The organism is Micromonospora gifhornensis, from assembly GCF_016863515.1.
GTDB lineage: Bacteria > Actinomycetota > Actinomycetes > Mycobacteriales > Micromonosporaceae > Micromonospora > Micromonospora gifhornensis.
In genome coordinates this window covers 1-56,282 of record NZ_BOPA01000023.1, presented here as the reverse complement: position 1 = coordinate 56,282, position 56,282 = coordinate 1, and the positions used below count along the sequence as shown (strand labels likewise).

Annotated in this window: 51 protein-coding genes, 2 pseudogenes and 1 riboswitch (1 of these 54 running past the window's edge); of the genes and pseudogenes, 22 read left to right on the top strand and 31 right to left on the bottom strand. The window is 72.1% G+C overall.

What is annotated here, in order from left to right:
- Positions 1–1,575, top strand: the 3' portion of a protein-coding gene (locus tag Vgi01_RS17450) for a beta-xylosidase/alpha-l-arabinosidase (RefSeq protein WP_102655866.1). 750 nt of this gene lie to the left of the window's left edge; 1,575 of the gene's 2,325 nt are visible here — the last part of the coding sequence; its start codon lies off the left edge, out of view; the stop codon is at positions 1,573–1,575.
- Between the two features lie 56 nt (positions 1,576–1,631).
- Here the strand turns inward: Vgi01_RS17450 and yidC are convergent, their stop codons facing one another.
- The 19 genes from yidC to Vgi01_RS17355 form a co-directional block, all read right to left on the bottom strand.
- Positions 1,632–2,510 carry a membrane protein insertase YidC gene (yidC, locus tag Vgi01_RS17445; protein ID WP_204291735.1) on the bottom strand — a complete coding sequence of 293 codons (879 nt, stop codon included), beginning with the start codon at positions 2,508–2,510 and terminating at the stop codon, positions 1,632–1,634.
- A gap of 157 nt (positions 2,511–2,667) precedes the next feature.
- Positions 2,668–2,949 carry a DUF6412 domain-containing protein gene (locus Vgi01_RS17440; protein WP_204291707.1) on the bottom strand — a complete coding sequence of 94 codons (282 nt, stop codon included), beginning with the start codon at positions 2,947–2,949 and terminating at the stop codon, positions 2,668–2,670.
- 127 nt (positions 2,950–3,076) lie between these two features.
- Positions 3,077–3,847 (bottom strand): hypothetical protein, encoded by a 771-nt coding sequence (locus Vgi01_RS17435; RefSeq protein WP_204291706.1) that lies wholly within the window; start codon positions 3,845–3,847, stop codon positions 3,077–3,079.
- A gap of 15 nt (positions 3,848–3,862) precedes the next feature.
- Complete coding sequence (locus Vgi01_RS17430) at positions 3,863–4,318, bottom strand: hypothetical protein (protein WP_204291705.1); 456 nt, start codon at positions 4,316–4,318, stop codon at positions 3,863–3,865.
- A gap of 164 nt (positions 4,319–4,482) precedes the next feature.
- Entirely contained in the window at positions 4,483–5,406 is a 924-nt protein-coding gene (locus tag Vgi01_RS17425; protein WP_204291704.1) for a hypothetical protein, read from the bottom strand.
- Complete coding sequence (locus Vgi01_RS17420) at positions 5,403–5,996, bottom strand: phage tail protein (RefSeq protein WP_204291703.1); 594 nt, start codon at positions 5,994–5,996, stop codon at positions 5,403–5,405. Before Vgi01_RS17420 ends, Vgi01_RS17425 begins: the two co-directional genes overlap by 4 nt.
- On the bottom strand, positions 5,977–8,574 hold the full coding sequence (locus Vgi01_RS17415) for a putative baseplate assembly protein (RefSeq protein WP_204291702.1): 2,598 nt from the start codon (positions 8,572–8,574) through the stop codon (positions 5,977–5,979). Before Vgi01_RS17415 ends, Vgi01_RS17420 begins: the two co-directional genes overlap by 20 nt.
- Positions 8,571–9,038 (bottom strand): GPW/gp25 family protein, encoded by a 468-nt coding sequence (locus Vgi01_RS17410; protein WP_102656281.1) that lies wholly within the window; start codon positions 9,036–9,038, stop codon positions 8,571–8,573. Before Vgi01_RS17410 ends, Vgi01_RS17415 begins: the two co-directional genes overlap by 4 nt.
- Positions 9,035–9,373: a hypothetical protein gene (locus Vgi01_RS17405; RefSeq protein ID WP_204291701.1), complete on the bottom strand. Its 339-nt coding sequence runs from the start codon at positions 9,371–9,373 to the stop codon at positions 9,035–9,037. Before Vgi01_RS17405 ends, Vgi01_RS17410 begins: the two co-directional genes overlap by 4 nt.
- On the bottom strand, positions 9,373–10,968 hold the full coding sequence (locus tag Vgi01_RS17400; protein ID WP_204291700.1) for a phage baseplate assembly protein V: 1,596 nt from the start codon (positions 10,966–10,968) through the stop codon (positions 9,373–9,375). The genes Vgi01_RS17405 and Vgi01_RS17400 overlap by 1 nt, the downstream gene beginning before the upstream one ends.
- Positions 10,965–11,705: a CIS tube protein gene (locus tag Vgi01_RS17395; protein WP_102656284.1), complete on the bottom strand. Its 741-nt coding sequence runs from the start codon at positions 11,703–11,705 to the stop codon at positions 10,965–10,967. The genes Vgi01_RS17400 and Vgi01_RS17395 overlap by 4 nt, the downstream gene beginning before the upstream one ends.
- On the bottom strand, positions 11,705–12,148 hold the full coding sequence (locus Vgi01_RS17390) for a hypothetical protein (protein WP_204291699.1): 444 nt from the start codon (positions 12,146–12,148) through the stop codon (positions 11,705–11,707). The genes Vgi01_RS17395 and Vgi01_RS17390 overlap by 1 nt, the downstream gene beginning before the upstream one ends.
- A gap of 1,054 nt (positions 12,149–13,202) precedes the next feature.
- The gene (locus Vgi01_RS17385; RefSeq protein WP_204291698.1) at positions 13,203–13,682 is read right to left on the bottom strand and encodes a phage tail protein; all 480 of its coding nucleotides are present in this window, start codon (positions 13,680–13,682) and stop codon (positions 13,203–13,205) included.
- Between the two features lies 1 nt (position 13,683).
- Positions 13,684–14,937 carry a phage tail sheath subtilisin-like domain-containing protein gene (locus Vgi01_RS17380; protein ID WP_204291697.1) on the bottom strand — a complete coding sequence of 418 codons (1,254 nt, stop codon included), beginning with the start codon at positions 14,935–14,937 and terminating at the stop codon, positions 13,684–13,686.
- Positions 14,938–14,964: 27 nt separating this feature from the next.
- The gene (locus Vgi01_RS17375; RefSeq protein WP_204291696.1) at positions 14,965–15,654 is read right to left on the bottom strand and encodes a carboxypeptidase-like regulatory domain-containing protein; all 690 of its coding nucleotides are present in this window, start codon (positions 15,652–15,654) and stop codon (positions 14,965–14,967) included.
- Positions 15,651–16,259, bottom strand: coding sequence for a glycine zipper family protein (locus Vgi01_RS17370; RefSeq protein ID WP_102656288.1), 609 nt, complete (start codon positions 16,257–16,259; stop codon positions 15,651–15,653). Before Vgi01_RS17370 ends, Vgi01_RS17375 begins: the two co-directional genes overlap by 4 nt.
- A gap of 13 nt (positions 16,260–16,272) precedes the next feature.
- Complete coding sequence (locus Vgi01_RS17365; protein WP_102656289.1) at positions 16,273–16,608, bottom strand: hypothetical protein; 336 nt, start codon at positions 16,606–16,608, stop codon at positions 16,273–16,275.
- Between the two features lie 87 nt (positions 16,609–16,695).
- A complete protein-coding gene (locus tag Vgi01_RS17360; protein ID WP_233196583.1) occupies positions 16,696–17,622 on the bottom strand; it encodes an LppM family (lipo)protein in 927 nt (308 codons plus the stop codon).
- Between the two features lie 159 nt (positions 17,623–17,781).
- Positions 17,782–18,762, bottom strand: coding sequence for a LacI family DNA-binding transcriptional regulator (locus Vgi01_RS17355; protein WP_102656290.1), 981 nt, complete (start codon positions 18,760–18,762; stop codon positions 17,782–17,784).
- 180 nt (positions 18,763–18,942) lie between these two features.
- On the opposite strand from Vgi01_RS17355, the gene Vgi01_RS17350 reads away from it, so the two are divergent.
- The gene (locus Vgi01_RS17350) at positions 18,943–20,157 is read left to right on the top strand and encodes an MFS transporter (RefSeq protein WP_102656291.1); all 1,215 of its coding nucleotides are present in this window, start codon (positions 18,943–18,945) and stop codon (positions 20,155–20,157) included.
- A 59-nt stretch (positions 20,158–20,216) separates the two neighbouring features.
- On the opposite strand, the gene Vgi01_RS17345 is transcribed toward Vgi01_RS17350, so the two are convergent.
- Positions 20,217–20,975, bottom strand: coding sequence for a class I SAM-dependent methyltransferase (locus Vgi01_RS17345; protein WP_102656292.1), 759 nt, complete (start codon positions 20,973–20,975; stop codon positions 20,217–20,219).
- 214 nt (positions 20,976–21,189) lie between these two features.
- Here Vgi01_RS17345 and paaI point away from each other — a divergent pair.
- Positions 21,190–21,552 (top strand): annotated as a pseudogene (gene paaI, locus Vgi01_RS30710) (hydroxyphenylacetyl-CoA thioesterase PaaI); the annotation flags it as partial.
- Positions 21,553–22,236: 684 nt separating this feature from the next.
- On the opposite strand, the pseudogene Vgi01_RS30705 reads toward paaI, so the two are convergent.
- Positions 22,237–23,400 (bottom strand): annotated as a pseudogene (locus tag Vgi01_RS30705) (adenylate/guanylate cyclase domain-containing protein); the annotation flags it as partial.
- 197 nt (positions 23,401–23,597) lie between these two features.
- Between Vgi01_RS30705 and Vgi01_RS17335 the strand changes: the two are divergent.
- From Vgi01_RS17335 to Vgi01_RS17315, 5 genes are all read left to right on the top strand, one after another.
- Complete coding sequence (locus Vgi01_RS17335; RefSeq protein WP_204291694.1) at positions 23,598–26,468, top strand: helix-turn-helix transcriptional regulator; 2,871 nt, start codon at positions 23,598–23,600, stop codon at positions 26,466–26,468.
- Between the two features lie 106 nt (positions 26,469–26,574).
- Positions 26,575–27,345 (top strand): DUF5995 family protein, encoded by a 771-nt coding sequence (locus Vgi01_RS17330; RefSeq protein WP_102656295.1) that lies wholly within the window; start codon positions 26,575–26,577, stop codon positions 27,343–27,345.
- Positions 27,346–27,603: 258 nt separating this feature from the next.
- On the top strand, positions 27,604–28,002 hold the full coding sequence (locus tag Vgi01_RS17325) for a hypothetical protein (RefSeq protein WP_204291693.1): 399 nt from the start codon (positions 27,604–27,606) through the stop codon (positions 28,000–28,002).
- A 72-nt stretch (positions 28,003–28,074) separates the two neighbouring features.
- Entirely contained in the window at positions 28,075–30,168 is a 2,094-nt protein-coding gene (locus Vgi01_RS17320) for an APC family permease (protein ID WP_204291734.1), read from the top strand.
- A 180-nt stretch (positions 30,169–30,348) separates the two neighbouring features.
- Positions 30,349–31,947, top strand: coding sequence for a hypothetical protein (locus tag Vgi01_RS17315; protein ID WP_204291692.1), 1,599 nt, complete (start codon positions 30,349–30,351; stop codon positions 31,945–31,947).
- Positions 31,948–32,045: 98 nt separating this feature from the next.
- On the opposite strand, the gene Vgi01_RS17310 is transcribed toward Vgi01_RS17315, so the two are convergent.
- The 6 genes from Vgi01_RS17310 to Vgi01_RS17285 all read right to left on the bottom strand — a co-directional run bounded on the left by Vgi01_RS17310 (position 32,046) and on the right by Vgi01_RS17285 (position 37,621).
- Positions 32,046–32,252, bottom strand: coding sequence for a hypothetical protein (locus tag Vgi01_RS17310; protein WP_013734509.1), 207 nt, complete (start codon positions 32,250–32,252; stop codon positions 32,046–32,048).
- 82 nt (positions 32,253–32,334) lie between these two features.
- Positions 32,335–33,531: a low temperature requirement protein A gene (locus Vgi01_RS17305; protein ID WP_204291691.1), complete on the bottom strand. Its 1,197-nt coding sequence runs from the start codon at positions 33,529–33,531 to the stop codon at positions 32,335–32,337.
- A 274-nt stretch (positions 33,532–33,805) separates the two neighbouring features.
- Entirely contained in the window at positions 33,806–34,747 is a 942-nt protein-coding gene (locus Vgi01_RS17300) for a helix-hairpin-helix domain-containing protein (protein WP_239089021.1), read from the bottom strand.
- A 233-nt stretch (positions 34,748–34,980) separates the two neighbouring features.
- Entirely contained in the window at positions 34,981–36,330 is a 1,350-nt protein-coding gene (locus Vgi01_RS17295; RefSeq protein ID WP_204291690.1) for an FAD-dependent oxidoreductase, read from the bottom strand.
- A 12-nt stretch (positions 36,331–36,342) separates the two neighbouring features.
- The gene (locus Vgi01_RS17290; protein ID WP_043721276.1) at positions 36,343–36,693 is read right to left on the bottom strand and encodes a TcmI family type II polyketide cyclase; all 351 of its coding nucleotides are present in this window, start codon (positions 36,691–36,693) and stop codon (positions 36,343–36,345) included.
- Positions 36,694–36,814: 121 nt separating this feature from the next.
- Positions 36,815–37,621, bottom strand: a complete 807-nt coding sequence (locus tag Vgi01_RS17285) for an AfsR/SARP family transcriptional regulator (RefSeq protein ID WP_204291689.1) — start codon at positions 37,619–37,621, stop codon at positions 36,815–36,817.
- Between the two features lie 396 nt (positions 37,622–38,017).
- On the opposite strand from Vgi01_RS17285, the gene Vgi01_RS17280 reads away from it, so the two are divergent.
- The 8 genes from Vgi01_RS17280 to Vgi01_RS17245 all read left to right on the top strand — a co-directional run bounded on the left by Vgi01_RS17280 (position 38,018) and on the right by Vgi01_RS17245 (position 45,088).
- Complete coding sequence (locus Vgi01_RS17280; RefSeq protein WP_102656302.1) at positions 38,018–38,353, top strand: TcmI family type II polyketide cyclase; 336 nt, start codon at positions 38,018–38,020, stop codon at positions 38,351–38,353.
- On the top strand, positions 38,350–39,084 hold the full coding sequence (locus Vgi01_RS17275) for an SRPBCC family protein (RefSeq protein WP_204291688.1): 735 nt from the start codon (positions 38,350–38,352) through the stop codon (positions 39,082–39,084). Before Vgi01_RS17280 ends, Vgi01_RS17275 begins: the two co-directional genes overlap by 4 nt.
- Positions 39,077–39,475 carry a cupin domain-containing protein gene (locus Vgi01_RS17270; protein WP_204291687.1) on the top strand — a complete coding sequence of 133 codons (399 nt, stop codon included), beginning with the start codon at positions 39,077–39,079 and terminating at the stop codon, positions 39,473–39,475. The genes Vgi01_RS17275 and Vgi01_RS17270 overlap by 8 nt, the downstream gene beginning before the upstream one ends.
- Entirely contained in the window at positions 39,472–40,746 is a 1,275-nt protein-coding gene (locus tag Vgi01_RS17265; protein ID WP_204291686.1) for a beta-ketoacyl-[acyl-carrier-protein] synthase family protein, read from the top strand. The genes Vgi01_RS17270 and Vgi01_RS17265 overlap by 4 nt, the downstream gene beginning before the upstream one ends.
- Positions 40,743–41,996, top strand: coding sequence for a beta-ketoacyl synthase N-terminal-like domain-containing protein (locus Vgi01_RS17260; RefSeq protein ID WP_102656305.1), 1,254 nt, complete (start codon positions 40,743–40,745; stop codon positions 41,994–41,996). The genes Vgi01_RS17265 and Vgi01_RS17260 overlap by 4 nt, the downstream gene beginning before the upstream one ends.
- A complete protein-coding gene (locus Vgi01_RS17255; RefSeq protein WP_013734499.1) occupies positions 41,993–42,304 on the top strand; it encodes an antibiotic biosynthesis monooxygenase family protein in 312 nt (103 codons plus the stop codon). Before Vgi01_RS17260 ends, Vgi01_RS17255 begins: the two co-directional genes overlap by 4 nt.
- A 157-nt stretch (positions 42,305–42,461) precedes the next feature.
- Positions 42,462–44,738, top strand: coding sequence for a HelD family protein (locus Vgi01_RS17250; RefSeq protein WP_204291685.1), 2,277 nt, complete (start codon positions 42,462–42,464; stop codon positions 44,736–44,738).
- 89 nt (positions 44,739–44,827) lie between these two features.
- Positions 44,828–45,088 carry a hypothetical protein gene (locus Vgi01_RS17245; protein ID WP_013734497.1) on the top strand — a complete coding sequence of 87 codons (261 nt, stop codon included), beginning with the start codon at positions 44,828–44,830 and terminating at the stop codon, positions 45,086–45,088.
- A gap of 143 nt (positions 45,089–45,231) precedes the next feature.
- Here Vgi01_RS17245 and Vgi01_RS17240 read toward each other — a convergent pair whose 3' ends face one another.
- Positions 45,232–46,668, bottom strand: a complete 1,437-nt coding sequence (locus Vgi01_RS17240; protein WP_204291684.1) for a glycine hydroxymethyltransferase — start codon at positions 46,666–46,668, stop codon at positions 45,232–45,234.
- An 18-nt stretch (positions 46,669–46,686) separates the two neighbouring features.
- Positions 46,687–46,776: riboswitch (ZMP/ZTP riboswitch) on the bottom strand.
- 72 nt (positions 46,777–46,848) lie between these two features.
- Positions 46,849–48,345: a S8 family peptidase gene (locus Vgi01_RS17235; RefSeq protein ID WP_204291683.1), complete on the bottom strand. Its 1,497-nt coding sequence runs from the start codon at positions 48,343–48,345 to the stop codon at positions 46,849–46,851.
- 166 nt (positions 48,346–48,511) lie between these two features.
- Between Vgi01_RS17235 and Vgi01_RS17230 the strand changes: the two genes are divergently transcribed.
- The gene (locus Vgi01_RS17230; protein WP_204291682.1) at positions 48,512–49,483 is read left to right on the top strand and encodes a DNA polymerase domain-containing protein; all 972 of its coding nucleotides are present in this window, start codon (positions 48,512–48,514) and stop codon (positions 49,481–49,483) included.
- Positions 49,484–49,489: 6 nt separating this feature from the next.
- On the opposite strand, the gene Vgi01_RS17225 is transcribed toward Vgi01_RS17230, so the two are convergent.
- Positions 49,490–49,993, bottom strand: a complete 504-nt coding sequence (locus Vgi01_RS17225) for an Lrp/AsnC family transcriptional regulator (RefSeq protein WP_102656309.1) — start codon at positions 49,991–49,993, stop codon at positions 49,490–49,492.
- Positions 49,994–50,096: 103 nt separating this feature from the next.
- Here Vgi01_RS17225 and pdhA point away from each other — a divergent pair, with 103 nt between their 5' ends.
- From pdhA to Vgi01_RS17200, 5 genes are all read left to right on the top strand, one after another.
- Positions 50,097–51,263 (top strand): pyruvate dehydrogenase (acetyl-transferring) E1 component subunit alpha, encoded by a 1,167-nt coding sequence (pdhA, locus tag Vgi01_RS17220; RefSeq protein ID WP_102656310.1) that lies wholly within the window; start codon positions 50,097–50,099, stop codon positions 51,261–51,263.
- Positions 51,263–52,279, top strand: coding sequence for an alpha-ketoacid dehydrogenase subunit beta (locus tag Vgi01_RS17215; RefSeq protein WP_102656311.1), 1,017 nt, complete (start codon positions 51,263–51,265; stop codon positions 52,277–52,279). Before pdhA ends, Vgi01_RS17215 begins: the two co-directional genes overlap by 1 nt.
- Positions 52,276–53,676, top strand: a complete 1,401-nt coding sequence (locus tag Vgi01_RS17210) for a dihydrolipoamide acetyltransferase family protein (protein WP_204291681.1) — start codon at positions 52,276–52,278, stop codon at positions 53,674–53,676. Before Vgi01_RS17215 ends, Vgi01_RS17210 begins: the two co-directional genes overlap by 4 nt.
- A gap of 281 nt (positions 53,677–53,957) precedes the next feature.
- Positions 53,958–55,220: a L,D-transpeptidase gene (locus tag Vgi01_RS17205; RefSeq protein ID WP_102656313.1), complete on the top strand. Its 1,263-nt coding sequence runs from the start codon at positions 53,958–53,960 to the stop codon at positions 55,218–55,220.
- Positions 55,221–55,407: 187 nt separating this feature from the next.
- Positions 55,408–55,761, top strand: coding sequence for an STAS domain-containing protein (locus Vgi01_RS17200; RefSeq protein WP_102656314.1), 354 nt, complete (start codon positions 55,408–55,410; stop codon positions 55,759–55,761).
- A gap of 57 nt (positions 55,762–55,818) precedes the next feature.
- On the opposite strand, the gene Vgi01_RS17195 is transcribed toward Vgi01_RS17200, so the two are convergent.
- Positions 55,819–56,199: an FKBP-type peptidyl-prolyl cis-trans isomerase gene (locus Vgi01_RS17195; protein ID WP_102656315.1), complete on the bottom strand. Its 381-nt coding sequence runs from the start codon at positions 56,197–56,199 to the stop codon at positions 55,819–55,821.
- Positions 56,200–56,282 lie beyond the last annotated feature (83 nt).

The following is a 56,282-nucleotide window of genomic DNA, read 5'->3' as shown; positions in this document are numbered from 1 at the left end:
TTCGAGATGGCGATCCTCGACGGTGACGTGCGCTCGATCATGCACTCGTACGCCGAGATCGACGGCGTGCCGGTGGCCGCCGATCCGACCCTGCTGACCGAGTTGCTGCGCGACCGCTGGGGCTTCGACGGCACGGTGGTGGCCGACTACTACGGCGTGGCCTTCCTGAACCTGCTGCATCACGTCGCGGAAGACAACACGGAGGCGGCCGTGCAGGCGCTCACTGCCGGTGTCGACATCGAACTGCCGACCGGCGACGCCTACCTGACCCTGATCGAGTCGGTGCGTACCGGCCGGATCGACGAGGCCCTGATCGACCGGTCGGTGCTGCGGGTGCTGCGCCAGAAGCTCGAACTCGGTCTACTCGACGCCACCTTCGACGACGAGCCGGCCGAGCAGATCGACCTGGATCCGCCCGAGCATCGGGCGATCGCCCGCCGGCTGGCCGAGAAGTCGATCATCCTGGTCGCCAACCAGGGGGTGCTGCCGCTGCCGGCGGGGCGTCGGGTAGCGGTCATCGGCCCGAACGCCGACCGGGAGGCGGCGCTGTTCGGGTGCTACTCCTTCCTCAACCACGTGCTCGCGCAGCGACCCGGTGTGGAGACCGGCATCGAGGTGCCCACCGTGCTCGACGCGCTGCGGGTCGAGTTCGGTGCCGAGCACATCAGCTCGGCGTCGGGCTGTGCCGTGGACAGCGAGGACCGGTCCGGTTTCGCCGAGGCCGTCGCCGTCGCGTCCGACGCGGACGTCGCCGTACTGGTCGTTGGTGACCACGCCGGCCTGTTCGGGCGCGGCACCGTCGGCGAGGGCTGCGACCGCGACGACCTGGAGTTGCCCGGCGTGCAGCGCCAACTGGTCGAGGCCGTGCTGGACACCGGTACGCCGGTCGTCCTGGTGCTGCTCACCGGGCGGCCGTATGCGCTGGGTTGGGCACTGGACCGCTGCGCGGCCGTGGTGCAGGCGTTCTTCCCGGGCGAGGAGGGCGCCGGAGCGATCGCCGGCGTGCTCTCCGGGCGGGTCAACCCGTCGGGCCGGCTGCCGATCACCCTGCCCAGCTCGGCGGGGGCGCAGCCGTACTCGTACCTGCACCCCACTCTGGGGGAGGGCAGCGGGGTGACGAGCCTGTCGGCGGCACCCGTGGCGCCGTTCGGCCACGGCCTGTCGTACACCACGTTCGCGTACGCCGACCTGACCGTGTCCGACACCGTGCCCACCACCGGCACGCTGCACGCCAGCGTCCGGGTCACCAACACCGGCGAGGTCGCCGGGGAGGACGTGGTCCAGCTCTACGGCCACGACCTGGTGGCCTCGGTGACCCGGCCGGTGGCGCAGCTGCTCGGGTACCGCCGGATCCACCTGGAGCCGGGGGAGTCGGTCACGGTCGAGCTGTCCGTGCCGACCACCCGACTGGCCTTCTCCGACCGCACGCTCACCCGGGTGGTGGAGCCCGGCGACGTCGACATCTGGGTCGGCACCAGCGCCCACCGCGCCGTCCAGGCCCGTACCGTCCTGGTCGGCGACCTGGCCCCGGTGACCACCTCCTCGCCCCGCTGGACCACCTCGCAACTGCGCTGACCATCATCCGGACCCTGGTGCGTTCGCTCCCAGGCCACGCACCAGGGTCCGGCTGGTCAGCGCCGCTTCTTCGGCCTGGCCCCCACCTTCGGCGGTGCTGACGCGACGGCGTCGGTGACCGCCGTCGAGGCGGCGACGCCGCCGACGGGCGGTGGCGGGTACTTACGGAGCACCCAGGTCTGCTGCCCGAGGGAGAACAGGTTCGTGGTCACCCAGTAGATGATCACGCCGATCGGGAAGATCAGACCGGAGACGAGCAGCGACAGCGGAATGCCGTAGAGCATCAACCGCTGCACCATCTTCTGCTGCGGATCATCGGCCCAGCCGGTACGCAGGATCATCTGCCGACTGCTCAGGTAGGTGGTCGCGATCATGACCACGATCAGGATGGCGGCCACCACCCGGACCGTGACCTGGTCCGCGCCGAGCAGCGCCAGCTCCTGCGTGCCGGAGCGGAAGTTGGCGGCGATGGGAGCGCCGAACAGGGTCGCCGTCGACGCACTGTCGAACTGGGTGACCGTCCAGCCGTACAGCGTTTTCATGTGCTCCGGCATCGACGGCTTGAGGTGCCGCAGCACGTGGAACAGACCGAGGAAGACGGGAATCTGCACCAGCATGGGCAGGCAGCCCATCAGCGGGTTGGCCTGCCCCGTCCGGTACAGCTCGACAAGCTCCTTCTGGAGCGTTTCCCGGTCGTCCTTGTGCTTCTCCTGGAGCGCCTTGATCTGCGGCTGCAACGCCTGCATCGCCCGCTGCGCCTTGATCTGCTTGACGAAGACCGGGAAGAGTACGGCCCGGACGGTGAGCACCAGGAAGACGATGCCGAGCACCCACGACCAGTTGGTGCCGAGCAGCGGTGCGTCGTCGAAGACCAACTGCCAGGCACCGTGCCAGAACAACAGGATCGCGGAGATGCCCGCGTAGATCACCGCCATCAGCGGGCTGAACAGCGTACTCACCGGTGGCCTCCGGTGTGCTGTGCGTGGCGGGTGGGCGAATTGGACATGGTGCACCTCTCGAAGAACGACCGAGGACTGACAACGGGCAGGAACCAGTCAGGTGCGGTCGCCGTCGAGCGGCAGAAGAGAAGGCTCAGGCGACCGCGAGGGTCGCCGTCGGGGCCCTGGGACGGGCGCGGCCGGCCGCGTCCGGATCACGGTGCCGGGGTACGCCGGTGCGGCCGGCGCGTTCGCGCATCAACCGGCGGGTGACCCGCAGCTCGGCCGGGGTGACCACCCGGCGGAGCAGGTTCGCCGCGGAGAGCACCACCGTCAGCAGTACGCCGGTTGCCGCGGCGGTGCCGGTGACCAGGCCGGTGGCACCCACGTCGGCGAGAATGCCGACGAGGTACCAGAGCATGCCGAGCCCGATCACAGGACAACCATAGCCGCCAGGCGCGACAAGCATGTGTCCCCGAGCGCCGGCCGGGTGCCCCGAGTGCCAGCCGGATGTCCTCGAGTGCCGGCCGGGTGTCCCCGGCGGGGGATTGGTGGACCACGCGCTAGCGGTGCGGATCGGGTTCGGCGCGCAGGGCGGCGGTGGCGCGGATCGCCTTGACGATCGCCGGGATCGCGCCGATCAGCAGCACCAGGGCCCAGATGATCGCGATCACGGCGAAGATGATCGCACCGAGGTCGTCGAGGATGCTCACCACGATCACCGGCACCAGGCGGTGCAGGAACTCCAGCACCACCGTGCAGAGCAGGCTGGTCCCGATCAGCAGCACCAGGCCCTTGTTCTGGATGAACTTCGGCTGGGCGAGCAGCAGCAGGCCGGCCCAGGCCAGCTTGAGCAGCAGCACCAGGCCGAGCAGGACGGCCGAGTCCCCGACCGGGAAGAAGCCCCACAGCGCCAGATAGGCGAGCGTGCCGAACGGCGGCGCCAGAAAGAGCGAAACCATGATCGACAGCTCGACGAAGGCGATCACCAGGGCCAGAATCGCCACGATGATCAGGACGATCGAGAAGATCAGGGTGGCGACCCCCTGAACCCGCCCGTGAATCCGCTCGGGGAGCACCAGTCCCAGACAGAACAGCCCGGTGGTCCACAACGCCGCCGCGTCGACGAGCGCCAGGTAGCCGGTGCCCCGCCCGGACGGCTCGCTGACCCCGCTCACGTCGGACACCTCGACACCCAGGTCGGCGGCGCTGCCGGCCAGCGCCGCCCCGGCGTCCGAGCCGCCCAACAGCAGCCCGGCACCGACCTCGACGCCGACCGCCAGCACCAGGGCCAGCATGGCCAGCAGCAGGAACGGCCTGCGTAACGCGCCCATCAGGTCTCCTCGCTCTCACTGCGCGCTGATCGTGACCAGGCAGCCGGTGGGGCAGCGCAGCGTCACCGTGGCCGGCCGATCCACGGCGATCCGGGCCACCGCCTCCGTGCCGTCCTGCTCCGGAGTGACCGTGTCGGTCACGGTAAAGTCGGTGTCGCCGGGTGCCGGTGCCTCGACGGTGAACCCTCCCGGACTGCGCAGGATCAGCGTCCGCAACCGGCCCGGGTCGGCGACCCGCAGCTCACAGTCGCCGACCACCGCCAGTAGTCCCGGCGCCTCGACACATTCCGCCTCGACCGTCGCCGGATCGACCGTGCCTTGCCGACCACTGCCCCGCCCGAGCCACTCCACGAGCGAATGCCGCCCCGCCGGGTCCCCCCGCTCCTCCCGCCCCCCACCCACCGCCACCACGAACAACACCACAAGCAACACACCCAGCCCCACCACCAGCACCTTCTGTCTCCCACCCATCCCCACCCCTCCTCTCACTCCCCAACCCCGTCCCCACCCCGCCCACCCCGTCCCTGCTCACCCTTGCCCTCGTTGATCAAGAGGTTTGCGTCTGGTTGACGCCGATTTTTGACGCAAACCTCTTGATCAACGCGTTCAGAGGGCCGGGGTCCGGGGGAGAGGGGTTAGAGGTTGGGTGGGGGGAGTTCGGTGAAGCGGAGGGCGTCGATGCCGGCGAAGTAGCTGTCGGTGCTCTGGGTCTTGCCGATCGCGACAAGGGTGATGTCGTGGGGGCCGGCGGTCAGGTGGACGCGGGCCACGTCGAGCCAGTCGGTGATCTGCACCTTCGGGGTGAAGCCGATGAACGGGTCACCGACCTGCCGACCGTCGATCAGGAAGACGGTGTTGGCGTAGTCGGGGGCGGTGGTCAGCACCGCGGAGAACTGCCAGGTCGCCTCGGCTGGCAGTTCCACGCGTACGGTCACCCGGTCGTTGATCGCCCGGCCGAGGAAGAACAACTGGGCGTCCTGCGACCAGGCCACCTGGCAGCAGTTTCCCTGCGCCACCACGCTCGCGGCCGAGTTCGACGGTGAGCCGACCTGGGCGGTGGGCACGAGGGTCTCCGCCTCGATGGTCACCACCTGCGGCGGCGACGGTGGTGGATCCTCGCCACGGGTCACCAGGAACACGACCGTGGCCGAGACGACGAGCACCAGCGCCGCCGCGGCGGCGATCCAGGGCCAGGGCGTACGCTTCGGCGGCGCCACCGCCCGCACCTCGTAGGTGACCCGGCCACTGGAACGGGAGCTCTCCTCCGGCGCGGTGTTCGCCGAGTAGGCGAACCCGGTCATGTCGTACCGTCGGGGCGGGGTTCCGGGTGGCACGGCCAGGCGGACCAGGAACGACACCGAGCCCTGCGGGGGCACCACCCGCTGCGGTTCGGTGACGGTGAACCAGGCACGCTGCGAGCCCTCGCCGGGCGCCACGTCGAACACGACCGTGTCCGGTGCAAGTCCCGGGTTGGAGACGGTGAAGGTCAGCTCCCCGGCGTTGCGGGCGTCCAGGGTGAACTGTTCGGCGGCGGCGACGACTGTCCATTCGGTGGTCATGACGGTTCCTCCGGAGCGGGATCGACAGGGCCGGCGACGACCGGGGTGGGATCGACGACGGCTGGGGTGGGATCGACGGCTGGAGCCGGGTCGACGATCACCTCGGCGGTGACCGCGGCCGGCTTCTCCGCCTCGACGATGCGACCGATCAGCGCCACCTGGTCGGCGACGGCCGCCGGCACCCGGACCACCAGGTGGAACGGCCGGTCGGGCGGTTCGTCGAGGACGAAACCGGTGACGCCGGTGGCCAGCTCCAGCACGGTACGCAGCCCGTCCGGGGTGCCCCGCCAGGCCGCCAGGTGGGCGCCGTGCGCCACCAGGTCCCGCAGCCGGCTCAACGACAGCGGCAGCGGCGCGTCCCGCCGGGGCGCGGCGACCAGGTGGTCCATCGCCACCCACCGAGCCAGGTACGCCACCATCTCCCCGGGTGCCCGGTACGGCGCGAACAGGGCGTCGACCTCGGCCAGTACCGCCTCGTCGGGGGCGTGCAGCCCTTCCATCACCTCCAGCAGCGCCCACAGCACGCTGCCCGGCACGCAGGCCCGCTGGTACGCCGCGGGCAGCAGCCGCTCAATGCCCGCTCGCCGCATCGTGGCGCACCACCTCAATGTCGTGCTCACCCGAGCAGAGCAGCCAGGTGTCCGGAACGGTCACCACGTCGGCGGTGGCCTGGTTCGCGCTGGCCGACCAGTCGACCGCGTCGGTGCTGCGGAACACGCCGCGTTCGCCCCCGGCCAGCACCAGCCGCTGTCCACCGGAGGCCGCGGCGACCGCGTCGACAGGCATGAACCGGGTACGGTCCCGCAGCGGTAGTCCACAGTTGACGGACACGGACGCCCACTGCGGTTGTCCGGCCAGGGTGTCCAGCCGCAGCACTCCGCCGCTCTGGGTGGCCGCCAGCGCGACGGTGGCGTTGAAGGTCAGGTCCCGGCAGGTCCCGCCGATCCAGCCCGCCTGCATGGCCTGCCACTTCACATCCGACTCGAACAGCCGGGCCCGGAAGCAGCCCTGCCCCGACTTCTTCGGGTCCGGCTCGCCGGCGCCGCTCCACAACAGGGTGGCCGGGCCGTCGTACTGCACGGCGAGCACCCGGTTGTCCACGTTGGCCAGACCCACGTGGGTGAAACTGCCCGGGCGTCCGGCGTTCGCCGACAGGTACACCCCGAAACCGGCCTGGGCCGCCACCGCCACCCCTCGGGCACCGCGTTCGGAGACGAAGGCGCGTACCGCGTAGAAGCCCCGGTCGGCGTCGGCCGGGTCGACCAGGATCTGCAACGGCACCGCGCCGGGCAGCAGGGACACCTCGTACAGGCCGGAGTCGGTGGCGACCAGCAGCGCACCGGCGCCGTCCCGGTCGATCCAGGCCAGGTCGCTGATCCGCGCCTCCAGGTCGGCCAGCAGCGACCAGGTTTCCCCCAGGTCGGTGCTCAGGTGCACCCGCGAACCACCACCGGCGCGTACGGTCGCCACCGCCACCGAGCCGGGACGGGACACGATGCCGGGTCGGACCGGGGCGGGAGCGGGCGCCACCCGCTGCACGGTCTCCCCGTCGAAACGACCGACCGGTTCCCAGCCCGCACCGGCGTTGGTGGAGCGGAACAGCACCTCGGTGCTGCCCGCGTACCAGGTGTTCGCCTGGTATTCGTCGGCGGCCAGCGTACGCACCTGGTTGTCCGGTGCCTCGTCCACCACGAACCGCACCGACTCGACGTAGCGCACCCCCGGCTCGGCATGCTCCAGCAGCCGGTACACGTTGGATGCCCGCAGCGGCTCGCCGAACGCCCAACCGGTCGGGTTGAGCGCGGTCGGCAGCGGGCTCAGCGTCTGGTGCAGCCGGTCGTGGATGCGTCGGCGCACCGCGTCGACGTCCTCCTCCCGGCGGACCACCACCCGGGCCCGGATCGACACCGCCTTGTACCGGGCCCAACTGGCCCGGCAGGTGGTGCCCAACGAGCGACGTCGCCCGAGATCCGCCTCGACCCGCAGTCGGGTCTCCTCCACCTCGTGCTCGCGCAACACCTCCACCGGCAGCCCGCCACCCGGCCGCGCCTGCATCGGCACGTACGGCACCAGCACCGTCTCCACCTCGCCCGGGCGGGCGAAGCTGTAGACGGCGGCGCGGGTGAACGCCCGGGCCCGGGCCACCCCGCCGGCGGCGGTGGCCAGCACCTCGAAGTCGCGGGCGGTCACCGCACGCTGCTGGGCGAAGAAGGCGTACGGGCCGCGCAGCAGCACCGACTCCATGGTCTCCATCTCCCGGCCACCGACCGCCGGCAGCGGGTTGACCACCTTCACCCCGGGCAGCGGGTCGCGCAGGCTGGTCAGCGTGCCCGCCGCCACGTTGCCGGTCGGCCCGCCACCGGCGCGGTACCACAGCCGTACCTGCCGTCCGGCCGGTGGCACTGCCCCGACCGGGCCGTCGCCGAAGCGCAGCGACTCCGCGTCGGTGGTCCGCAGGTCCAGCGCCGGGGCGAAGGTGACGCTGCCCGAGCACCTGTCGATCAGGTACGCCTTGTCCTGCGGGCCGAGGCCGGCGAAGCTGTCCACCGGCCGCCAGATCTCGAAGGTGCGGCCCTCGTGTTCCCGGGCCGCCGCGCCCAGCTCCACCGACCCGGCCGGCACCTCGACACCGAGCAGCAGATCCAACGCCTCGGCGGTACGCGCCAGCGGTGCCCGGGCCGCGTGCAGCACCTGCCCCGGCGCTCCGGTGCCGACCCCCAGCAGTTCCGCCTCGACCAGCTCGCAGTGGTGCATCCGGACGGTCACCTCGCGCTGCCCGGCGGCCAGCGACGCCGGTTCACAGGTGACGAAGACGACGGGCCGCGGGTCCGCGCCCCGGGCGGCGGCCACCCGGGTGCCGGCCGGGATCCGCAGCGGCGCGTCGTCCGACCCGGTCCGGGTGAACACCACGTCCGCCCAGGCGGCGCTCGGCGCGTGTCGGCTCACCCCGAGCAGGTTCAGGAAGGCGACGTACGCCTTCTCCGGCAACTGGTTCAGCCGGTAGATCATCACCTCGGTGAGGTGTGCGAACGCCTCCAGCAGGGCGATGCCGGGGTCGTGCGCGGACAGGTCGGTCCAGCCCGGACAGGACTGCTGGATCCGTTCGCGGGCCTCGGTGACCAGGTCGAGGAAGCTGCGGTCGTCCAGGTGCGGCACGGGCAGGGTCATCGCGCCTCCTCAGCGTCGGTGCCGGGCTCGGCGGTCGGCCCGGCGGCCGGTTCGTCGTCGGCGGGCAGCAGGTCGACGGAGAAGACCAGCTGGCCCGGCGTGAGGCTGGCCCGGATCCGGTAGTCCAGCCGGATCACCAGCCGCCACGCGTCGTCCGGGTCCGGACCGGCGTCGACGTCGAGCACGTCGATGCGCGGCTCCCAGCGGGCGATGGCCGCCCGTACGTAGTGGATGGCCAGGCCGGCGGTGGTGTCGTCGTTCGGCGCGAAGACCAGCCGATGCAGCCGGGAGCCGTAGCCGGGGCGCATCAGCCGCTCACCCGGGGTGGTGGACAGCAGCAGGAACAGCGCCTGGCGTACGGTCTCGTCGCCGTCGGTCATGGCCAGCCCGCCGGCGGCGGTCAGCCCGAGCCCGCCGCTGCGACCCGGGTCGAAGCCGGCACCGACGAACCTGATCGCCCTCATCGGTCGGCCGCCACGAACCGCTGCCGGGGATCGCGTACCCGGTAGGTGAACTGGCCGGGCGGGCTGCCGTTGGTGAATCCCTCGAGGTGCGACAGCACGACCGGTCGACCGTCGACGCGTACCCACCTGCTGTAGCCGACCCGCACCGCTTCGGTCGTCGTGCAGGGTTTCACAGTGGTGCCGTAGTTGGGGCAGGCGACGATCGTGCGGCCCTTCGGGTCGTCGGCCACCAGCGTCGGGACACCGGCGATCGTCACCCACTGCTGCGAGGCATGGTTGTGGACCCGGCCGTCGTGGTCGCACCTGATCACCGAGTCGCGGTGGATCCAGCGCATCAGCCGCCTCCTTCGTGGTGGGCGCGGGCGAGGGTGCGGGCCTGCTCGGCGGCGGTGTCCGGGTCCTCGACCGTCTCGGCGTGCAGGAAGTCGACGCTGCGGGCCCGCACCACCATGGCCCGGCCCGGGGCGGAGAGCACCAGGTCGGTGGCGGCGTGCAGGGTGGCCAGGTCGGGGGTCAACTCCAGCCAGCTGCCGGCGTCGGTGCTCAACCGCAGACTGCGGGCCACGTCGTCGATGACGACCTGCTGCCCGCCGGCGGTCCGCAGCGACCAGCGCCGGGCCCGACCGTCGTCGATCCCGGCGTCGTACGGCTCGACCGCGCCGAACAGCGACCCGAGGACGATGCCGGAGGCGGGTTCACCACCGGGCAGCGCCACCAGCACGCTGTCCTGTGGATCGGGCAGCGCCACCAGGCCCTTGCCCCGCCCCGCCCCCGGGCAGAGCACGGCGAGCCAGCCGGCGTCCGCGCCGCCGTAGGCGGGCAGCTCCACCCGTACCCGGCCCAGCCCGTCGGGGTCCGCCACGTCGGTGACCGTGCCCAGGGTGACCACCGCCGGTGGGGGTGGCCCGGCCGGCGGGGCCGGCGGTGGGACGGTGGAGAAGCGGGTCAGGTGTCCGTCGGCGTCGAGGGTGTGCACCACCTCGGTGAGCACGTAGGTGCCCGCCACCGCCTCGGCGACCCCGGTCAGGCGTACCCGGCGGCCGGGCCGCAGCGCCGGATCGCCTTCGGCCGTACCCTCGGCGGTGACCAGGGCGGCGGCCCGGACGTCCAGGCGGGCCTGGGCCAGCGCGGCGATCTCGTCGTCGCTGCGGCCCGGCTGGTCCAGCGCGGTGCGGGCACCGTCCGCGCCGACATCGGCCGGATCCGGTTCGACAGGCGTACGACGTCCGCAGCGGGGTGTGTCGGCGCTCTGCGCGATCGGTTCGGCGCGCTGCGGATGCCAGCCCAACGCCGTGCTCTCGCCCGCGGCGGTGTCGGCGTTCACCGACAGACGCAGATCGTGCACGTGGTGGCCGAGTTCGAGGGGAATCGGCTCGCCGTCACCCTGCAAGGTCACCAGCCGCAGCACGTCGTCCTGCACGGTCAGGTGCAACCCGGCCCGGCCGGCCACCGCCAGCAGCAGGTCGAGATCGCTGGCCCGGTGGTGCGCCAGCCGCTCCAACCGTGGCCCGTCGCACTGCGCGTCGACGCGCAGCCCCAGGTCGGCGCAGAGGTCATCGGCCAGGTCGGCGACGGTGACCGACTCGAAGACCCGTAGCCGTTGCCGTTTGCGCAGCCGGTGCAGCGGATCGTACGCGCGGACCCGGAGCGTGGCCGCGCCGTCGGCGGCGTACTCGACCTCGACGGCGGTGACCTCACCCCGGAACAGCGTCTCCGGTCGACCGTCGAGCCGCACCTGCAGGCTCGCGCCGAGCCGCACCGGGCCGGTCAGGGCCGCCGTGCCGGGACCGGCGGCCAGCACCGCCTCGCACTGGGTGGGACGGTTCAGCCGGGCGGCCACCCGGACCGTACGCAGCTGACCGGTAAACGCCTCGGGCAGCGCGACGCCGTCGAGCAGCACGATCAGCGCCCGAGGCGCGACGCCGGTCACCGCTCGCCCCCGGCAGAGATGGTCTCGGGCAGCGGTGGCACCGCCAGGGCGGTGCCGGCGGGCACCGCGAGCGGGTCGGTGATCCGGTTGTGTTCGGCAAGCAGCCGCCAGCGCAGCGGCGAACCAAGCGCGTCGTGGGCGAGCAGGTCGAAGCGTACGCCGGAGGAGTCGACGGCACCGCTGCCGTCGCCGGCGGCGACCACGGCCGTGCCCGGCGCGACGGCCGGGGTCTGCGCGGCGGCGAGTTCCTCGGCGAAGCCCTCCCGGGCCCGGTCGGCGTCCTCGGTGACCCGGACCAGCTTGAGTCGCAACCAGGACCGGCGTGGTGACCCGGTGGCGGTGAACGCGTCGAACCGTTCCGCGACGGCGACGATCACCCCCGGCACGTTCCAGGTCTTGCCCCACACCAGCCGGACCAACGGCGGCCGCACCCAGCCGTGCTCCACCGCCGAGTTCTCCGCGAGCAGCCACAACGGCCGGGTCAGTTCCCGGACGTCGGCGGGACGCACCTGACCCTCGGCAAAATCGGTGTCGAACAGCAAATCAAGAACGAGTTCGGTACGCCCACCACCGGTGAAGACCAACGGATCGTCGGCCCGCCCGGCCCCGGTGAGCTGGGTGCCCGTGCTGCCCCGATGACGTACCCCGGCGAGCCGGGTCACCTCGACACTCTCCGGGTTGAGCAGGCAGTCGATCCGCTCACCCGTGGCGTCGATGAGGAAGGCCACCCGTTCCATCAGTCGCCCGCCTGTTCCCGGTCGAGCCGACGCAGGTGCCTGCCGTCGTCACCGGAGACCTCTGCCACCGACCACAGGGGAGCATCGTCAGGCAGCCTCGGCCACGGCCCGTCGACCCGCCGCCGGTCCGACCACCCCGACGGGTCGAGGTCCGGCCACCGCCCCCCACCACCACCGGCCCACTCGCCACCGGTGAACTGCTTGCCGTCGGTTGTCTGGTCGACACCGGCCGGTATTCCGCCGGCGGGCCACAGCCCGTCCCCGGCCACGGCGCGCCCACCGGGCCGGTACCGGACCGTAGGACTGCCGGTGCGCTCGTATCCCGTGGTCGGCCGGCCGGTCAGCTCGCGCCCGCCGATGACTCGGCTGCCGGGCGCGGGTCCGTCGGTGAGTCGTCCCGGGTATCCGTGCCCATCGGTAGGTCGCCGTGGGTGTCCGGACATGGGTGTGCGGTCGGCCTCGTCGTCCGCCGTGGGGCGGCTGGATCCGTACCCGGTCGGGGGTCCACTGGCTTCCGGATGCGTGTCGTCGGCGGTGCGACCGGCATCGACCGCCCGAAGCCAGCGACCGCCCCGAGCCGGGTCGCCGCCGCCCCAGCCACCAGATCCGTTGCGCCCCGGCCCAGGAACAGCGCCCGGCTGCCCGGCGTCACGCAGCCGAGCCCGGTTCGACGACAGCCCTCCCGCCGCCCTTACTCGCCGACCAGGGGCGGGCAGCCGGGGTGTCGGGTGTGACCAGCCGGCATCCGGCCCGCCGAGCCGCCGAGGTGTGGCCGTGTCCTCATCGTCCTCGTCGGCAGGGCGCGGCCCGTCGGCCGCTGCGGTGCCGGCTGCGCTGTACGCCGGAACCGCATCACCATCTCGTGGCGTCGACCTTTCGATGCCGTCCGGCCCAACCCGACCGAACTCGCCCGGCCTCACAGCCCTCGCCGACCCACCCGGCCGCACGACAGCCTGCGGCGATTCGCCCGGCCGCACGACATCCCGCAGCGACTCGCCAAGCCTCACGACGGCCCGTGGCGACTCGCCCGGCCCGACGGCAGTCTGCGGCGACCCGTGTGGCTCCGCAGCCCGAACTACCTCGCCGACCCCCCTTTGCTCTGCTTCACTCCACGCACCGCCCGGCGTCCGATATCCGGACAGTGGCCGTTGCGTCGGTTGAAGCAGAGCAAAGGGGTCGGTGGACGTATAGCCGGGTGCGGTGTATGGACCGCCCTCCGCAGTGGTCGGGGCGTGGAGTGAGACGGCAGCGTCGCCGTGGTCCGGCCCGTCGTAGGCAGGCGCTGCGGTGGCCGGCGACGGTTCGTCGGGCGGGAGGTCGCGCAGCAGGCCGGGGGCGTGCGCCTCGACCACTCGCAGCCAGTGCTCCGGTGGCCGACCGGGACGTCGGGGGGAAGCGGTGGCGTCGGGTGCCGGGCCGGTGACCGGGGAGGCGACCGCGGGGCCGGCGACGCGGTCCACGGCCTGGGCCGCGGACCGGAGCAGATCGGCCAGCCGGCTAAGCGGTCGTCGGCGCGGCACCGCCGGCCTCCAGTTCCAGGCTCTCGTAGCGCAGGGTCAGCGCCGCGATGGCAATCTCCTGACCGAGGGTGTTCAGGTGCGCGCCGCGCCAGTTCGTCGGCCAAGCGTTGATCAGGTTCCAGCGCAGCACCTCCGCGGTGCCGGCGGCGTCGAGCAGCACCACCGAGACGTTGCGGCGGTTCACCGTGCCGCGGGCGACCGCGTGCACCCAGTCCCACAGTTCCCGCGACGAGGTGAGGCCGAAATGCAGGGTGACCGGGCCGTACTCGACCTGGCCGGGGATCATCCGGATCCGGTCGTTGCCCTGCTCCCGGTACGCCACCGCCGGGATGTTCACCTCCAGGCCGCTGACCTCGGTGAAATGACCGTTGGTGACGCCGTTGACAAGCAACTTGAAGTTGTACGCACGGTACGGGTCGACCGGGGCGCCCGGCTGTGGTGTGGCCGTGGTCGGCATGTCAGCCTCCAATCGTCTCGGTCTCGGTGCCGCCGGCCCACTGGCTCAGCTTGAACACCACGAATTCGGCCGGCTTCACCACGGCGATGCCGATGTGGGCGACCACCATGCCGGCGTCGCGGACGTCGGCCGGGTTGGTCTCCTCGTCGCACTTGACGAAGAACGCCTCCTCGGGCGTACGGCCCAGCAGCGCGCCGTCGCGCCACACCCGGGTCAGGAACGCGCCGATGTCGCGGCGGATCGAGCGCCACAGCGAGAAGTCGTTCGGCTCGAACACCATCCAGCGGGTGCCGTTGGCGATGGCCTGTTCGATGGAGATGGAGAGCCGGCGTACGTTCAGGTAACGCCACTCGCTGGCCTCTGCCGCGAGGGTACGCGCGCCCCAGACCCGGATGCCCTCGCCGGGGAAGTAGCGGATGACGTTCACACCCTTGGGGTTGAGCACGTCGTGTTCGGCCCGGGTGACCAGGTGGCCCAGGTCGACCGCGCCGCGTACCGGCTCGTTAGCCGGCGCCTTGTGCACCCCGCGCAGGGCGTCGGTGCGGGCCCAGATGCCGGCCACGTGCCCGCTCGGCGGGGTGAGCACCAGGTCACCGGAGAGCGGATCGCGCACCCGCAGCCAGGGGTAGTAGAGGGCGCCGTAGTCCGACTGCCGGGGCCGGTTCGACACCGGGCCACCACCACCCGATCCGCCCCCCGAGCCACCACCGGAGCCGGGGGAGTCCGGGTCGGCGGTGTCGGCGGGCTTGGCCGGGCGGGTCGAGCCGGGCGTGGCGACCCGGGTCAGGGTGGAGATGTCGTCGATGTCCGGTGGCGGGTCGCAGATGGCGACCATGGAACGGGTGCGTTCGGCCAGGCTCAACAGCGCCTCGTGGGAGACCGGATCGTGGAAGCCCGGCGTGGCCACGATGGAGATCTCGTCGACCGCCTCCAGCAGGTCGAGGCCGGCGCGTTTGCGGCCGGTGCCGGTGACCGCGCCGCCCTCCCCGACGTTGACCACCCAGCAGCGGGTGCCACCGTTGTCCAGGAAACCGAAGACGGCCCGGGCCAACGGGGTGCTCTCGAAGTCGTCGCCGTCGGCGTAGAGGCGCAGGAAGTCGGTCCAGTTGTTCACGGCGAGGGCCTCGCCGAGGTGCGCGGTGCGGTCGGGCGCGACACCGACGAACGCGGCGGTGCTGGTACCGGCCGGTCCGATCGGTCTGGCAGCACCGGGCACCTCCTCGACGTAGATGCCGGGCGAGAAGTAGGTGGGCATCGGTCCTCCCGGAATCGGGTCGGTGGGTCAGCGGGTCGGTGGGGCGCAGACGATGACGATGTCGGGCTCGGTCGGATCGACCTCGGCGGTGAGCACCTGACCCCGGCCGGTGAGCCGCAGCCGCACCGGGCCGGGCTGCTCGGGATCGTGGGGTACGCCGACGATGCGGAACCGGCCGGCCGGATCGGTGCGGGTCGCGTACGCCTGACCGACGACCTCGACCCGCATGGCCGCGAGCGGCTGCTCGGCCGGGCCGACGACCCGACCGTCGAAGGTCAGCATGTCCAGTTGTCGCAGCCGCAGCGGGTGCAGGACCGGCGCGGCCGGCTGCCGCGCGGGGGTGATCTGGACCGGCACGTCGATCAGCAGCGCCGGTCGGGGCGGCGCGCCGAACGCCGTCCACAGTGCCGGGTCGCCGGCTTCCAGGGTGAGCGTGTGGGTTCCCGTGGTGGTGGCCGCGACGAGCACCCGGTCCAGCGCGGCGAGGGCGTCCGGTCCGCCCACGGCGAGCAGGTAGCGGACGGTGAACCGGTAGGGCTCGGCTGCGCCGCTGCCCCGGGTCTGCCGGACCGGCCGCAGTTCCAGCGGCCAGAGGGTCAACCCGCCCGGATCGGTGTCCGGCCCGGGCGGGCCGACCGGAACGGCGGCACCCGCCGCCCCGGCCAGCCACGCCGCCAGGTCGGCGGTGGCGCCCTCGATCGGCCCGGGGTCGCTCATCGCGGTGGTGTCCCCTGGATGCGGTACGCGATGGCCTCGTTCCACACGTGCGGGTAGACGCCGATCTCGAAGTACCGGGTGAACCGGTTGATCGGCGCGCCCGCGTGGTCGTGGTAGAGCAGCCACACCGGCGCGATGGTGAACAGCACGTAGTTGGCCACGACCAGCGGGATGTAGAGCGGCCCGAGCAGGCGGGCCTGGAAGACGTGCACGTCCTCGTGCCGTTGGATGCCCGGACCGGAGCCGGCGCAGACGGTGCCGAGCGTGGTGGCGTACCGGGGGGAAACCCCCTCCAGCACGTTGACCCGGCAGCTGTGCTGGGAGGTGGCGCGGTCCAGGGAATGACCGAACAGCAGGTGTACGGCGAGGTAGAGCGCGCCGACCAGGGTGTTCAGCAGGCTCCAGGTGTGGTCGACCACGAACAGGAACACCCCTCGCGCGTCGGGTCCGTAGACCTGGGCCGAGGTGATCGCCCAGCCGAAGACGCCACCGACCAGCAGGCCGAGGACCGCGCCGACGAGCAGCCCGACCGGGCCGCCGACGAGTAGACCGAGCACCGCGCCGGCGGCGACGTGGACGGCAGCGCTGATGATGCCGAAGACCATGACACTGCTCCGTTCAGGCCCAGGAGCGGACGAAGCGGGGCTCGTTGCCCTGCGCCAGTTGGATCGGCGTCGCCTGCCGGTTGCCGGGCGGCAACTGGTTGATGCCGAGCGCGGCGGAGAAGATGACCAGCCCGTTGAAGAACGCGATGATCCACTTCTCCGGGCCCACGTCGGTGGCGAGGGCCGCGGTGAGGTACGACAGCGCGAGCGCGATGCCCAGCGCGATCCACTTGCGCGCCTTGTCGGCGCTGGGGCCGATCAGGCCCCCGATGACGTTCGTGGTGAGCAGGGTCGCGGCGCTCGCGCCGGTGAGGCTGCCCAGCGCGGCCCAGGTGAAGAGATCGTTCATGGCCGATCTCCCTTCGATGCGCGGTGGTGCGGGGTGGGGAGGAGGAGGTGTCGTCCGCCTTGTCCGGGCGGGCGGCGGCCGGTCAGGTCAGCCGGCACCCGGCGAGCCGGGAATCGTGGTGCGCGGCGCGGCCGGAAGGGCGGTGCCGTCAGTGGGTTCGACGGTTGTGGTGGCGTCAGCGGCCCCACTGCCGTCGGTGGCCGTGGTCACCTCGCCGGCCGCACTACCCTCGGTGGCCGTGGTCACCTCGCCGGCCGCGCTGGCTGCGGTGGCCTCGGTGTCCGTGGTCGAGTCGCCGGCTGCGCGGGGGCGGCGCAGCAGCAGGACGACAAGCAGGGCGACGAGCAGCAGTACCACCGCACCAGCGGCGATGAGCAGCCACGGCGGCCCGCCGGCGGCGTCGGTGTCCGCGGCGGCCGCGGACGGTCGGGGTGGCGCCTCGGCCACGGCACGTAGCTCGGCCGGCTTGGGTTCGTTGGGGTTGACCCGCCAGGTCACCGTCCGGTCGTTGACCTGGCCGCCGGCGTTGACGTCGAGAACGCGGCCGGGGAAGGTCACGGCGATCTCGAAGGACATCAACAACATGAATCTGGCTTGATTTTCCGGGTCCTGTTCGGCCACTTTTCCGCCGTACTTCTTCGGATCGAGTGGCAGGGTGAAGACGTAGCGGTCATTCGCCCGGACGATGCGCAGACTCTCGCTGTCGAATTGATCGAGAGGCACATTCTGGTAGTTGATCTGAAAACCGAAGTGGGTGTCGGTCGCGTACGGGGTCTCGGGGCCGGGCGGCAGCGCGGGAATGTTCTGCCGAAGGTCGGCGAAGCCCTGCTCGACGGTCTTGTTGTTCAAGGTCAGGACCTTGCGCTCGGCGGTCAGCAGGAGTTGCCCGCTGACGGTGTCGTCCGCCTTGACGGTGAGCCCGATGTTGAGTTGCATGCAGCCGGAAAGGGCCGCCAGCAGGACGAGGCACACCACACCGTGGAGTGTCTTGATGCGCCCGAACCCACTTCTCATGGGCACAGTGTGTGCGCTTTCCGTCCGACCCATCAGTCAGCGATCAGTCATAAGCAAGTCGCCGATCTTACCGATGGTCAGTCACATTCAGCCGAGGCTGGAAATGGTGCGGATGGATATTCTGAAGGGTTGGCTGCCTGCGCATCTTGATCAGGGCAGCTACGCGCTCTCCCGCAGCACCAGCGACGAGGGGAACATGGTCGTCGGCGGTGCCGGGCGTTGTTCCAACACCATGGTCGCTGCTGCTGCGGCGATCCGCCGCACCGGGTGGCTCGCCGTGGTCAGCGCGGTCACCGAGGCCAGCGGGATGTCGTCGAACCCGGTCACCGCGACGTCGGCGGGCACCCGTACCCCGTCGGCGCGCAACTGGTCGATCACGCCCAGCGCGGTCGCGTCGCTGATCCCGACGATCGCGTCGGTGTCCGGCCAGCGGTGCAGCACCTCCCGGGCGGCCGACCGGCCGCGCGCCGCGCTGAAGTCCCCGGCCACCTCCCGAACCGGCAGCCCGGCCTCACGCAGCAGCCCCCGGTACGCCTCCACCGAGCGGCGCGAACAGGCCAGCCAGGCCGGGCCGGTCACCATCGCGATCCGCCGGCGGCCGGCGGCGTACAGGTGACGGACGATCGCGCTGGTGCCACCGCCGTTGTCGATGTCCACCGACGGTACGGCCGTCGAGCCGATCCCGATCGAGGCGGTCCGCCCGTGCAGCCGGCGCGGCACCACATCGAGCAGGGCTTCGGTGGTGTTGACCAGTACCAGGCCGGCCACCGCGCGATCGTCGGCCAGCCGGGCGAGCTGTCCCGGCTGGTCCAGCGGCACCCACGCCACCGTCACCCCGAGCCCGTACGGGGCGCAGACCTGCGCGGTGGTGCTGACCACCTGGTCGAGGTAGCTGTCGTCGAGCACCCCCGGCGAGGTGCCCGCCACCGCCACCAGCAGGCGTACGCCGGCACCCCGCACCAGCGCCCGTGCCGCCGCGTTGGGCACGTAGCCGAGCCGGTCGGCGGCGTCACGCACCCGCTCCCGGGCGATCGGTGACGCGAATCCGCTCTCGGCGAGGACCCGCGACGCTGTCGACCGGGACACCCCGGCCGCCCGGGCGACATCCTCCAGGGTGGCGTGCCGTCGTGCCGTCGTCATGATGTGCTCCCCGTTGCCTGTCCTGCGCGGTTGCCTGTCCTGCGCGCCTCGTGCGGGCGTCCGAGCGCATCATGCCTCGCGGAAGGGCCCGGCGGTAAGGACCGGGGAGGATTGTGCTGGTAGCGCTCCCAGGTGTGGGATCGTGGCGAAAGGTCGGCACCAGGAGAGGAACGCGAACAGGTGGATCCCAGCGCCATCCCCACGGCCGCGCCGGCCAGTTCCGGCCCGTCCCGTACCGTGTTGGCCGCCCGCAACGGCGTGGCGGTGGTGTTCGCGCTCAACGGGCTGGCCGTGGCCACCTGGTTCGCGCGGGTGCCGGCGGTCCGCGACGGCCTCGACCTGACCCCCGGACGCCTCGGGTTGCTCCTGCTGGCCATGTCCATCGGTGCGATCGTCGCCATGCCCACCGCCGGCCTGGTGACCCAGCGGCTCGGTGCGGCCCGCGCGGTGGCCTTGTCCACGCTGATCCTGACGATCGGGTTGACCGTCGCCGGGGTGTCGGCAAGCGTGCTCGACTCACTGGCCGGAGTGGCGGTGGGCCTGTTCGCCGTCGGTTACGGCTCGGGCAGTTGCGATGTCGCGATGAACATCGAGGGTGCGGCCGTCGAGCGTCGACTCGGGCGTACGGTGCTGCCCCGCTTCCACGCCGCGTGGAGCCTGGGCGGGGTGGCCGGTGCCGGGATCGGTGCGGGGGCGGCCCGGCTGGGGGTGCCGATCGGCGTACACCTCAGCGTCCTGGCCGCGCTGGTGCTCGGCGGCACCCTGCTCGGGGCGCGGGCGTTCCTGGCGGCCGAGCCGGAGGCGCAGCCCAGCACCCCGGCGGACCGTCGTCGACGCCTGCTCGCCGCCTGGCGGGAGCCCCGCACCCTGCTCATCGGCCTGCTGGTGCTGGCGGTGGCCTTCGCCGAGGGCAGCGCCAACGACTGGCTCGCGGTGGCCTTCATCGACGGGTACGGCTTCAGCGAGGCGGCCGGCGCGGCGGTCTTCGGTCTCTTCGTGGTCGGCATGACGGTGGGTCGCACCCTCGGCACGGTGGCGCTGGACCGGTGGGGGAGAGGGCCGGTGCTGACCGTGACCATCGTGCTCGCCATCGTCGGGGCCGCCCTGGCGGTGCTCGCCGGCTCCGGCCCGATCGCGGTCGTCGGTGTGCTGCTGTGGGGCCTGGGCGCCTCGCTGGGCTTCCCGGTCGGCATGAGCGCCGCCGCCGACGAGGAGGAGCACGCCCACGTCCGGGTCAGCGTGGTCGCGGTGATCGGTTACACCGCGTTCCTTGCCGGGCCGCCCCTGCTCGGCCTGCTCGGTGACCAGGTGGGCACGCTGCGCGCCCTACTGGTCGTGCCCATCCTCCTCCTGCCTACCCTCGCTCTGGTCCCCGCCGCCCGGCCGCCACGCTGAGTCGAGATCCTGGTACGAAACCGCCGTTCCATGGGCGCTTTCGTACCAGGACCGGTCGGTCACCTGACGGCGACCACGGCGGCGTCGGGGCCGGCGCGCCAGAGGGTGCCGACCTCGGTGAAGTCGGCGGCGGAGAGGGCGGCCAGGTGCCAGGAGACCGGCGGATTCCACTCCGGGCTGTGGCCGGTCGGGTAGATCGCCTGACGCTGGCGTACGAGCGGGCCCAGCGTCTCGTCCTGTTCGGCCTGCTGCCACCACTGTGACCAGGACAGGGCGGCGCCGGCGGCGTACCGCGCAGTGCGGCGTCGTCGTGCCCGGGCCAGCAGCCGCTCGGTCAACTCCGGCAGACCGTCGTCGGGCATGTGGTCGGCGTTGACCAGCAGGCCGCCGGGGCGCAGCAGGTCACGTACCTCGCCGTAGAGGTCGGCCAACCGCTCGGCCGGCAGCCAGTGCAACGCGGTGGCGGTGAGCACCGCGTCGTAGTGCCGGTGGGGCAGGGTGGTGTGCCAGTCGGGGCGGCCGAGGTCGGCGGTCACGATGCTGGCCCGGTCACCCAAGGTGGCGGTGGCGAGAGCGAGCAGGGCAGGGTCCAGATCGACCAGGGTCAGGTCGGCGTCGGGGAAGCGGCGCAATGCGCGCAGCGAGATGGTGCCGGTGCCGCCGGCCAGGTCGAGCAGCCGCAGCGGCGCGCTGTCGCGGATGGCGTCGACCGCGTCGAGCATGGCGGCGAAGCGCTGCTCCCGATCCGGCAGGTACGCCTCCTGCTGCCGGTCCCAGCTCTCCTGCCAGGCGTCCATGTCCGAGATGTAAGTGCTCACAGCCGGACACGCTACTTACATCTCACGGAACCTGTCCAGAGTTGTTGCCAACAATTTGCAATAGAGAGAGAATGGCGGGGCGATGATCCTGGGGCCGTCGGCGGATGCCGACGGCCCCTGCCACCGGCGATAACATGGTCGCCCGAGGGCGGGGCCCGCCCGACCGTACGGCCTCAGGAGTCAGGTGGAACCGCAGCGCACCGCCGCGCACGAGATGTTCGACGCCGACGTGGCCTCGAACCGGCTCGGCATTGAGTTGATCAAGGCTGCGGACGGTGCCGCGGTGGCCCGCATGCGGATCACCGCCGAGATGGTCAACGGACATCGCATCGCCCACGGCGGCTTCGTGTTCCTGCTCGCCGATACCGCTTTCGCGCTCGCCTGCAACAGCCACGGGCCGGTGACCGTCGCGGCCGGTGGCGAGATCACCTTCGTCCGTCCGGCGCACGAGGGTGACCTGCTGCTCGCCCGCGCCACCGAACGCACCAGGTACGGGCGCAGCGGGATCTACGACGTCACGGTGACCCGCGAGGACGGGCAGGTGGTGGCCGAGTTCCGAGGCCACAGCCGCTCCCTGCGCCCGGGCACGGGCCGCCCCGACCCGGCGGAGAAGTCCAGTGCCGGAGCGGCTGCCGGCCGCCGAAGCTGACCCACCGGCCCGGACCCGCCCCGCCGCACCACACACCTCCGCCGGCTGGCCGGCCTCCACGGCACCGCCGGTCCGGCCGGCCATCGTGGTGAGGTTGGCCCGGCGGGCGAACGCGGCCCGCAGGGCCCGGGTCAGCCGGGCGGCGGCGACCTGGCCCAGCACCGGATCGGCGAACCGGTGTCCGCCGGTCGGCAGCGCCACGAGCAGACCCGCCCTGGTCAGGTCGGCCAGCGCCACTGCCGCCCGATCCGCCGACCAGCCCACCGCGCGGGCCAGCTGCGTCGCCGAGCAGCGGGTCGAGACGGTGGCGGCCATCAGGGCGATCCGGAGCGAATCGTCGAGACGGTCCAGCCGGGCGTCGACCACCCGGCGCACGCTCTCCGGCACGGGGGGAGGGGTCGCCGCGTCGGCGTCGAGCGCGTCCACGTACGCCCTGGCATAGCCGGGGTTGCCGCCGACGAGCGGGATCAGGTGCCGCACCAGCGAGATCGGCCGCCCGGCCCGGCGCAACAGTCGGTGCAGCAACCGGCCGGTGGTCACCGCGTCGAGTGGACGCAACGGCACCGGGGCCCATCCGGCAACCTCGCCGGTACCTGTCGCGACCAGCGCCAGCGGCAGGCCGTCGGCCGTGGCCTGGTCGAGCAGCAGGTCCAGTTGGTGACGCAGCGCCGGCGCGGCCCGGTCGAGATCGTCGACGGCCACCACCACCGGTTGCCGCCGGGCCAGGCTCAGCAGCACCTCCCGCCAACAGGCCGCGGCTCGGACGCCGGTCGTGCCGGGTGCACCGGTCACCGCAGCCGTCGCCGCCGCCAGGCACTGCGCCGACACCTGCCCGTGCAGGGCGGCGGACAGGCGACGACGTACCGTCGCGGCGTCGTCGGTGTCACGGACCCCGGCCAGCCCGCGCAGCAGGTCCACAAGCGGAGTCAGCGGACCGTCCGGGTACGGCGGGCAGGTCGTCACGCACCATCGCACCGCGCCACCCTCCACTGTGGGAGTGCTGCGGACCAGTTCGCGGAGCAACCGGCTGCGGCCCGCCCCGCGCGGCCCGGTCAGCAGCAGACGCCGTGGACCGGATCCGCGTACCGCCTCGGTCAGGTGTTCGCGGGCCACGGCCAGCTCGCGACGCCGGCCGAGCAACGGGCCGTCGGCCGAGGGCAGTTCGGGACGCAGCGTGCCGGTGGCCAGCCAGATGTCGACCGGCACGTCCTTGCCGGCCACCGTCACCGCCGGCACCGGCTGCTGGGCGATCAGGCCGGCGACGGCCCGGTGCGTGGCCGCGCAGAGCGCCACCCCGCCGTGCGGCGCGTACCCCTGCAACCGGGCGGCCAGGGTGATGACCGCGCCGCTGGCCACGCCGTGCCCGCCGTCGTGCCCCATCCCGAGGTCCACCACCGCCTCGCCGGTGGCGACCCCGACCCGCACCCGCAGCCCGGGGGCCAGGGCGGGGGTACGGCGGTCGAGCGCCCGTTGGATCTCCAGGCCGGCCCGCACCGCCCGGTACGCCTGCCACCCGTCACCGGTGCGCGCGCCGAACAGGGCCATCACGGCGTCGCCGACGTACTTCTCCACCGCCCCGTCCCAGCGGCGCAGCACCCGGGCGACGGTGCCGAAGTAGACGCGTTGCAGGGCCCGGACGTCCTCCGGGTCGAGCCGGTCGACCAGCCGGGTCGACCCGACGATGTCGACGAAGAGCACGGTGACGGTCCGCCGCTGTTCGGTCACCGACCAGCGCAATCGGCTGGTCGGCCCGTAAGCACGGACGATGGTGGACATTGGCATCGGACGCACCCGCCTCTCCCCGCTTGGGTCGACGTTGCGGGGAGACTGTCACTGCAGGTCTGACCGGCGGATCGGCAGAACGACGTATGTCGGCCGGGCGCAACCGGTTGGTCGCAATGTCGACGCGAGGTGGGGGACAGGGGTGCGGCGGCGGTAGAACGGGAAGGGCGGCTGTGACTAGGCTGCGAGCCATGGCCAGCGACGTGGACAGCACACCGCTCGTCGGTCGGGCCGACCTGGTGGCGACGGCGCGCGCCGCGCTGCTCGACGATGTGGCGCCGGGAAGCACGGCTGCCGTCTTCCTCACCGGCGAGAGCGGGGTGGGTAAGACCAGACTGCTCCGCGAGCTCGGCCAACGGCTGGGCGACGCGGGTGCGCTGGTGCTCACCGGCTCCTGTCTGGACATCGGCGACGCCTCACCCCTGCATCCGCTGCGGCAGGCGCTGCGTCGTCTCGACGTCGACCTGCCGCCGGCCGCCGCCGCCTCGGTCCGCGCGTTGCTGGCGATGTTCGCCGAGGACGCGGCGGGGCCGGACGGCGCGGGCGCGCTGTTGGAGCGCGTCGCCCGAGGACTGAGCGTGATCGCCGGCGGTCGGCCCGTGGTGCTGGTCCTCGACGACCTGCAGTGGGTCGACCGGACGACCCGGCAACTACTGCTGTATCTGCTGGCCGGCCTCGGTGACCTTCAGTTGTCGGTGCTCGCGGCGGTGCGTTCGGAGTCCCTTCAGGGGGCGCATCCGCTGCGCCGGGTGCTCACCGAGCTGCGTCGACTGCGCTCGGTGCAGGTGCTCGATCTCGCCCCGCTGGACCGGGCCGCCGCCGAGCAGCTCGCCGCGGCGGTGGTGGGTCGTCCGCTGCCCCCCGAGGCGGTCGAGCAGTTGTGTCAGCGCAGCGGCGGCAACCCGTTCGTCGTCGAGGAGCTCGCGCGGGATCTGCGCGACGGCCGGGACGGGCTCTCCGACACCCTGCGCGAGGTCTTCCTGGCCCGGGTGGACGCGTTACCGCAACCGGCGCACCGGGTCGTGCACGCGGTGGCCGCCGGGGTGGAGCCGGTCGAGCACTGGCTGCTCGCCCAGGTGGTCGCACTGCCCGAACAGGACCTGCTGGACGCGATCCGGGCGACCGTGGCCCACCGGCTGGTGGTCAGCTCCCACGACGGTTATCGACTGCGGCACCGACTCGTCGCCGAGGTGCTGGAGGACGAGCTGCTGCCCGCCGAGCGGGCCCTGCTGCACCGCCGGTACGCCGAGGCGCTGACCGCCGCGCCGGGGGAGTTGCACCAGGCCCGACTGGCCCACCACTGGCGGCTGGCCGGCGAGCCGCAGCGGGCGCTGCCGGCGGCGGTGGCCGCCGCGCAGGAGGCGGAGCGGCTGTACGGCTACGCGGAGGCGCACCGGCACTGGTCGGTCGCGGTGGAGCTGGCCGAAGGGCTGCCCGACGCGGAGCGGGCGACGCTGCTCAGGCACGCGGCCGAGGCCGCCCACCACTGCGGCGAGTACGCCCGCGCGCTGGCGCTGCTGGAGAAGCTGGCCGCCATCGACGTCGATCAGACGGCCTGTGAGCTGCACATCCGTCGAGCCCGCTACCTGGCGGCGGCCGGCCGTTCGGCGTTGGCCGAGGCGGAGTACCAGCGTGCCCTCGACGCCGCGGACTGCAGCCCTCGGCAGCGGGCCACGGCCGCCGCGCACCTGGCCGAGTTGCTGCTGCAGCTGGGCCGGTACGCCGACGCGGGCCAGTGGGCCAAGGAGGCGCTGAGCCTGGCCGAGCAGGCCGAGGGCGCCACCACGGAGGTGGTCCTGGCCAGCATGGCGTTGGGCTTCTCCGAGGCGTACCGCCAGGATCCGGACGCCGGGTTGGCCGTGCTGCGTCGGGCGTTGACGACCGCCGAACGCGCCGGCCGGCCCGAAGACGTCGCCCTGGCCTATCTGCATCTGGCCGAGCTGCTCACCGGGCCGCTGAACCGCATGGAGGAGGGGGTGGTGGTGGCCCGCCGGGGCGCCGAGCGGGTGGCCGAGCTGGGGCTCGGTCGCAGCTACGAGACCCGGCTGCTGGCGATCGCCACGAACGGTCTGTTCCGGGTGGGTCAGTGGGCCGAGGCGGAGAAGGTGGTGGCGGCGGCCCTGCGGCATCGCCCCTCCGGCACCGACGCGGTCGAGTTGCTGCTGGCCCGGTGCCGCCTCTCGGTAGGCTACGGCGACATCGAGGCGGCCGACCGGGACCTCGACGCGGTGGCCACCATGCTGGCCGGCGGTGGTGCCCGGCACGTTATCCCCCTGCTCACCCTGCGGGCCGGGCTGGCCATGTGGCAGGGCCGCCACGACGTGGCCCGGCATGCGGTGCAGCGGGGGCTGACCGAGACCCGCTCCGACGACCTGGTCATCGTCGCGGTGCTCGTCTGGCACGGTCTGCGTGCCGAGGCGGAGGCGAAGGCCAACCGCACCTCCGTCGACGACAACGCGGTGCGCCGGTTGCGGCAGATCGTCGACCGGGTGGCCGAGAAGAGCGTGCGCGCGGCCCAGCCGGTGCGCGACGTGGTCGACGGCTACCTGGCGCTCTGCGCCGCCGAGGTGAGCCGGCTCGACGTGACCGATCCGGACCTGTGGGCGCGGGCCGCCGCGGCGTGGGATCACCGCAACCACCCGTATCCGGCGGCGTACTCCCGACTGCGTCAGGCGGAGGCGTTGCTGGCGCGTCGGCGGCGTACCGCCACGGCGGGCAAGCTGCTGCGGCAGGCGTACCAGACGACCCAGGGGCTCGGCGCGGTGCCGTTGACCGACGAGATCCGTACCCTCGCCGGTCGTGCCCGGGTGACGCTTGAGGAGACCGGCCCGCTGGGGGCACGCGAGCCGGCCGGTGTCGGTGGCGAGGAACTCGCCGCGCTCACCGCCCGCGAGCGTGAGGTCCTGGCCGCGGTGGCCGAGGGGTTGACCAATCGGGAGATCGGCCAGCGGTTGTACATCAGCGAACGGACCATCGGCGTCCACGTGTCGCACATCTTCGACAAGCTCCAGGTACGTACCCGCGTCCAGGCCAGCGCCATCTTCCTACGTAGTCGGACGTAGGTGTCGGATAGGTAGTTCTACTGATGTCGTACGGGTGGTCCTCCTGAAAGGCTGAGCCCGGCGCCGCAAGGGCACGGCGGCGGCGACGATCAGCGTGGAGGGCGACATGAGCGAGCGGGTCTGGGGGCCGATACACGGGGACATCGTCGACCTGCTCGCCGACCACCCGACGGACGTGCCGGCGGTGGTCGACCACCTGACCAAGCTGCAGGACATGCTGGTCCGGCTGCCTCCGCTGCTGGACAGCTGCCCGTTGGCCGACTTCAACAAGCTGTACCTGACCATCACCACAAGCGTGCTGGACGGCCTGTACGCCGACCGGTTCGTCGACCCGGCCTTCCTGTCCCGACTGGATGTGGAGTTCGCCGCCCGCTACTTCGACGCGCTGCGGCTGTGGACCGACTCCAGCCCGGGTACGCCCAAGGCATGGTCCTGCCTGTTCGAGCGGATGCGCGGCCCGGACGCCCGACCGCTGCCCTCGGCGGCGGCCGGAGTCAACGCGCACATCAACTTCGACCTGCCGTTCGCGCTGGTCACCACGTTCGCCCACCTGGAGTCCGAGCCGGTCGACGGAAGTGACCAGCACCGCGACTACCTGGAGATCAACAAGATCTTCGCAGACAAGATCCCCGGTCTGCGCCGGGGTTACCTGGAGCGGTGGCAGCTGCTCATCGACATGCTCAACGGGGAGATCGACGACTGGTACCAGGGTGAGTTGATCGGATACACGCGGGACGTCGCCTGGCGCAACGCCCAGCGGGTCTGGCGGTGCCGGCACGACCCGCTCCAACACGAACGCGAGCGTAAGCGGCTCGACGAGACGGCCGCGGCGCTCGGTCGGTTGCTGCTCTCGCCCCTGGGGGCGTTTCTGCAGTAGCCGGGGACGGGGGGTCCCCGCGCCCGGCCCGTGGGCGGGGCGCGGGGGCGGTCCGGCAGCCGGGGGGCATCGCCGGGATCGGACCAGGGGGGAGCAGGGGGTCGGCCGGCCCGGGGGGTGTCGGCCGGCCCCCTGCGGGTACGCCGCCCCCATGACCGCTGTGTCCCGGCGCCGTCCCGCAACACGGCCCCGACCTCGCCCCTCCGCCCCGGCACGTCCCGCCCGGCCGGGAGACCGTGCCGGCCGGGGAGCCCGCGGATGAGCCGGCGGCGCTTCGAGTTCCGCTTCGATCCACCGTGGCGACCCGTGCTGGCCCTGTTCGGTGTGCGGCCGTCGACGGCCTGGGTCGATGTCGACGCCGACGAGGTCACGGTGCGTTTCGGGCCCTGGCTGCTGCGGACCACCCGGGACAACGTGGCCGGGGTCCAGGAGAGCGGCCCGTACCGCTGGTGGCGGGCGATCGGCCCGCACCTGTCGGCCGCCGACGTCGGGGTCACCTTCGGCAGCAGCACCGCGCGAGGGCTCTGCGTCCGTTTCGGCCGACCGGTGCCGGCCCTGCTGCCCGGCCGGTGGCTGCGCCACCCTGCGATGACGGTGACCGTCACTGATCCGGACGCCCTGGCCCGTGCCCTCTCGGCGACACCCGACCGGCTTTGACCGTTTTGTCGAGGTGGTGTTCGGCGACCGCCTACGGTCGGGGCAGTGAGTGGGGGGAGGGCGGGCCAGAACATGGGGGACGGGACCAGAGCGCGACGTGGCCGGGGCCGCCGGGGGAAGGTGTCCGGCACACCCGAGCCCGCACTGCGGGCCGCCCGCGATCCGACCCGGCCGGGCGAGCGGGCCGGTCCACGGGTCGCCGTGCCCGAGCACGTGGCGGTGCGTCAGCCCGGTCCGGCGGTGCCGCCGAGCCGGCTGCGTCGGTGGCTGCTCATGCACCAGGTGCAGCCGGTCGGCCCGGAGACCGCCGAGGGGCACTCCCCGTCGCATGCCTGGTGGCGGGTGATGTGTCTGACCGGCGTCGACTACTTCTCCACCCTGTCGTACCTGCCGGGCATCGCGGTGCTGGCCGCCGGGGCGCTCTCCCCGCTGGCGACCCTGCTGATCGTGGTGCTGACCCTGTTCGGCATGCTGCCGATGTACCGCCGGGTGGCTCGGGACAGCCCGCACGGCCAGGGTTCGGTGGCCATGCTGGAGCGGCTGCTGCCGTTCTGGCGGGGCAAGATCTTCGTGTTGATCCTGCTCGGCTTCGTGGCCACCTCGTGGATCATCACGATCACCCTCTCCTCGGCCGACGCCACCGTGCACATGTTGCAGAACCCGTACCTGCCGGCGGCGTTCAGCGGGAACACCGTCGCGGTCGTGGTGACCGTGGTGCTGCTGCTGATCCTGGGTGGGGTGTTCCTGCTCGGGTTCCGGGAGGCGGTGGCTGTGGCCGTACCCCTGGTCGCCGTCTTCCTCGCCCTGAACGCGGTGATCGTGGTGGTCTCCCTGGTCGAGATCGCCGGTGACCCCCGGGTGCTGTCCGACTGGACCACGGCGTTGACCGCCGGCGGCGGACCGGGGCAGTTGGCGTTGACCGCGGCGTTGGCGTTCCCGCTGCTGGTGCTGGGACTCTCCGGCTTCGAGACCGGGGTGAGCATGATGCCGCTGGTCGCGGGGGAGGGGCCGGACGCGCAGACCCGGTTGGCCGCCCGGATCCGCAACACCCGGCGGCTGCTCACCGCCGCCGCGTTGATCATGTCGGTGTACCTGCTGTCGACCACCTTCGTCACCACCCTGCTCATCCCGCCCGAGGAGTTCGCCCCGGGCGGGGCGGCCAACGGGCGGGCGTTGGCCTACCTCGCCCACGAGCACGTCGGCGAGGCGTTCGGCACGGTCTACGACCTCAGCAGCGTGCTGATCCTTTGGTTCGCCGGCGCTTCGGCGATGGCCGGTCTGATCAACATCGTGCCGCGCTACCTGCCGTCGTACGGCATGGCGCCGGAGTGGGCGCGGGCGATCCGGCCGGTGGTCATCGTCTACACGGTGATCTGCATCGGCCTGACCGTGGTCTTCCGCGCCGACGTCGACGCGCAGGCCGGGGCGTACGCCACCGGGATCCTGGCGATGATGGTCTCCGCCGCGGTCGCGGTGGCGATCGCCGCGCTCGGCCGTCGCCAGCGTGCGACCGCCGCCGGCTTCACCGTGCTCACCCTGGTCCTGCTGTACGCGTTGACCGAGAACGTGCTGACCAAGCCGGACGGCATCGCCATCTCGGGCCTGTTCATCCTCGGCATCATCGCCGTCTCCCTGGTGTCGCGGGTCAGCCGGACCACGGAGCTGCGGGCGGAACGGGTGGAGTTCGACGAGGCGGCGCGGCAGTTCATCGCCGACTCGGTGGCCCACGACGGTCGGCTGCACGTGATCGCGCACAAGCGGCGCAGTGGCGCGGTCAAGGAGTACACCATCAAGGAACGGGCGCAGCGGGGGCAGAACCCGGTGCCGGGCGCGACCGACGTGCTGTTTCTGGAGATCGACGTGGTCGACCCGTCCGGGTTCCGGCACGTGCTGCGGGTCCGTGGGGTCGAGGTGGGCGGCTACCGGGTGCTGCGGGCCAGCAGCCCGGCCGCGCCCAACGCCATCGCCGCGGTCCTGCTGGCGCTGCGCGACGCCACCGGCGTACGTCCGCACGCGCACTTCGAGTGGTCCGAGGGCAACCCGATCGCGCACCTGCTGCGGTACCTGATCCTGGGCCGGGGTGACACGCCGCCGGTGGTCCGGGAGATCCTGCGCAAGTCCGAGCCCGATCCCGCCCGCCGTCCCGGTATCCACGTCGGCGGTTGAGCCTCGGTCCGGTTCGTGACCAGGACAGAGACATGAAGACGAAAGGCGTACTTATTCACTTATGCCGGATTTCAGCCCTTATTGGTCGTACGTTGCCTCTGGTGGCTACCGCGAGGTCAGCCGCTCCGCGCCCGATTCGGTGCGGCCTCTGTTTCGCACACACGAGAGGCAGGAACCCTCATGTCCACGTACCTCGGGGGCCGACAACCGGCCCGACGCGGGCGCCGATCGCCCTGGTACCTGGCCGGCGGGCTGGCGGCCGGCAGCCTGGTGGCCGCGGTGGCGGGTCTCGGCGGCGCTGCCGCGTCGGCCATCGACCGGGACGCGCCCGCGCCGGCACCGGGCCGGCCCGCCGCGCTCTCCGCCGACAACGGACCCTGGGACGCCGAATCGGCGGACCGGGACAAGCAGGACTGGGACAAGCAGGACCGGGACAAGAAGTGGCACGGCTCCGACGACGCCCAACGCGGCGGCCCCGGAAACGGTCGACCCGACGAACCCGAGGGTCGGCGTAGCGGGGGCAACGGGCGTGCGCCCCAGCACAAGGCCGTGCAGGTGCCCTGTGACTCCACGCGACTGATCGCCGCGCTGGTCCGGGTCAACGCCGAGGGCGGCGGCCTGCTGCGGCTTGCCGACAAGTGCACGTACACCCTGACCCACGCCTTCCAGCAGGCCGACGAGTACGACGGTGGGATCCGCGACGCCCGGGAGGCCGCCGACGCCGCCGAGAACCCGGGTGACGCCGAGGCGCCGCCGCGCAACCCGGCGCACGACACCGCCGGCCTGCCGGTGATCTACCACGCGATCACCATCGAGGGCTCCGGCGCGACCATTTCCCGTGGCGTGCACGCGCCGGACTTCCGCTTCTTCACCGTCCGCGACGGCGGCGAACTCACCCTGCGTGACGTGACCCTGCTCAACGGTCGGTCGAAGGCCGAGGGTGGCAGCATCCACATCGTGCACGGCGCGACCGCAGTCGTCGAACGGGTCACCGTCGCCAACAGCACGTCGCTGTCCGCCGACGGTGGCGGTGGCGGCATCTTCAACGACGGCAACCTGCGCATCAGCGACAGCACACTTGTCGGTAACCGGGCCGCCGGCACCGAGGGCAAGGGCGGGGGCCTGCTCAACGGTGGTGTCATGACCATGTACCGCACCGAGTTCCGGCACAACAGCGCCGTCAGCTACGGCGGCGGGCTGGCCAACTTCCGCGCCGCCGGGGACGTCTACTCCTCCACGTTCGTCCGCAACAACGCCGCGCAGGGTGGCGGACTGGCCAGCTTCTCGGCCCGTACCAAGGTCTTCGACAGCCTGGTCGCCGGCAACAGCGCCCAGACCGGCGGTGGCCTGGCCAACTCCGACGCGGTGCTGGTGCTCGGCCAGCTCACCGTCCGGGACAACCTCGCCACCGTCGCCGGTGGCGGCATCTCCACCGTGCAGGGCCTGCTACCGATCGACGACAGCGTGATCAGTGGCAACACCACGCGCGGCAACGGCGGTGGCGTCTACGCCGCGAAGTCCAACCTGCTCGTGCGCGGCACGGACGTGAAGGGCAACGAGGCGGTCGGCAAGAAGTCGCAGGGCGCCGGGCTCTTCGTCACCGCCGGCACCAGTTCGGTGTACCGCAGCCTGATCGTCGGCAACCGGTCCACTGTGAAGGCCGGCGGCATCCAGGCCGAGCGGGCCCAGGTCAAGATCGACGACGACAGCATCGTCGTCGACAACAGTCCCACCAACTGCCTGGGCAGCAAGGTTCCCGTCGCGCACTGCTTCCGCTGAGCGAGGAACCACCCGACGACGCTGCGTCCGGCCTCCGGCCGCCCGGGTCTCGACGACCGGGCCGTGCGGAGGGCTGGACGCAGCGTCGTCGTACCGGGTCACTGCGAGGGCTCGGGCAGTTCGCAGTCGACCTTCGGGTTGGCGCCGACGTAGTTGAGCGGACCGGCGGCGATGGTCACCAGGATCGTGCCGACCTCGGCGCAGTTGGCTTCCTCGTCGCTGTAGTAACCGCGCTGACCCGCGGCGATCGCGCCGATGACGAGCCAGATCACCACGAGGACTCCGAATATCGACGTGCCACGCATGGTTTCCTCCACGGTCGGGGGTGCTAGCAGGGTGTCCCGGCCATGTACCCCGCCGCGCTCTCCGGCTAACGACGGCCCGTGGCTACCACGACGGCTTGGGCATCTCGGGTGGGCGACCGCGGCTGCGCCGGACGTCGGCCAGGGCCACCCCGGCCAGCACCAGGGCGGCGGCGAGCGCGGCGGCGAGCGGAGGCAGGAACAGCACCGCCGGCGCGGCGGTGAGCAGCGCCAGGATGCCGCCGGGCCGCGACGGCGAGACCCGGTTGAACACCTCCCCCTCGAAGCAGGCCCGACCGAGCAGAAACAGTGCCGGCCCGCCCAGGATGACCACGGCCCAGGAGGGCGGGGTACGTGGCGGCAGGGTGTGCGTCACCAGGTTGAAGCCGGCGGCGGTGACGACAACCCCGGCGACCATGAGCAGATGCGTGAAGGGCGCGGACTTCAGGAAGCGGCCCGGAAACCGTGCGGCCTTGATGAAGCCGGGCAGCAGCTCCCCGGCCTTGTACACGTAGATCTGCCACAGCAACAGGGTGGTGATGAAGGCGATCACCAGGCTGGCGGCCATTTCCAGCTCGGCATGATGGACGCTGTAGGCCATACCGATGACCAGGATCGCGTCGCCCAGGGAGATCATGACGAACTGTTGGAACCGCTCGGCGAGGTGCTCGGCGGTGGCGTTGCGGTGTGCCGGGGGAATGACACCCATGCCGGGTACCGGATAGGCCAGCCAGAGGCCCAGGAAGTCGATGGCCAGGGCGAGTGACCAGAGCGCCAACCGGGCGTCGCCGTCGACGGTGGCCCCGACGATCCACGGCACGGCCGACACCGAGAACCACACGGTCGTTCGGATCGGCCGTTGCCGGAGCTGCTGCTGGTGGCGCAACGCCGGAATGACGAACGGCGCGCGTCCCAGGTGGATCGCGACGTACGCGATGGCGAAGATCAGGCCACGATCGTCGAAGGCCTGGGGTATCGCCGTGGTCATCAGCAGTACGCCGAACATCACCGTGACGACCAGCGCCTTGATCTCGGGGTGTCCCGGGTCGTACAGCTCCGTGAGGAAGGTGGTGAGGACCCAGGTCCACCACACCGCGGCCAGCAGGACTGTCGTCCGGGCGCCCTGGGTCCAGGTGAGATCCTTGGCCAGGTCGTGCGAGATGAGGGCGAGTGCGACGACGTAGACGAGGTCGAAGAAGAGTTCCAGCAGGGTCGTCCGCGTGGGCGTCCTCGCGCTGCGGAGCACACATGCCGAGCGCGCGGGATCCTGCGGCAACGGCACGGGTGGCTCCTGGACTACCGACTGTCGGTTGCTGGTGGGCCCTGCGATGTCGACATCGCAGACCCTAACCGCCCCGCCCCGCCCAGGTGCCCCGTTTACCGACCCCCGTACAACTTCGGGGAATGTGCTGCCTCCGCCCGCACCGAGGCGACATCTTCCCCGAAGTTGCACCCGCTGGTGATCCGGACGGCGGGATGTGTCCGGGGGCGTAGGTGGGGCGGCGCCTTGACGGGGCGCTGCCCCTACCCGCGGTGGTTGGGTGCGGCGGTGTCGCTCAGGGGGTGTCGTCGGGCTGGGCGGCCAGGATCTTCGCCTGCTGTGGCCAGGTCACCAGGCTGGCGGTGGCCCGCAGCCCGGCACCCCGGATGGTGTCCCGCAGCGTCGCCTCGTCCAGCTCCGCCAGCTGGTGGTAGGTGCGGATGCCCGCGCCGTGCAGGGCGGCGGCCATCTTCGGCCCGACACCCTGGATCCGCCGGAAGTCGTCGACGGCATCGCTGGCGTCGGCGGCAACGGCGGCGGCCGGGGCGGCCGGGGTCTCGTCGGTGCTGGCTGCCGGGATGGCCTCGGTGCGCGGGCGGGGCGTGGTGGTGGCCTTGCGCCGCTTCGGCGGGGTGGCTACGGCGGGACGGGCCGCCGCGGTCTCCTCGACCGCCGGCTCCACCGGACCGTCCGGGACGGACACCGCCGGTGCCGACTCGGGCTCGACCGTCGTGTCGGCCACCACGGCGTCCGTCGTGGTGGCCGGCTCGGAGACGTCCGTCGTGGTGGCCGGTTCGGGGATCTCCGTCGTGGTGTCGGGCTCAGCGATGCTCGTCGTGGCGACGGGCTCGGGGGTGTCCGTGGTCGCCACCGACTCCGGAGTGTCCGTCGTGGCGACGGGTGCCGCCTTATCTATCGTGGCGACGGGTGCCGCAGTGTCGGTCGTGGCGATCGGATCCGCCGCGTCCAGCGTGGTGACGGGCGCGGCGGAGTCGGTCGTGGCGACCGGTTCGGCGGACACGCTGGGTGTCGGCTCCGACGACGCGGGCTGGCTGCTCGGGCTCGACTGCTCGGTTTCGGCGGGCTGGCGGGACGCCGGCACCGGTGCCTGGCTGGTGGTGGGGTGCGTCGACGCGGGCGGTTCGCCACGACGGTTGCGCAGCAGCACCCAGCCCCCGGCCAGGCCCACCAACAGCACCACGAGCAGTATCAGCCAATTGCCGACAGAGTCGATCACGGCAAACCTCCCTGAAGTTCACGTCCGGATCGTGGCGAGAAAAACTCGCCGAAGCTTCGCATACCAGCGACGTGGGCAACAGGCAGGTCAGGTAACAGTCCGTGTCGTTGCGGCCGGAGCTACCAGCGGTGCCCGGCAAGGAACGGAGGGTGTCCGCCATGGCGGCACGCCGACGATCCCGGCGCCGTCGCGGGAGCCGGGATCGTCGGTACGGGCGGAGGTCGGCTGCCGGATCAGTCCTCCTCGCCGCGATAGGTGTAGAAGTCGTCGACGAACTTGCGCCGCAGTCGGGGCACCCGGCTGGTGACCCGGAAGTAGCCCCGCGCGCCGAGCAGGGCCAGCCGACCGAACACCGGCTTGTACATCCGGTCGTCGCCGCTGGTGCCGCTGCGCGCCAACGAGTCGGCCACCCGGGCGAAGCCGTACGGCACCATCACCGCCTCGTAGTCGGCCACCGCCTGGATCAGGGACTTCTCACCGGCGGCGGCGAGGATCAGTTGCCGGCGCAGCAGGTTCGCGTCCCGCAGCGCGGTGTTGGCGCCCACGCCCCGGCCCGGTGTCATGGTGTGGATCGCATCGCCGAGCAGGGTCACCGTACTGCTGTGCCAGGGCGGCACCGGCTCCGATGTGGACACCCGGATCGGCAGGGCGCTGTCCGGGTCGGCCTGCCGGAGCAGGTCGCGCAGGCGAGGGTGCCAGTTCGCGGTGAGGTCCAGCGCCACCTGGATCAACTCCGACCCCCGGCGACGCATCACGTCCTCGGGGAAGCGTCGGGCGGTGCTCCAGACCACCAGGTTGATGTTGTCGCGGGTGCTGTCGTGCCGCAGCCCCGGCCAGTCCGCGAGCAGCGCCGCATCGGCGGGGTCGACGTCCGGCTTGAGTCGACCGTCGGCGTTCCACTTGAACTCCATCACGTGCAGCACGCCCATCATCCCGCCGGTCCCGAAGATCAGCGAGATGCCCCGCTGCACCGCCGGTGGCAGCAGGGCCCGGGTGTCGTCGGTGAGCGGGATCCGGGTGGCGATGTTGATCGTGCCGGCGTCCCGGATCACCGCGTGCGGCAGGTACTGGCGGCGTACCGCCGACTGAGTGCCGTCCGCGGCCACCAGCAGGTCACCGGTGGCGGTGCTGCCGTCGGCGAAGTGGGCGGTGACGGTGCCGTCGTGGTGCTGCTCGTACCGGGTGAAGGTGCGGTCGAAGTGCACCACATCTTCCAAGCCGGTCAACAGCACCTGGCGCAGCGTCATCCGCGCCACCGACCGCTCGGTGTCGACCGGATGGGTGTCCGGACGCAGCGGGAACGACGCCGTGGGCCGCAGCTTCTGGTCCAGCACGTTGAAGTAGCGCGGCGACCGGGCGCAGGTGGCCAGGTAGATGTCGAACAGTTCGGGTGGGAGGCAGTCGCGCAGCGCTCGACTGCCGGTCGGGCCGATCCCCACGCGGTAGCCGAGGAGCCCGTCCGCCCGGCTGCGATGGCGCTCGTACACCTCGACGCCGATGCCGGCTCGGCGAAGCCCGTGTGCCAGGCAGAGTCCGCCCGTGCCGGCGCCGATGATCAGTACGTGCGGTGTCCGGGTGACCACGGTGCCGTCCGGTCAGCTGGCCGCACGCGGTGCCGGAACGTCCGCGCCGTCCCAGCGATAGAAGCAGTTGGCGATGGCGTCGCGGGGCGAACGCCAGGTCGGCAGGTAGGGCGAGGTGTGCGCGGAGAGCCGCTCGTTGACCTGGCGGTAGAGCGGGTGGTTGCGGGCCGTCGCCAGGGCGTCCGCACCGACGTCCTCGGTCTCCATCAGGTGTACGCACAGATCGTGCAGGCAGTACAGGGAACGGTGACGTACCCCGGTCAGGCCGGGCAGTTCGGTCGCGTCGGATTCGGCGAAGATCTGCGCCACCCGACCCTCCGCGCCCGGGATGATCCTGCTGACGATAACGAGACGGCTGCTCATCGGTCCCCTCTCACCGGTGGTCGCGCCGGCTGCCTCGCCGGACGCACCTGTCACCCTGCCTGCGGGCCTGTCACCTGACCGTCAACGTCGACGGTCGATGCGGTGACGCCGGCGCGCATGATCAACCGCTCTGGTGGGTGGACCGCAGCGCCGGGTACCGACGTGGCGTAGAGGTCGCCTGACTGGCGCGGCGGATCGGTTCCAGGGTGTCGTCGAGCAGGGCGCTCATCGCCGGGGAGGGCTCCAGCCGCAGTTCGCGCAGCAGCAGGTCGCGGTAGACGTAGAAGGCGTGCACCGCTTCGAAGGCGTTGCCCTCGGCGAGATGGATCCGCACCACGAGCCGGTGCGGCGTCTCGCGCAGTGGCTCCGCGGCCATCGCCTCCAGCGCCGCGTCGAGCGCCTCACCATGGCGTCCGGCGACCAGGTGGTGACCGGCCACCTGCTCCAGCATGTGCAGTCGGAGTTGGCGCAACCGTTCCCGCTCGGCCAACACCCACTCGTCGTACCAGCCGGGCAGCAGGTCGTGTCGCCCGGCGGCGAGCGCCTGCGCGGCGTCGGTGGGGGTCTGGCCGTCGCGTACCCGGCCGGCGGTGTCGACCAGCTTGTCGACGTCGACCTGCACCGCCGGATCGAGGCGGACCGTGTCGGCGTTTGTCGCCAAGGGACAGTACGGGTCCTGACGCAGCCGCCACAGCGCGGTCCGCAACGAGGACAGGGCCCGCTCCTCGGTGGTCTCCGGCCACAACAGGCCGGCCAGGTGGGTGCGGGTCGTCGCGGGCCGCAGCCCGATCAGCGCGATGACTCGTTGCAGGCCACGCGGCACCACCACCGGGGTGTCGTCGTGGGTCAGCCGGAAACCACCGAGCAGATGAAGTCGGACCTCGGCGTCCCGGAGTTTCCCGGTGGTCGGCGTGGGCGAATCGGCCACGGGCACCCCCTGCGCAAGGCGTTGTCTGCGGGCATGGCCGGGCCCCGGCGTGGCCGCCGCGACGCCACTGTCGACTGCGAACGTCGCGCAACCGCACGCGCGAAGCCGGGTCGGACCGTCGTGAAGGCTATCAATCGCAGTTACTGTGGGTCAACGCACATGTCGGCTACGTAACTCGTACGTCATCTTTGAAAGCGCCTCTGAACTGGTCAATCGTAGTGGTGTTCAGGTTCGGTGTCGCACAGCTGAGCCACAGCTTGCGTCAACGCAGCGTCACCGACACCGGTGACGGTGGAGGGTGTCGGTGACGCCCGGGTGACGGCCCGGTCCCCATCGTGTCGACAGTCGACCCGGACATCGGGTGGGGTCGGCAACGGCCCGTGGGGAGGAAACAACATGGACCGAACGCTGATCGTGGCGAAGGTGGTCCCGACCGCCGAGGACGCGGTCGCCGAGATCTTCGCCGAATCCGACACGACCGAACTGCCACACCTCGTCGGCGTCGCGCACCGATCGCTGTACCGGCTGCACGACCTGTACGTACACCTGCTGGAAACCGACACGCCCGGCGACGGCGCGGTCGAGGCGGCGCGGGACCACCCGGAGTTCCGGCGGATCAGCGCCCGGCTGCGTCCGTACATCACGCCGTACCTGGCTGACTGGCGCTCGCCTCGGGACGCGATGGCCCGCTGCTTCTACCGCTTCGACGCCGAACCGAGGAGGGAACTATGACCGTCACCGACGGCCGCTCGCTGACCGAGGAGATCACCGACATCCTGGTGACCAACTGCGGGCTCGATCCGGACGCCGCCGCCCGCGAGCCGGCCGCCTCCCTGGAGGAACTGGGGATGGACTCCCTCGCGCTGCTCGAACTGACGGCCGTCGTCGCCGACCGGTGGCGGGTGCGCATCCCCGAGCAGGCCGCCCGGCTGAGCATCCCCGCCGTGGCCGACCTGATCTCCCGCCGCGCCGATCCGCCCGGGCACACCGAGAACAGCATCGTCATCGCCGCGCCGCTGGAACTGGTCTGGTCCGTCACCAACGACGTGGCCGGCTGGCCCGACCTGTTCACCGAGTACGCCCGGGCCGAGATCCTCCACACCGACGGCGACACCGTGCGGTTCCGGCTCACCATGCATCCCGACGAGAACGGGGTGGCCTGGAGCTGGGTCAGCGAACGCACTACCGACCGGGCCACCCGGCAGGTACGGGCCCGTCGGGTCGAAACCGGCCCGTTCGAGTACATGCGGATCCACTGGACCTACACCGAGGAACCGGACGGGATCCGGATGACCTGGGTGCAGGACTTCGCGATGAAACCGACCGCGCCGGTGGACAACGCCGGGATGACCGAGCGGATCAACACCAACAGCCAGGTGCAGCTCGCTGTCATCAAGGAACGGATCGAACGGCTGGCCGGTGCCCGGCCCGCCGCGGTGGCCACCGGAGGCGACGATGCGTGACCTGGCTCTGGTGGCCGCGCGGGACGTGCCCGCCGACCGCCGTCGCGGTGGCGAACTGCGGGTCCTGCTCGGCCCGCGCACCGTCGGCAGCACCTCCGGATTCATGGGCGTGGCGACAATGGAACCGGGGGAGCGGATCGCGGAGCACTACCACCCGTACAGCGAGGAGTTCCTCTACGTCGCCCGGGGTGCGATCACCGTCGACCTCGACGACGAGCCGGTCGCGTTGACCGCCGGTGAGGCGTTGTTCGTGGCCCGCAACGTCCGCCACCGGCTGCGCAACACCGGCGACGTACCCGCCGAGGTGGTCTTCCACCTCGGTCCCCTGGCCCCCCGCCCGGAACTCGGCCACGTCGACACCGAGCTGGTCGAACAGCGGGACGGGTCGTGACCGGCCGACGGACCGTGGTGACCGGCATCGGGGTGGTCGCCCCCGGTGGCGTGACCCGGGACCGGTTCTGGAAGACCATCACCGAGGGGCGTACCGCCACCCGCCGGATCAGCTTCTTCGACCCGACGCCGTTCCGCTCGCAGATCGCCGCCGAGTGCGACTTCGACCCGGACGCCGCGGGCATCCCGCTGGACCGGCGGCGACGCGCCGACCGGTACGTGCAGTTCGCGCTCGCCTGCGCCGCCGAGGCGATCGCCGACAGCGGCCTGGAGTTGACCGACGCCGAGCGCGACAGCGCCGGCGTGGTGCTCGGCACCGCCGTCGGCGGCACCATGGCCCTGGAACAGGAGTACGTCACGGTCAGCGACAGCGGCCGACACTGGCTGGTCGACGCCGGGCTCGGCGGCCCGTACCTCTACCAGGCGCTGGTGCCGAGCAGCCTGGCCGCCGACGTGGCCTGCGCGCACGGCCTGCACGGCCCGGCGCAGGTGATCTCCACCGGCTGCACCTCCGGCATCGACGCGATCGGCTACGCCCACCAGCTCATCACCGACGGCGAGGCGGACATCGTGCTCGCCGGCGCCGCCGACTCGCCCATCTCCCCGGTCACCGTGGCCTCCTTCGACGCCATCGGGGCGACCAGCCCGGACAACGAGGACCCGGCGCACGCGTCGCGCCCGTTCGACGCCGACCGGCACGGTTTCGTGCTGGCCGAGGGGGCGGCGGTGCTGGTGCTGGAGGAGGCCGGGCACGCCCGCCGCCGCGGCGCCCACGTCTACTGCGAGGTGGCCGGCTACGCCAGCCGCAGCAACGGCTACCACATGACCGGCCTGCGCCCCGACGGCGTGGAGATGGCGCTGGCCATCACCGACGCGTTGCGCCAGGCCAGACTGGCGCCGCAGGACATCTCCTACATCAGCGCACACGGCTCCGGCACCCGGCAGAACGACCGGCACGAGACCGCCGCGTTCAAACGGGCGCTCGGCTCGGCCGCGTACCGGGTGCCGATCAGCTCCATCAAGTCGATGGTCGGGCACTCGCTGGGCGCCATCGGTTCCATCGAGATGGCCGCCTGCGCGCTGGCCATCGAGTACGGGGTGGTGCCGCCCACCGCCAACTGGACGACCCGGGATCCGGAGTGCGACCTGGACTACGTGCCCAACGAGGCACGCGAGGTGCCGGTGGACGTGGCCCTGTCGGTCGGCAGCGGCTTCGGCGGCTTCCAGTCGGCGATGCTGTTCCGCCGCCTGGCCCGGGAGGTGCCGGCATGAACGAGCGTCGTCGGGCGGTGGTGACCGGGATCGGCGTGGTCGCGCCCAGCGGCGTCGGCGCCGAGGCGCACTGGCGTACGGTGCTCGCCGGTCAGCGGCGTACCGGCCCGATCACCCTGTTCGACGCCGCCGACTATCCGACCCGACTCGGCGGCGAGGTGCCCGACTTCGACCCGGCCCGGTACACCGACAACCGGGTCCTGGTGCAGACCGACCGCTGGACCCACCTCGGGTTCGCGGCCACCCGGCTGGCCCTGCGCGACGCCGGCCTGCCCGAGCGCCCCGCCGACCCGTACGGCTGGGCGGTCACCCTGGCCAGTTCGTCCGGCGGGAACCTGTTCGGGCAGCGGGAACTTCAGCGGCTCTGGTCGTCGCCGAGCCGCACCGTCGGGGCGTACCAGTCGATCGCCTGGTTCTACGCGGCGAGTGTCGGGCAACTGTCCATCGCGCACCAGGCGAAGGGGCCGTGCGGGGTGCTGGTGGCCGAGTCGGCAGGTGGCCTGGACAGCCTGGCCCACGCCGTACGTACCATCCGGCGGGGCGCGTCCGTGGTGCTGGCCGGGGCCACCGAATGCCCGCTGAGCCCGTACGCGCTGGCCTGCCAGCTGCGCTCCGGCCTGCTCAGCGCGGTGGACGACCCGCAGCGGGCCTACCTGCCGTTCGACGTCTCCGCCAACGGCTACCTACCCGCCGAGGGCGGTGCCGTCTTCGTCGTCGAGGAGTACGAGCACGCGCGGGCCCGGGGGGTACGCGGCTACGGCGAGGTGACCGGCTGGGGCGCCACCCACGACGCGGCACACGCCACCGCCGAGAGCGCCGGCGACCCCCACCAGTACGCCCGGGCGATGCGACTGGCCCTGGGCCGCGCCGGGGTCGAGCCGCACGAGGTGGATCTGGTGGTGCCCGACGCGCTCGGGGTGGCCCGCTACGACCGGGCCGAGGCCAGCGCGCTGCGGGCGGTCTTCGCCGGTACGGCCCCACCGGTCAGCACCCACAAGGCGCTCACCGGGCGGGCGCACCAGGGCGGCTCGGCACTGGACGTGGCGACCGTCCTGCTCGCCTTCGCCCACGACACGCTGCCCCCCTCGGCCGGCCCGCAGCTGGTCGCCGAGGGCTGCGAGCTGGACTTTGTGCGCGAGCCCCGCCGCCCGCGTACCCGGGTGGGTCTGGTCTGTGCGCGCGGCTTCGACGGTTTCAACAGTGCGCTGGTGCTGCGGGGGACGGCACCGGCCGGGAAGGACAAACCATGACGCGAGGACGTGTCGTCTTCCTCGTCCGGGTGCCCACCGAGCGCACCGACGACTTCCTGCGGGCCTATGAGGCCGTCCGGCACCTGGTCGCCGACGGGGTGCCGGGGCACCTGGTCGACCAGGTGTGCCGCTCGGCCACCGATCCGGAGCAGTGGTTGATCACCAGCGAGTGGGCCAGCCTGGCCGACTTCGAGGCGTGGGAACGCAGCCCGGAGCATCGGGATCTGGTCCGGCCGATGCGGGAGTGTTTCACCGACGCCCGGTCGCTGCGCTTTCACGTGCACGCGCAGACCCCGGTCCCGGTCTGAGCAGACAAGTGCGAGGCGGCCAGGAAGTGACTGCTTGTCCGTGCCATCTTCAGTGTACGGGTCGCCATGCGCCTTCAGATCGTCCGGATTGATGATTTTTGTCCCCAGGCCGGCTCGTAGGCTCACCCGGTAATCATCGTGCGTTGCGGGGGCGGGCATGGCTGACGTCAGGGGACAGGAGATCGCTGCCGAACAGGGCGTCGTGGACCGGGTCTACGAGCTACTGGAGGGCGCGCGGGAACGGGCCGACGAGCTCGCCGGCGAGGGGCATCGGCGGGCGGCCGGCGGCCCGGCCACCGGACTGGTGGAGCGGGACGCGATGGTGCACCGGGCGGCCGTACGGCTGCGGTCGCTCGACGCCGAGGCGGAGGGCATCGTCTTCGGCCGGCTCGACTTCGACGACGGCGAGACCTTCCACATCGGTCGCCTCGGCGTACGCGACGACCACGAACCCCTGCTTGTCGACTGGCGGGCCCCGGCCGCCGCAGCGTTCTACCGGGCGACGCCGGGCGACCCGCTCGGGGTGATCCGCCGCCGGGTCATCCTCTGCCAAGGGCCCAAGGTGATCGACCTCGACGACGACGTGCTCACCCCCGAGAAGGCCGGTGAGCTGCGGGTGCTCGGCGAAGGGGCGTTGCTGGCCGCGCTGCGGCGCTCGCGTGGCGCGCACATGCGCGACATCGTCAGCACCATCCAACGGGAGCAGGACGAGGCGATCCGGGCCCCGGCCCGGGGCGTCACCCTGATCACCGGCGGGCCCGGGACCGGCAAGACGCAGGTCGCGCTGCACCGGGCGGCGTACCTGCTCTACACCAACCGGGGCCGGCTCACCGACGGCCGCATTCTGGTGGTCGGCCCGTCGACCGTGTTCACCCGCTACATCAGCCGGGTCCTGCCCTCCCTCGGCGAGGAGAGCGTGCACCTGCGGGCCCTCGGCGAGCTGGTCGAGGGGGTGACCGCCACCCGCCGCGACCGCGCCGCCGTCGCCCGGATCAAGGGCGACGACCGGATGCGCGACGTGCTGGCCGAGCTGATCTGGCAGTCACCGCCGACCGCGCCGCAACGGCTACGACTGGTGTACGCGGGCCAGCCGCTGACGCTCGACGCGCGGCACCTGGCTGCGGCCCGCCGTCGCATCCGCACCCGCTGCGCGGCGGACGGCACCACACCCAACGCCGCGGCACCGACCGCCACCGCCGTTCTGCTGGAGGCCCTGTGGCAGGAGGTCGACGGCAGGCACCTGGACCGGAAGCTCTTCGCCGAGGAGGTCCGCGACCGTGACGAGTTCCGTCGGTTCCGCCGCGCCTGGTGGCCGCCGCTGACCCCGACCGAGGTTCTGCGTTGGCTCGCCGACCCGGCCCGGGTGGTCGGTCTGGACCCCGAGGACGCCGAGGCAGTGGCCGCGACGTACCGGAACCGGCCCGACTGGTCCGTCGACGACGTGCCGCTGCTGGACGAACTGGCCGAACTGCTCGGCCGCCCGCCCGCCGCACCGCAGGCGCCCGAGCCCGAGTGGCGGCTGCGGGAGCTGACCACCGGCACCCGGAGCGTGGCGACCTTCGTGCTCAGCTGCGGGCTGCGCAACGGCTGGGAGTTGTACGCCCCCCACCTGTCGACCCCCTTCGCGCTCGCCGGACCGGGCATCGACAACGACGCGGTCGTGGCCGCGCAGCGCTGGGCGGAGGCCGTCATCCTGCGGGAGGGGCACCAGGTCGTCGGCTGGGCCGACGGCTTCGACCCGCACGGCGAGGAGGGGTACGTGCCGGTGCTGGCCGAACCGCTGCCGGTCGAGGAGGCCGAGGAGGACTCCGCCGACGACGAGCCGTACCTGCACGTGATCCTCGACGAGGCGCAGGACCTCTCCCCGATGGAGTGCCGCATGATCGCCCGGCGGGTCGAGTACGCCTCGATGACAGTGGTCGGTGACCTCGGGCAGGCGACCCATCCGCTGGCGGCGCAGTCGTGGCCGCAGTTGCTGGCCCGGATCGGCAAGCGGGAGATCCGCACCCTGCAACTGCACACCGGCTACCGGGTGCCGGCGCTGATCGCGGAGTACGCGGCCCGCGCCCTCACCCCCGGGATCGCGCCGACCCGGTCGTACCGGCCCGGTGGCACCCTCGCCGTACGCCGGGTCGACGACCTGCACGCCGCGCTGCGCGACGAACTCCAGCAGGCGCCGCACGACGCGACAGTCGCCGTCATCGCCGCCGACGACCGGACCGAGACGATCACCCCGCTGATCGACGCCCCCGGCGTCGCGGTGGTCCCGGCCAGCCTGGTCAAGGGCCTGGAGTACGACCACGTCATCGTCGTGGAGCCGGCCGAGATCGTGGCCGCCGAACCGCGTGGCATGAACCGGCTCTACGTCGTACTGACCCGAGCCGTCGCGACCCTTGTCGTCCTGCACCACGACGCACTGCCTGTCGCCCTGTAAAACGATGACCCCGTTGAGCTGACGTAGCGCGTTCACCCGTTCGCAACCTGTGACGGCCCCCGTGGTCCGGTCCTGGGTGGACAGTCATAATGGATCGCATGGTTGCCTGGGAGTACGCCTTGTTGGTCCGCCGCTACCAGGGGCAGGGCCGGAACTTTCACGTCACGTTCGTCTGGTACGGCCCTGACGGGTCACGCAAGGACGTCACCGCCTACGGTGACACCGCCGTCGCGCATCTCAACCGGGTCGGCCGGGAAGGTTGGGAACTCGTCACCGCCGCCGAGGACGTGAACAACGTGCAGGGCAGCACCGAGGTCCACCGCTACCACCTCAAGCGCCCGCTGAACTGAAGACGTGCCTGACCCGGCGGTGCCACGGGCGAGTGGGGTCGCGCCCCGCCGCCGGGCAGGCAGTGCATCCGCAGCAGAACGGCAGCGCAGAAACGGCCGGCCCGACGCCGCACAGCGTCGGGCCGGCCGGAAAGCCGCGTCGGTCAGCCCAGGTCGACGCTCGGGTAGAGCGGGAAACCGGCGAGCAGTTCGCTGGCCTGGCGGCTGACCTTGTCGGCCAGGGCCGGGTCGAGCACGTACTTGGCCTTGGAGGCGGTGCCGTCCGGGTTCGTACCGGCGGTGGTCTGGCTCAGCACGGTGTGGATCAGCTCGGCCGTGGTGTCCATCTCCGCCGCGCCCAGCCCACGGGTGGTCAGCGCGGGCGTGCCGATCCGGATGCCGGAGGTGTACCAGGCGCCGTTCACGTCCTGCGGCACGGCGTTGCGGTTGGTGACGATGCCCGAGTCCAGCAGCGCCTGCTCGGCCTGCCGGCCGGTCAGCCCGTAGCCGCTGACGTCGATGAGCACCAGGTGGTTGTCGGTGCCGCCGGTGACCAGCTTGGCGCCGCGGCGCAGCAGGCCCTCGGCCAGCGCCTGGGCGTTGTCGACGATGCGCTGGGCGTAGTCGGCGAAGTCGGGACGGCGGGCCTCGGCCAGCGCGACCGCCTTGGCGGCCATCACGTGCGGCAGCGGGCCGCCGAGCACCATCGGGCACCCCCGGTCCACCTGCTCGGCCAGCTCCGGGCCGCAGAGCACCATGCCGCCGCGCGGGCCACGCAGCGACTTGTGGGTGGTGGTGGTGACGATGTGCGCGTGCGGCACCGGGTTGAAGTCGCCGGTGAAGACCTTGCCCGCCACCAGGCCGGCGAAGTGGGCCATGTCGACCATGAAGGTCGCGCCGACCGAGTCGGCGATCTCCCGCATGATCCGGAAGTTCACCTTCCGGGGGTACGCCGAGTAGCCGGCGACCAGCACCAGCGGCCGGAACTCGCGGGCGGCCTCGGCGACCTTGTCGTAGTCGACCAGGCCGGTCGCCGGGTCGGTGCCGTAGCTGCGCTGGTCGAACATCTTGCCCGAGATGTTCGGCCGGAAGCCGTGGGTGAGGTGCCCACCGGCGTCCAGCGACATGCCGAGCATCCGCTGGTCACCCAGCTCCCGGCGCAGCGCGAACCAGTCGGCCTCGGTCAGGTCGTTGACGTGCCGGGCCTGCGCCTGCTTGAGCGCCGGCGCCTCCACCCGGTCGGCCAGGATCGCCCAGAACGCCACCAGGTTGGCGTCGATGCCCGAGTGCGGCTGCACGTACGCGTGGGTCGCGCCGAACAGCTCCCGGGCGTGCTCGGCGGCGAGCGCCTCGACGGTGTCGACGTTCTGGCAGCCGGCGTAGAAGCGGCGGCCGACGGTGCCCTCGGCGTACTTGTCGCTGAACCAGTTGCCCATCGCCAGCAGGGTGGCCGGTGAGGCGTAGTTCTCGCTGGCGATCAGTTTGAGCGATTCGCGCTGGTCGGCCAGCTCCGCGCCGATCGCGTCGGCGACCCGCGGCTCGACGGAGCGGATGACCTCCAGTGCGCTGCGGAAGGCGGTGGACTCGGCGTTGGGCGACATGCGACCTCCAGAGGATGTGCGGAAGGCCCAGGCGCTCGGCGTGCGTCGTTGTGACGGGACCGCTTCCCGATGGTGCTCCATCCCCACGCGCCAGTCACGGCCCTCGCCGATCCTACCGGGTGCGACGTCGGCCGTCGGCGGGGTCCGGCGTCCCCCTCGAACGCCGGACCCCGCCGAAGATCACTTCACCGCGCGGTAGGCGTTGACGATGCCGGCGCCGTGGAAGCCGTTGCGCGTGCCGCCCTGGCAGGTGGCCGTGTAGTCGGTCGCGCTCGGCAGCAGCGGAACCGGGTCGTACCCGCCGGCGGGGCAGGGCTGGGGCACGGCGGTGCGCTCCAGCAGCGCCGCCAGCTGCCCGGGGGCCGTGCCCGGGCGAGCCGACAGGGCCAGCGCCGCGACGCCGGTGACGTGCGGACCGGACATCGAGGTGCCCTGCTTCCAACCCCAGCCGTCGGTGCGGGTCACGGTGTTGAAGGTGGTCGACAGGATGGCGTCGGCGGTCGTCGGGGCCAGGCCCTGGGTGCGGATCCGGCTGTCGCCGCCGGGCGCGGTCACGTCGACGACCCCCTGACCGTACGACGAGTAGTAGCTCTTCTGCCCGGTCGGCCCGACCGCGGCGACGGTCACCACGCCCGGCGCCTGGGCGGGCAGCACCAGGCAGGCGCCGTTGACCTCGCGTACCTCCGGGGTGCCGTTGTTCGGGCTGCCCGAGTCGACGAACCGGTGCGCCATGTCGTGGTGGGAGTTGCCGGTGGAGGCGACGGTGAGCACACCCCTGCTCTGCGAGTAGCGGATGGCCCGCTGCACGGCCTGCCACACCGGCCGCTGGCGTGCGTCGTTGCGGCAGTTCAGCTGCCACGGGTCGATGTAGTAGCTGTTGTTGGTCAGCTGCATCCCCTGCTCGGCCGCCCACATGAACCCGCAGACCGCAGCCTCCGGATAGATGTAGCCCTCGTTGTCGACGACCTTCACCGCGGCCACCTTGACGCCCGGTGCCACGCCGGTGACGCCGACGCCGTTGCGGGCGGCCGCGATGGTGCCGGCCACGTGGGTGCCGTGGTCGGAGGTGGTGGGGTTCCAGGCCGCCTCGGTGGTGTCCGCGACCCCACCGAGGCAGGAGGCGCTCTTGTCCCGGGCGATCTGGCCGGCCAGGTCGGGGTGGCTGCTGGAGATGCCGCTGTCCAGTACGCCGACCACCACGTCGGCGCTGCCGGCGGTGACCGTGTGGGCGCGCGGCAGGTCGATCATCGGCATGTTCCACTGCTGCTCGAACAGCGGCTCGGTGCTCGGGTCGCCGCCGGCGGCCGCCACCTGCGCCGGGGTCAGCTCGACGGTGTGACCCTCGTCGAGCACGGTGCCCAGGCCGGCTGTCGACGCCACGGACTCGACGCCCGCACCGGCGGTGTCGGCGACGAAGTCACGGTTGGCGGAGCGGACGACCAGCACACCGATCTGCCGGTAGTCGGCGACCACCCGGCCGTCGGCGGCGGCCACCCGCGCCAGCGCCCGGTCGACCGTGGCGCCCTGCGGTGTGAGCACCAGGAAGGTGGCCTCGCCGCCGTGGGCCTCTCCGCCGTTCACCGAGGCGGTGGCCGGGGCGGTGACAACGCTTGTGACGCCGGCGCCGAGTGCCACGGCGACCGCCACGGCGAGTGCCTTGCGGCCGAGCTTCTTCACACAGACTCCCCAGGGTGCGACCCGCCGTGCGGCACCCTCGTGCGGGCGGCCCGGCGGTGGCGGACGGGTTGCCCGCTCTCACATCAGAAGCGTCCGTTCGATATGTGGCGTTACACCCCAGGACGTCGCACCCCACCCGGCCATCGACACGCCTATGGTGATGTCCATGGCGGGTACGGCCGAGGAGATCCAGGTGGGGCGGCGGACGGTTCGCGTCTCCAGCCCGGACAAGCCGTACTTCCCGGAGCGTGGGCTGACCAAGCTGGACGTGGTGCGCTACTTCCTCGCCGTGGGTGACGGCATCCTGCGTGCGCTGCGGGATCGCCCGACCATGCTGGAACGGTGGCCACGGGGGGTGTTCGAGGGGGCGACAATCGCCACCCGGCAGGACAACCGGGGCGACGCCTTCTATCAGAAGCGGGTGCCGTCCGGCGCGCCCGACTGGGTGGGCACCGCCCACATCACCTTTCCCAGCGGTCGCACCGCCGACGAGGTCGCACCGGGGGAGTTGGCGGTGGTGATCTGGGCGGTCAACCTGGGCACCCTGCGCTTCCACCCCTGGCCGGTGACCCGCGCCGACGTGGAGCGGCCCGATCAGCTGCGCATCGACCTGGACCCGATGCCCGGCGTCGGGTTCGACCAGGTGGTGCCGGTGGCGCACGAGGTGCGGCGCTTCCTCGACGAGTTGGGTCTGACCGGCTACCCGAAGACCACCGGCGGCCGGGGCCTGCACGTCTACGTCCCGATCGAACCCCGGTGGAGCTTCGGTGACTGCCGGCGCGCGGTGCTGGCGTTGGGGTGCGAGCTGCAACGTCGCCGCCCCGACCTGGTCACCACCACCTGGTGGCGCGAGCAGCGGGACCGGCCGGTCTTCATCGACTACAACCAGATGGCCCGCGACCACACGATGGCCTCGGCCTACTCGATCCGCCCGACCCCGCAGGCGTTGGTCTCCGCGCCGCTGGACTGGGCCGAGCTGGACGAAGTCCGGCCGGAGGACTTCGACGTGGTGAGCATGCCCGGCCGGTTCGCCCAACACGGCGACCTGCACGCGGGACTGGACGAGGCCCGATTTTCGCTGGACCGGCTGCTGGAGTTGGCCGACCGGGAGGGCCTCGCCGCGCCACCGGAACGCTGAGCCCCGCTACGACCAGGGGCTGTTGACCCCGGCGTACTCCTCGAAGACCAGCCAGCTGCGGGTGGACAGCACCCCGGAGATGCGCTGGACCCGGTCCAGCACCACGTCCCGCAGGGTGGCGTTGTCCGGCGCGCGGACCAGGGCCAGCACGTCGTGCTCGCCGCTGAGCAGCGCCACGTGTTCGACGTAGCGCACCTGCGCCAGCTCCGCCGAGACCTCCCGCCAGGTGTTCTGCCGGATGGTCAACGCGATGTACGCCGAGGTGCCCAGGCCGGCCGGTTCCGGGGCGACCCGAGCGGTGAACCCGGTGATCACCCCGTCCCGGACCAGCCGCTCGACCCGGGCGTACGCGTTGGTCCGGGACACGTGCACCCGCTCGGCGAGGGTACGGATGGACATCCGCCCGTCGCGGGTCAACTCGTCGAGCAACCGCCGGTCCACCTCGTCCAGTTGTGCCGAACGTCCCGTGGCGCTCGTCACGGCCGGGCCGTTGACGGTCTCCTGGCCCATCGCAGCCTCCCCTCGGTGCCAATCATCCCGCGTTCACCGGGCATCTTGAGTCAATCATCCAACCAAAGGAGCATAGGGCCACCACACGTCCAGGAGGTTCGCCGTGACCACGACCCCCCAGGCGGCGCGCAGGGCGTCCCCGCGAAAGCGCCGGCCGGCCACCCCGGCCGCACCGGACCCGTCCGCCGGCCTGATGCCGCAGGCCGAGCCGGTCCGGTTGCTGAACTCCGACGGCACCCCGCTGCCGGCCCACCCCGACTATCCCGAGCCGCCCGTCGAGGCGCTGCGCGAGATGTACCGGCGGATGGTGGTCGGCCGCCGCTTCGACGCGCAGGCCACCGCGCTGACCAAGCAGGGCCGGCTGGCCGTCTACCCGTCCTCCCGGGGCCAGGAGGCCTGCCAGGTCGGCGGCGTCCTGGCGCTGCGCGAGGACGACTGGGTGTTCCCCACCTACCGCGAGTCGATGGCGCTGACCGCCCGCGGCATCGACCCGGTCGAGGTGCTCACCCTGCTGCGCGGCGACTGGCACTGCGGGTACGACCCCACCGAGGTGCGCACCGCCCCGCAGTGCACCCCGCTGGCCACCCAGTGCGTGCACGCCGCCGGCCTGGCCTACGGCGAGTCGTACCAGGGGCGGGACACCGTCGCGCTGGTCTACATCGGTGACGGCGCCACCAGCGAGGGCGACTTCCACGAGGGCGTCAACTTCGCCGCCGTGTTCAAGGCACCGGTCGTCTACTTCGTGCAGAACAACAGGTACGCGATCAGCGTTCCGCTGTCCCGGCAGACCGCCGCGCCGACCCTGGCCTACAAGGGCGTCGGCTACGGGGTGCCGAGCGAGCAGGTCGACGGCAACGACCCGGTCGCGGTGCTGGCGGTGCTGAACCGGGCCGTCGCGCACGCCCGGGCCGGCAAGGGGCCGTACCTGGTGGAGGCGCACACCTACCGGATGGAGCCGCACACCAACGCCGACGACCAGACCCGCTACCGCGACGCCGAGGAGGTCGAGGCGTGGCGCGAGCGTGACCCGATCACCCGGCTGGAGAGCTACCTGCGGGCCCGCGAGGTGCTCGACGACGCCGCCGTCGCCGAGATCGCCGAGGAGGCCGAGGCGTACGCGGCGCGGCTGCGCGAGCGGATGAACGTCCAGCCCACCGTCGACCCGCTCAGCCTCTTCGAGCACGTCTACGCCGAGCCCACCCCGCAACTGGTGGAGCAGCGGGAACAGGTACGCGCCGAGCTGGCCGCGACGCAGGAGGAGGACGCCTGATGGCCACCATGACGATGGCGAAGGCCCTCAACGCCGCCCTCGCCGACGCGATGCTCGACGACGAGCGGGTAGTCGTCTTCGGCGAGGACGTCGGCCAGTTGGGCGGGGTCTTCCGGATCACCGACGGCCTGCAGGCCCGCTTCGGCGACAAGCGCTGCTTCGACACCCCGCTGGCCGAGGCCGGCATCGTCGGGTTCGCCGTCGGGCTGGCCATGTCCGGGCTGCGTCCGGTGGTCGAGATGCAGTTCGACGCGTTCGCGTACCCGGCCTTCGAGCAGATCGCCTCGCACGTGGCGAAGCTGCGCAACCGCACCCGTGGCGCGCTCAGCGTGCCGATGGTCATCCGGGTGCCGTACGCCGGGGGCATCGGTGGGGTGGAGCACCACTGTGACTCCTCCGAGGCGTACTACGCCCACACCCCGGGCCTGAAGGTGATCACCCCGGCGACCGTCGCCGACGCGTACTCGCTGATGCGCGAGGCGATCGACGACCCGGACCCGGTGGTCTTCATGGAGCCGAAGAAGCTCTACTTCGCCAGCGGCGAGGCGGACCTTCCGGCGCGTACCGAGCCCTTCGGTCGGGCGGTCGTACGCCGGCCCGGCCGCGACGCCACCCTTGTCGCCTACGGCCCGGCGGTGCCGGTCGCCCTGGAGGCCGCCGAGGCCGCCAAGGAGGAGGGCTGGGACCTGGAGGTCGTCGACGTACGCACCATCGTGCCGTTCGACGACGCCACGATCGCCGCCTCGGTACGCCGTACCGGTCGCTGCGTGGTGGTGCAGGAGGCGCAGGGCTTCGCCGGGGTGGGCGCGGAGATCGCCGCCCGGGTGCAGGAGCGCTGCTTCCACGCCCTGCACGCCCCGGTGCTGCGGGTGTCCGGGTTGGACATCCCGTACCCCGCGCCGATGCTGGAGCACACCCACCTGCCCTCGGTCGACCGGGTGCTCGACGCGGTGGCCCGGCTGCAGTGGGACGACCAGCCGGACTCCCGGTGGCTGACCGACGGGGTGCCGGCATGAGCGAGCAGGTCTTCCTCCTACCCGACCTCGGCGAGGGGCTCGCCGAAGCGGAGATCGTGCAGTGGCGGGTCGCGGTCGGCGACGTCGTCACCGTGGACCAGACCGTGGTCGAGGTGGAGACCGCCAAGGCCGTCGTGGACGTGCCCTGCCCGTACGCCGGCCGGGTCGTGGCCCTGCACGGCGCGGAGGGTGAGGTGCGCCCGGTCGGCCAGCCGCTGATCACCGTGGCGGCGGACGGCGGGTCCGAACCGGTCGGGCACGCGGTCTACCGGGAGGAGGAGCGGGCCGGTTCCGGCAACGTCCTCATCGGGTACGGCACCGGACACGGCGGGGCACGCCGCCGTCGGCGGGCCCGCCCCGTCGCCCACGCCACCGCCTCGCCGGCCGCCCCGGCTCCGACGGCCCCAGCTCCGGCTCCGACGGCCCCAGCTCCGGCCGCCCCGGCGCCAGCGGCCGCCGTCCCGGCACCGGTGGTCACGTCCGTACCGTCACAGTCGGCCACGGCCCTGGTCATCTCGCCGATCGTGCGTCGGCTGGCCCGCGAGCGCGGGGTGGACCTGGCCACGGTACGCGGCAGCGGGCCCGGCGGCGTGATCCGGCGAGCGGACGTGGAGGCGGCGGCCGACGCCGCGACCTCCACCACCGTTGACTCGTCCATCGCCGCGCAGTCGGCGGCGCACGTCGGGCTGGCCCCGACCGGGGCGGGGGATCAGGTCATTCCGTTGACCGGCATCCGCAAGGTGATCGCCGACAAGCTCTCCCGCAGTCGCCGGGAGATCCCCGAGGTGACCATCTGGGTGGACGCCGACGCCACCGCCCTGCTGGCGACCCGGGCCGCGATCAACGCCGCGTACCCCGACCGGCCGGTGAGCATCCTGGCCCTGCTGGCCCGCATCTGCCTGTCCGGCCTGCGGCGCTACCCGCAGCTCAACGCCCGGGTCGACACCGAGGGACAGCGGATCGTGCAGTCCGCCGGGGTGCATCTGGGCATCGCCGCCCAGACCGACCGGGGTCTGCTGGTTCCGGTGCTGCGCGACGCCGACCGGCTGACCACCATGGAACTGGCCGCCGAGTTGGCCGCCACCACGCAGGCCGCCCGCGCCGGCGAGCTGCCACCGGCGCGGCTGACCGGGGGCACCTTCACGCTCAACAACTACGGCGTGTTCGGTGTCGACGGCTCCACGCCGATCATCAACCACCCGGAAGCGGCGCTGCTCGGGGTGGGTCGCATCGTCGACAAGCCGTGGGTGGTCGACGGTCAACTCGCGGTCCGCAAGGTCACCCAGCTCAGCCTCACCTTCGACCATCGGGTCTGCGACGGCGGGGTGGCCGGCGGGTTCCTGCGGCATGTCGCCGACTGTGTCGAGCGGCCGGAGGCGCTCATCGCCGCCGTCTGAGTCCGGCACCACCACCACGCGCCCGGCATCCCCCCTACAAGGGGACGCCGGGCGCGTTCGGCTGTCCGCCGACCGGAGGGCGCCCGCTCGGCACGGGCCGGGACATTCGCGGCGGCACCGCCCTTCGCTGCGCTACCGGGTATCTGAGGGGCCGAGGCGGTGCGGAATTCGCGGAAGTGTCGGGGCCGCGCTTTTCTTCGCTCTTTCCGAAATTGCAAAACAGTCGGTGTCCGGCAGAGAGAATGTGGCAGAGGACGGAGATAAACGGGGGGACGATCATCATGAGGTTCAGGCGGCGACTGACGCTGTTCGCGGTGACCGTCGCGGCGGCACCGTTGGCGTTGGGGGCATGCACCAGCGACCGCAGGCCCGGCCAGCAGCAGGCCGAGGCGCGGGCCAAGCCGGAGGTGACCGTCACTCCGGCCGAGGGCACCCGTGACGTGCCGATCAGCGGCGAGATCGGCACCGACGTCAAGCACGGCCGGGTGACCGCCGTCCGCATCACCGACGACAAGGGCGCCGCCGTCGAGGCGGAGCCACGCGAGGACGGCACCGGATGGGTGCCGAGCAAGCCACTGGCACCGAAGCGGACGTACACCGCGGAGGTGACCGTCACCGGCGACTCGGGGGACACGGTCACCCGTAAGACCACGTTCACCACTCAGCCGAAATCGTCGAAACCGGCCATCAGTAGCGTGCTGTATTTCGCCGGCAATCGGACGTACGGCACGGCGATGCCGGTAACCGTCGCCTTCGACCCGCCCATTCCGAAAGAGGCGCGGGCGGATGTGCAGCGTCGATTGTTCGTGAAGACGGATCCGCCGCAGCCGGGCACCTGGTCCTGGGTGTCCGACGGCAGCCAGGTCTATTACCGGGCGCCCGACTTCTGGCGACCGGGGACGACGATCAGCGTCCGGTCGGGACTGGAGGGCCTGCCCATCGGCAAGGAGTACGTCGGCGACACGGACAAGCGGGCCACCTCGAAGATCGGCCGGCAGGTCCAGTTGGAGATCGACAACGCGACCAAGCGGATGTCGGTGTTCCAGGACGGCAAGCTGCTGCGCAAGCTGCCGGTCAGTCTCGGCAAACCGAGCACGCCGACCTCCAGCGGCAAGATGGTGATCATGGAGAAGCACGACTTCACCACCTTCGACACCCGGGGTTCGGCCGATCCGTACGTGGTCGACGTGGAGGACGCGCAACGGCTCACCTGGCGCGGTGAGTTCATCCACGGCGCCCCGTGGTCGGAGGGGGACCAGGGCTACACCAACGTGTCGCACGGGTGCACGAACCTGTCGGCGGCCAACGCCGACTGGTTGATGGGCGTCACCCAGGTCGGCGACCTGGTCACCGTCAAGGGCACCGAGGTCCCACTCGACGAGGGCAACGGCTGGACCGCCTGGAACGTCAGCTGGGAGCAGTTCGCCAAGGGCAGCGCGCTGCCGGTGCCGGCCGGGCTGCAACCCACCCCGACCCAGGCGCCGGATCCCGGCGCGGTGGCCGGTGGCTCACCGGAGCCGGCACCGTCCGCCAGCGGCGGCTGAGGCGTCCGTACGCTCCGGGCCGGCTCGTCACGGGCCGGCCCGGATGCCGCCCGCGTCGGCGTACGACACCGGCGCGGGGGATCCTCCCTAGGGTGGACCCGGTGGGTCTGCGGGTCATGCCCTGGATCTACCCGGAACCATCTCTGCGCAGGGTGAAAGTGTCGGTCCCGCTGGATAGGTTCGACTCATGCGAGAGCGCGAGGAACGATTCCACGTCGAGACCACGGTGTCGGACGACGTGGTGTGCGTGCGCGTGGTGGGTGTGATCGACATCGCCACTGTCGGGGCGTTCCGGGCCGCGCTCTGGGCGGCACCGGCACGGTCGCAGCTGCGAGTGGACCTCTCCGAGGTCCGGCTGCTCTCCGCGGCCGGGGTGCGCGCGTTGATCGCCGCGCGGCTCTGGGTGCGGGCCCAGGGTGGCCAGTTGGTGCTTGTGGATCCGCCGCCGGTGGTCGACAAGGTGCTGCGCGCCACCGGTCTGCGCCGGGTCATCCCGATCGCCGAGGCGACCCCTGACCGGATGCTCGCGGCCGTCTGCTGACCAACAGAGCGGCGGCGTCGGACACCGGGGAGGCATCCGACGCCGCCGACGCTGCCCTCAGCGCACGCCGAGCAGGTCGACCACGAACACCAGGGTCTCGTTGGGCTTGATGACACCACCGGCACCCCGGCTGCCGTAGCCCAGGTGCGGCGGGATGGTCAGCTTGCGGCGACCGCCGACCCGCATCCCCACCACGCCCTGGTCCCAGCCGGAGATGACCCGTCCGCCGCCGAGCGGGAACTCGAACGCCTCGCCGCGGTTCCAGGACGCGTCGAACTCCGCGCCGGTGGAGTGCGCCACCCCCACGTAGTGGACCCGTGCCACCTGGCCAGGCTGGGCCTCCGGGCCGTCGCCGACGGTGATGTCCTCGATCACGAGGTCGGCCGGCGGGGCTCCCTCGATCGGACCGATCTCGGGCTTGCTCGCTGCCTGGTTCATGCGAATTCTCCTGTGACGTCGGTTTCAGTCAGCACAATCCTGCCGGATGCTACGGCAAGCGGCGGGCGTCACCTGGTGGTGAC

What these genes read in the sequence shown, in the direction of transcription:
- Vgi01_RS17410 (WP_102656281.1), bottom strand. Translation starts at nt 9,038, where the DNA reads ATGAGGGCGATCAGGTTCGTCGGTGCCGGCTTCGACCCGGGTCGCAGC.
- Vgi01_RS17395 (WP_102656284.1), bottom strand. Translation starts at nt 11,705, where the DNA reads ATGGAACGGGTGGCCTTCCTCATCGACGCCACGGGTGAGCGGATCGAC.
- Vgi01_RS17195 (WP_102656315.1), bottom strand. Translation starts at nt 56,199, where the DNA reads ATGAACCAGGCAGCGAGCAAGCCCGAGATCGGTCCGATCGAGGGAGCC.
- Vgi01_RS17415 (WP_204291702.1), bottom strand. Translation starts at nt 8,574, where the DNA reads ATGACCCTGCCCGTGCCGCACCTGGACGACCGCAGCTTCCTCGACCTG.
- Vgi01_RS17320 (WP_204291734.1), top strand. Translation starts at nt 28,075, where the DNA reads ATGGGGGACGGGACCAGAGCGCGACGTGGCCGGGGCCGCCGGGGGAAG.
- yidC (WP_204291735.1), bottom strand. Translation starts at nt 2,510, where the DNA reads ATGGCGGTGATCTACGCGGGCATCTCCGCGATCCTGTTGTTCTGGCAC.
- Vgi01_RS17435 (WP_204291706.1), bottom strand. Translation starts at nt 3,847, where the DNA reads ATGGGCGCGTTACGCAGGCCGTTCCTGCTGCTGGCCATGCTGGCCCTG.
- Vgi01_RS17250 (WP_204291685.1), top strand. Translation starts at nt 42,462, where the DNA reads ATGGCTGACGTCAGGGGACAGGAGATCGCTGCCGAACAGGGCGTCGTG.
- Vgi01_RS17390 (WP_204291699.1), bottom strand. Translation starts at nt 12,148, where the DNA reads ATGTCCGGACACCCACGGCGACCTACCGATGGGCACGGATACCCGGGA.
- Vgi01_RS17370 (WP_102656288.1), bottom strand. Translation starts at nt 16,259, where the DNA reads ATGGTCTTCGGCATCATCAGCGCTGCCGTCCACGTCGCCGCCGGCGCG.
- Vgi01_RS17225 (WP_102656309.1), bottom strand. Translation starts at nt 49,993, where the DNA reads ATGGGCCAGGAGACCGTCAACGGCCCGGCCGTGACGAGCGCCACGGGA.
- Vgi01_RS17200 (WP_102656314.1), top strand. Translation starts at nt 55,408, where the DNA reads ATGCGAGAGCGCGAGGAACGATTCCACGTCGAGACCACGGTGTCGGAC.
- Vgi01_RS17280 (WP_102656302.1), top strand. Translation starts at nt 38,018, where the DNA reads ATGGACCGAACGCTGATCGTGGCGAAGGTGGTCCCGACCGCCGAGGAC.
- Vgi01_RS17210 (WP_204291681.1), top strand. Translation starts at nt 52,276, where the DNA reads ATGAGCGAGCAGGTCTTCCTCCTACCCGACCTCGGCGAGGGGCTCGCC.
- Vgi01_RS17255 (WP_013734499.1), top strand. Translation starts at nt 41,993, where the DNA reads ATGACGCGAGGACGTGTCGTCTTCCTCGTCCGGGTGCCCACCGAGCGC.
- Vgi01_RS17240 (WP_204291684.1), bottom strand. Translation starts at nt 46,668, where the DNA reads ATGTCGCCCAACGCCGAGTCCACCGCCTTCCGCAGCGCACTGGAGGTC.
- Vgi01_RS17205 (WP_102656313.1), top strand. Translation starts at nt 53,958, where the DNA reads ATGAGGTTCAGGCGGCGACTGACGCTGTTCGCGGTGACCGTCGCGGCG.
- Vgi01_RS17330 (WP_102656295.1), top strand. Translation starts at nt 26,575, where the DNA reads ATGAGCGAGCGGGTCTGGGGGCCGATACACGGGGACATCGTCGACCTG.
- Vgi01_RS17270 (WP_204291687.1), top strand. Translation starts at nt 39,077, where the DNA reads ATGCGTGACCTGGCTCTGGTGGCCGCGCGGGACGTGCCCGCCGACCGC.
- Vgi01_RS17315 (WP_204291692.1), top strand. Translation starts at nt 30,349, where the DNA reads ATGTCCACGTACCTCGGGGGCCGACAACCGGCCCGACGCGGGCGCCGA.
- Vgi01_RS17375 (WP_204291696.1), bottom strand. Translation starts at nt 15,654, where the DNA reads ATGAGCGACCCCGGGCCGATCGAGGGCGCCACCGCCGACCTGGCGGCG.
- Vgi01_RS17355 (WP_102656290.1), bottom strand. Translation starts at nt 18,762, where the DNA reads ATGACGACGGCACGACGGCACGCCACCCTGGAGGATGTCGCCCGGGCG.
- Vgi01_RS17290 (WP_043721276.1), bottom strand. Translation starts at nt 36,693, where the DNA reads ATGAGCAGCCGTCTCGTTATCGTCAGCAGGATCATCCCGGGCGCGGAG.
- Vgi01_RS17335 (WP_204291694.1), top strand. Translation starts at nt 23,598, where the DNA reads ATGGCCAGCGACGTGGACAGCACACCGCTCGTCGGTCGGGCCGACCTG.
- Vgi01_RS17420 (WP_204291703.1), bottom strand. Translation starts at nt 5,996, where the DNA reads ATGCGGCGAGCGGGCATTGAGCGGCTGCTGCCCGCGGCGTACCAGCGG.
- Vgi01_RS17425 (WP_204291704.1), bottom strand. Translation starts at nt 5,406, where the DNA reads ATGACCACCGAATGGACAGTCGTCGCCGCCGCCGAACAGTTCACCCTG.
- Vgi01_RS17260 (WP_102656305.1), top strand. Translation starts at nt 40,743, where the DNA reads ATGAACGAGCGTCGTCGGGCGGTGGTGACCGGGATCGGCGTGGTCGCG.
- Vgi01_RS17365 (WP_102656289.1), bottom strand. Translation starts at nt 16,608, where the DNA reads ATGAACGATCTCTTCACCTGGGCCGCGCTGGGCAGCCTCACCGGCGCG.
- Vgi01_RS17245 (WP_013734497.1), top strand. Translation starts at nt 44,828, where the DNA reads ATGGATCGCATGGTTGCCTGGGAGTACGCCTTGTTGGTCCGCCGCTAC.
- Vgi01_RS17430 (WP_204291705.1), bottom strand. Translation starts at nt 4,318, where the DNA reads ATGGGTGGGAGACAGAAGGTGCTGGTGGTGGGGCTGGGTGTGTTGCTT.
- Vgi01_RS17230 (WP_204291682.1), top strand. Translation starts at nt 48,512, where the DNA reads ATGGCGGGTACGGCCGAGGAGATCCAGGTGGGGCGGCGGACGGTTCGC.
- Vgi01_RS17360 (WP_233196583.1), bottom strand. Translation starts at nt 17,622, where the DNA reads ATGAGAAGTGGGTTCGGGCGCATCAAGACACTCCACGGTGTGGTGTGC.
- Vgi01_RS17310 (WP_013734509.1), bottom strand. Translation starts at nt 32,252, where the DNA reads ATGCGTGGCACGTCGATATTCGGAGTCCTCGTGGTGATCTGGCTCGTC.
- Vgi01_RS17405 (WP_204291701.1), bottom strand. Translation starts at nt 9,373, where the DNA reads ATGCGCTGGATCCACCGCGACTCGGTGATCAGGTGCGACCACGACGGC.
- Vgi01_RS17215 (WP_102656311.1), top strand. Translation starts at nt 51,263, where the DNA reads ATGGCCACCATGACGATGGCGAAGGCCCTCAACGCCGCCCTCGCCGAC.
- Vgi01_RS17380 (WP_204291697.1), bottom strand. Translation starts at nt 14,937, where the DNA reads ATGCCCACCTACTTCTCGCCCGGCATCTACGTCGAGGAGGTGCCCGGT.
- Vgi01_RS17275 (WP_204291688.1), top strand. Translation starts at nt 38,350, where the DNA reads ATGACCGTCACCGACGGCCGCTCGCTGACCGAGGAGATCACCGACATC.
- Vgi01_RS17325 (WP_204291693.1), top strand. Translation starts at nt 27,604, where the DNA reads ATGAGCCGGCGGCGCTTCGAGTTCCGCTTCGATCCACCGTGGCGACCC.
- Vgi01_RS17385 (WP_204291698.1), bottom strand. Translation starts at nt 13,682, where the DNA reads ATGCCGACCACGGCCACACCACAGCCGGGCGCCCCGGTCGACCCGTAC.